This window comes from Nostocoides veronense (genome assembly GCF_039531185.1).
In the GTDB taxonomy this organism is placed as follows: Bacteria; Actinomycetota; Actinomycetes; order Actinomycetales; family Dermatophilaceae; genus Nostocoides_A; species Nostocoides_A veronense.
The window spans coordinates 56992-111380 of sequence record NZ_BAAAPO010000006.1; the positions used below are offsets into that span (position 1 = coordinate 56992).

The window sequence follows — 54389 nt, forward strand, 5'->3', positions numbered from 1 at the left end:
CGACCGAAGCGACCATCGATCCGGCGACGCAAGCCGTGGGCCAGATCGTCGCTCGGGAACGCGGGGTCGTTGCCGGTCTGCCGCTCGCGGCGATGGTGCTCGCGGAAACTGCGGCGATCACGAGTGGCGGGGAGGTGGAGTGCGATGTCGTTGCGGCAGAAGGAGATCTGGTCGAACGCGGCACGGTCCTCGCCGAATTGCGGGGCCCGGCCGCGACCATCCTCACGGCCGAGCGAACCATCCTCAACATCATCTCCAGGATCTCCGGGGTGGCCACGGCAACGCGCGCGTGGGCCGATGTCCTGGCCGGCACCGACACCACCGTGCTCGACACGCGCAAGACGACGCCAGGGCTGCGTGCGCTGGAGAAGTACGCCGTCCGTGCCGGTGGGGGCACCAACAAACGCATGGGTCTTTATGACGTCGCGATGATCAAGGACAACCACAAGCTCGCGGCCGGCTCCATCTCCGCGGCCTACGAGCGCATCCGCGAACGCTTCCCGGATGTGCCGATCCAAGTCGAGGTCACAACGGTCGCCGAAGCCCTCGAAGCGGTCGGTGTCGGAGCCCGATTCATCATGTGCGACAACATGTCTCCGGCGCTGCTGTCCGAAACCATCGAGGCCATCAGCGCCACTGGTGAGACCGTGGAAGTCGAGGCCACCGGCGGCCTGACCCTAGAGAAGGCGCCCGCCTATGCCGCCACCGGCGTCGACTACCTCTCCGTCGGCGCCCTCACCCACTCGGCCCCCATCCTCGACATCGCCCTCGACTTCGTCGACTAGGCGCACCCCTCCAGCCAACCGCAATGTTACCGGCGGGGACTTGACAGTTATGGGACGGTGAAGGTCCATCACGCTCTAGGGGGGCCTCAATGATTCACCGTGCATTTCGTCTCACCGTCAGCGCTCTATCCGGCCTTGCCATGGTCGGCGCTTCGGCCCTTGTCGCGACGGCGGCACCGCCGGCTGACAGGACGCCCGTGGCGGTCGCGACCGGCCTGAACAACCCTCGGCAGCTCTCGATTGGTCCCGACGGTGCCATCTATGTCGCTGAGTCGGGAGTGGGTGGTTCCGGGCCGTGCATCGCCGGTGCCGAGGGGACGGCCTGCTTTGGCCGCACCGGGTCGATCACGAAGATCTCGGGCGGCACGCAGTCGCGGGTTGTCACCGGCCTGCCATCGGTCGCGGGCGAGAGTGGCTTTGGAGCTTCAGGGCCCTCGGACGTCCAGGTCCGCGGCGGCCGCTACACGCTGTCTTTCGGACTCGGAGCCGATCCCGCGCAACGCGCCAGCCTCCCCGCAGCGGGGCCCCGCCTCGGCACGCTCGCAACCGGCAACCTCGGGTCGTCGGCGGCGCGCACGATCGCCGACCTCGCGGCCTTTGAAGGGGCCAAAGACTTTGACGGTCTTGGCAAGGACAGCAACCCGTCCTCGCTGACCCCTCTCGGGACATCACACCTGGCCGTGGATGCCGGAGCCAACGCCCTGTTGCGGGTGACGGCTCGGGGCAAGATGGCGATCGTCGCGACCTTCCCGAACCGGATGGTCCCCAAACCGCCCTTCCTCGGCACCGGGGAGATGCCGATGCAATCGGTGCCCACCTCGGTCGCACTCGGCCCGGATGGCGCCTACTACGTCAGCGAACTGACCGGCTTCCCCTTCCCCGCCGGCGAGGCTCGGATCTATCGCGTCAAGCCAGGGCAGGCGCCGACCGTGTGGGCGAGCGGGCTGACCAATGTCACCGATCTGACCTGGGCCGGTGGCCGACTGTATGCCGTGCAGCTCGCCGACGCTGGGCTGCTGGCGGTGCCGCCCGGCGAGCTGCCGATGGGCTCGCTCGTTGAGGTGCGCCGCTCCGGCCCGGTCACCGTGGCGAGTGGTCTGCTCGCGCCCTATGGCGTCGCGGTCTCGGGCACGAACGCCTATGTCACCACGTGCGGAATGTGCGCCGGGATGGGTGGGGTGGTCCGCATACCCCTTGGCGGGAGCTGACTCTCGCCGCTCCGGGGAGGCTGTCGGTCGGCGCCCGTAGATTGCGGGTATGCCGCGCGCACACCCCGACTGGACCGATCCGCTGATCGTCCGGCGCGTCCGGATCGCGGGGGACGCTGATCCCGATTTCGGGGCCTGGCCGGGCCGGATCCCGGCGGTTCGACAAGTGCTGACCGACGGCTTGGATCTCGCCAAGCTGACGATTCTCGTTGGCGAGAATGGCAGCGGGAAGTCCACCTTGATCGAAGCGATCGCCATGGCCTTCGGGCTGCCCGGTGAGGGCGGATCGACCGGCGCCATGCACAAGACGTATTCGAGTGAGTCCCCGCTCTCCGAGTGGCTCACCTTGGAGCGCGGCGCCGGGGCGAGCAAGTGGGGCTACTTCCTGCGCGCTGAGACAACGCACGGACTGTTCACGTACTTGCACAACAATCCCGGACCCTACGATCCGGACTTCCACGCCCTGAGCCATGGTGAGTCCTTCTTGACCATGATCGGGACGCGCCGCTTTCGAGGTCCGGGATTCTTTGTCATGGACGAGCCCGAGGCAGGGCTGAGCTTCTCGGCGCAACTGGCCCTGGTCGGAACCCTGCATGCGCTCGCCGCGGATCGCGGAAACCAGATGTTGCTGGCCACTCACTCGCCGGTCCTCGCAAGCATTCCCGGTGCCCACATCCTGCAGCTGGACGAGCACGGCCTGCGCGAGTCCCGCTGGGAGCAACTGGAATCGGTCATCAACTACACCAACTTCCTCGCCGAGCCCCGCCGCTACCTTCGGCATGTTGTCGACCTGTGAGCGGTCATTCAGCAGACGCGTTCGGCAGCTTGAGGCACCCGCCGTAGACTCGTGCGTCGTGACCGAAGCGCCCAGCACGCCTGTCGTGCCCGACCAAGACCTCAACGAACAGATGCGGTTCCGGCACGCCAAGCGGGAGCGGCTGCTGGAGCAGGGGCGGCGGGCGCCCTATGCCGTGCACGTGGCGCGCACACACTCCCTCGCCCAGGTGCGCGAGGGCTGGGCCCACCTGGCGACCGCCGAGGAAACCCAGGACGTCGTCGGCGTGGCCGGTCGTGTCATCTTCATCCGCAATACCGGCAAGTTGGCTTTCGCCACCCTGCAAGAAGGCATCGGCACGCGCCTGCAGGTCATGCTGAGCCAGGCCGAGGTCGGCGAGGACGCGCTCGCGGACTGGAAGAGCGATGTCGACCTCGGCGATTACGTCTTCGTCGAGGGCCGAGTGATCTCCTCCAAGCGCGGCGAGCTGTCGGTCATGGCCAGCCGCTGGGAGATGGCCAGCAAAGCGCTGCGCCCTCTGCCCGTGCTGCACAAGGACCTCTCGGAGGAGACCCGCGTTCGTCAGCGGTATGCCGATCTGATCGTGCGCCAGGAAGCCCGAAACATGGTGCGCACCAAGGCCACCGTGCTCAAGACCATCCGCTCGGTGCTCGATGAGCAAGGCTTCGTCGAGGTCGAAACCCCGATCATCCAGCTCATCCACGGCGGGGCCGCGGCACGTCCATTCACGACCCACATGAATGCCTTCGACCACGAGATGGTTCTGCGCATTGCGCTGGAGCTGAACCTCAAGAAGGCCGTCGTCGGCGGGGTTGACCGCGTCTATGAAATGGGGCGCATCTTCCGCAATGAGGGTGTCGATGCCACCCACTCGCCCGAGTTCACCATGCTCGAGGTCTACCAGGCGTGGGGCGACCAGACCACGATCGCCCAGGTCATGCAGGATATGTACCTCGCCGTCGCCGACGCCCTCGGCTCGCGCACCATCGAAACGCCGTCGGGCACAATCGATCTCGGCGGCGAATGGCGCTGGCTCCCGGTCTATGACGCTGTCTCGGAGGCCGTCGGCGAGACCGTCACCATCGACACGCCGGTTGAAAAGCTGCGCGAGTATGCCGTCACCCATCGCGTCGATCACGACCCCGCTTTGGAGAAGGACAAGCTCTTCCTCGAACTGCTCTCCGAACTCGTCGAGCCGCACCTGCTCCAGCCGACCTTCCTGTGCGACTACCCCGCGCTCGCCCAGCCGCTGGCGCGCCCCCACCGCAGCGAGCCCGGCCTGATCGAAGCCTGGGACCTGATCATTGGTGGCGTCGAGCGCGGCACCGGATTCTCCGAATTGATCGACCCCGTTATCCAGCGAGCGGTCCTGACCGACCAGTCCTTGCGCGCGGCGGGTGGCGACCCCGAAGCCATGCAATTGGACGAAGACTTCCTGCGGGCCCTGGAATATGCCGCCCCGCCGATGGGTGGTCTCGGGATGGGCTTGGACCGGATGATCATGCTTTTCACGGGATCGAACATTCGCGAGACAATCCTGTTCCCCCATCTGAAGCCGGAGGCCTGAGCCATGGACCGGATCTGGATGTATGCCGCGGCCCTGCTGCCCTCGATCGGCGTGCTGTATCTCTTCTACATCATCATCAAGAGCCTGCTCGAAGGCGATCGCAACGAGCGCATCGCCATGGCCAGGCTGGACAAGGCGGATCAAGAGCGCGCGGCCTCCTCGGGACATCAGGAAGCGCAGCCCCCCGGGCCGTCGGCCTAGAACGGGTACGTTCAGGCCGGCTGAATTGCCTGGGGATGTTGTCTGCAGAATGTGAAAAGTCCGCGTCGGCGGAGTAGGGTGCTTCTGCGACAGGTGCACAGAAACCTGTCCTGCCTTGCACATAATCCACTTTTAGACACTTCAGGAGTTTTCATGGCGCAGCGCGTGCACGTCATGCTCATCGACGATATCGACGATTCGGTCGCGGCCGAGACGGTCAGCTTCGCGTTGGACGGCGTCTCGTACGAAATCGATCTGAGTTCCGAGAATGCCGGAAACTTGCGTGGTGATCTGGCCCGCTGGATCGGTCACGCACGTCGCACCGGCGGCCGCAAGGCCACGGCGGTCAAGTCTGCGTCTCGGGCAGATCTGGCCAAGGTTCGCGAGTGGGCGCGAGCCAATGGCCATGTTGTCTCCGACCGGGGCCGCATCTCGGCCACGGTTCAGGAGGCCTACGACCGGGCCAACAGCTGAGCTCAGCCGCACCACAGCACAACGCGCCTCCCTCGCCGGGGGCGCGTTGTGCGTTGGCGGCGGGGCTATGCCGACACTCACCCGGCGCTGAGCAGCGGCGCTAGCAGGTCGCCATACTCCGCCACCCGGTCTAGGACCTCGTCAAAGAGCACTTGCTCGATGCGTGCGGCCCCGGAGGCCGCCTGCTCCACTTCATCCCACGTGCGCGGCGTGGCCGCGAAGGGCGCCTCGGTTCCCCGCAGCGAATACGGAGTAATCGTCGTTTTGGCGGCGACATTTTGGCTCCAGTCAAGGAACACCTTGCCCGGACGCAGTGACTTCGTCATCTTCCAGACCACCAGATCTGGATGTTTCCTGGTCAATTCCTGGGCAAGTTGTGAGACGAGGTCACGGACCTGATCCGAGGTCAGATCACCTCCGAGACGGGCATACAACTGCATACCCTTGCTCCCCGAGGACACGGGAAAAAGCTCCATTCCCAATTCGCCCAGTCTCTCCTGCACCAGGAGTGCTACTACGCAACACTCGGTCAGGCCAGCGGGCTTGCCGGGGTCGAGGTCGATCACCAAACGATCCGGATTGCGCCGTTCTCCCGCAACGACCCGCCATTGGGGTGTGTGGAACTCCAAAGAATTGAGATTCACAAGGTAGGTCAGATCGCCAATATTCTTGACGAGGGGATAGACCACGGAGTCGACGCGCACGCGATCGAGCCATTCCGGCACACCCGAGGGCAGGTTCTTTTCGAAGAAGCTTTGCTGGGCTACGCCATGTGGCCACCGTACCCTGGTGACTGGCCGGTCGGCCATATGCGGCAGCAAGATGGGGCTGATCTGGGCGTAATAGTTGAGGATCTCGCCCTTGGTCGTATCCGTCGCGGGGTACATGATCTTGTCCAGGCTGGACAATTTCATCGTCCGCCCGCCGACCTCGACGCGGGTGATCTGGGGATCAGGCGGGGTCACTGTCGGCCTCCTCGATCAGATCCTCGGGCTGCAGGTCCGAACGCACCCCGACAAAGGTCGGGTGGCGCAGCCGCCCCCCGCCAGTCGCCCCGAGCGCCTTGAGATCGACGACAACCACCGGCTCGACCCAGGTCACCTCTCGGGCGTCCAGGGCGGGCACCTCGTCGGCAAAGGGGGAGTCCGCGCGGACCAGCGGCGCGAGCAGGTCCTCCATCGCCCGGGCTGCACGGGCCCGCCAACCCGCTGCCCATCCGGCCCGCATACACCAAACCGCCAGGCCCCGGCCGGCCGATGAGGACCGCTCCCAGTCGGTTGGCGTTGCCAGTCTCCGGTCGCCAGCCGCCGACCACCGCCGAGAGCGTCGCCCGGTGGCTCGTCTTGAGCCAATCCGCCGAGCGCCGGCCGGGGAAGTATGCCGCCGCGCGCCGCTTGCTCACCACGCCCTCCAAGCCCTGCTCGGCCGTGGCGGCCAGCAACTGCTCCCCGTCGTCATAGGCGGGCGGCACCTGGACGTGCGACCCGCCGAGGTCGAGTTGATCGAGCAGCGGTCGCCGCGCGCTCCACGGCTGGCTTGTCAGGTCCTGTCCGAAGAGGCGAAGGACATCGAAGACGACATAGGTCACGGGCCGGGTCCCGGCCAGCCGTTCGGCCTTTCGCCGCTCCTTAACGTGCATGCGCTCGGCGAGTGCCGCGAAGCTCGGCCGGCCCTGGTCGAAGGCGACCACCTCACCGTCGAGGAGCAGATCGTCATACGTCCCGGCAAGGCCAGCCAGCTCGGGGAAGCTCGCGGTGACGTCATTGCCATTGCGTGAGGTCAGCGTGACCGCGGGGCCGCGCACCTCGGCGAGCACCCGCATACCGTCCCACTTGATCTCGTGCGCCCACTGCGCCCCGCGCGGGGGCGCCGTCGTCGCGGTGGCAAGCATGGGCAGCATGGGCAGCATTCAACCCTGTCCGGGCGGGAGCCGAGCGTGGGGTTGTCTGTCAGACTCTGACGATGCGAGCGATCTGGAAGGGCGCGGTCTCCTTCGGGCTGGTCAACGTCCCCGTGCGGTTGTATGCCGCCACCGAGAATCACGACGTCCAGTTCCGGCAGGTACACCGCACCGATGGCGGGCGGATCAAGTACCAACGGGTCTGCTCCATCGATGGCGAGCAGGTGTCCTATGACGACATCGCCAAGGGCTACGAAACCGAGGACGGCGACATGGTCATCCTCACCGACGAGGATTTCGCCGACTTGCCGACCAAGAGCAGCAAGGAGATCGCGGTCGAGAAGTTTGTGCCCGCCGACCAGATCGACCCGATGCTGCTCGACAAGTCCTACTACCTCGAGCCGGACAAGGCCGCGGCGAAACCCTATGTGCTGCTTCGCGATGCGCTGGAGACCGAGAAGCGGATGGCGCTGGTCACGGTCTCGATCCGCACCCGGATGACGATGGCCGTCCTGCGTGTGCGCGATGGCGTCATCGTCATGCAGACGATGCTGTGGCCCGACGAAGTTCGCAGCCCGGACTTCGCGGCGCTCGGAGACCAGATGGAGGCCACCGAGAAGGAACTCGCGATGGCGCACCTGCTTGTCGAGCAACTTGCCGGGGACTATGAACCAGACGACTACGAAGACGATTACGCGATCGCGCTTGACGCGCTCGTCAAGGCCAAGGTTGAGGGCGGGGAGATCAAGGACGTGCCCAAGCCGGCCGAGGAGTCCGGCGAGGTGGTCGACCTGCTTGCCGCGCTGGCGAAGTCCGTCGAGAAGGCCAAGGCGGCCCGCGGCGAGGCCCCGGCTGTCGAGGACAAGCCCGCGAAGAAGGCTGCCGCGAAGAAGAAGGCCGCGAGTTAGTGCCTGAGGGGCATACCCTGCACCGGCTGGCGGGGGCGTTGCACCACGCTTTCGTCGGTCGCCAGGCGCTGGTCACCAGCCCGCAGGGGCGGTTCGTCGAGGGGGCCGCTCTGCTCAACGGCCGCGTCGTCGAGGGTGCGGACGCCTTCGGCAAGCACCTGTTCGTGCACTTCGCTGGCGAGCAGGTGCTCAATGTCCATCTCGGCCTGATCGGCTCCTTCGATGTGCTCCCGCACATTGGTGCCCTACCCGCCCCCGTCGGCGCGGTGCGCGTTCGGATGGTCAATGAGCAGATGTATGCGGACCTGCGCGGCGCGACGCTGGTTCAGGTGATCTCGCCCGAGCAGGTCGAGGCGACGATCGCGCGCCTCGGTCCGGACCCGCTGCGCGTGGGCACGCCGGGCAACGATCCGGAGCGCTCGCTGGCTCGCCTGGCGCGCACATCTCGCACCGTCGCCGAATGCCTGATGGACCAGTCGATCATCGCCGGCGTCGGCAATGTCTATCGCGCCGAGGTGCTCTTCCGGCACCGCATCGACCCCTTCGTGCCCGGTAACAAAGTCAAGAAGAAGTCGTGGCTGGCCATGTGGGACGACCTGGTCGCCCTGCTGCCCTATGGCGTGGCGTTCGGCCAGATCCTCACCCTCGACTCCCAATTGGAAGTCGCCCGGGAGGCGCTCGACGGGCGCGACCCGGCGGCATACGACCCGAGCTGGGGCGGGATCATGCCTGGTGAGAGCGGCGGCTTCGTGCGCGGCGATGCGGCGCGCGGCGTGCGCTTCGAGCGCGACTATTACGTCTACAAGCGCGACGGGCAGCCGTGTCTGGTGTGCGGCAGCCGGATACGCACGCAGTTGCTCGCGGGCCGCAACCTGTTCTGGTGCGGGCGCTGCCAGCGCCGCCACTGACCGCCAGCACGCGCGATCAAGCGGGCTGTCGGAGCGCCCGGCTACGGTCGAGGCATGCGCTACGCCTTTGTCGTCCCGTATGCGGAGGAGACCGAGTTCGTCGACCTCGCCGTGCTCGGGGAGCAGTCCGGCTGGGACCTCGTCTTCACCTGGGAGGCGGTCTACCGCTGCGACGCCTGGGCGACGCTCGCCGCAGCGGCGATGCGCACCGAACGCATCCGGCTCGGCACCCTGATCACGCCGGCCTCGCGCTATAAGCCGTGGGATATCGCCCAGCGCGTCGCGAGCGTCGACCGGCTGTCCGGTGGCCGGGTCACGCTGGGCGTGGGCCTGGGCGCGCTCAACCAGAACTGGCTCGCCTTCGAGCCGGACGAGGGTCGCAAGGCGCGGGCGGAGAAGCTCGACGAATGCCTGGCCATCTATGCGGGTCTCCTGGCGGGACAGCCCTTTTCGTATGCCGGCAAGCACTGGTCGGTCGAGCCCGTCACCGAGCTCGTGCCGCCGCCCCCGATCCAGCGCCCGCATCCGCCCGTATGGTGCGTGGGCGCCCTCGTGCCCGGGCGTTCGACGCAACTCTCCCTCGCCCGCGCCTCTCGGTGGCAGGGCGTCTTTCCGGCCGTCGCCGGCGGCGAGGGCAATAGCGGCCTTACGCCGGCAGCGTTGGGGATGATCGTCGATCGCCTACGGGATATGCGCTATCTGACCAACCGTCCGTGGGAGGGCTATGACGTTGTCGTAGAAGGCGATTCGTATGGCGAGTTCGGCACCGTCCACGGCTCACCGCGGCTGTGGGAGTCCCTCGGCGCGACGTGGTGGGTTGAGTCTTGGTGGGATGTGCCCGAGGGGTCAGATGGTTTGACGGAGGTGCGCCGACGGGTTGCGCTTGGCCCGCCGCGCTAAGCAGCCGCTGGCGGGCGGCGCGGGGTGCGGGCGGCGCGGTCCCGGGTCGGCTCAGGCGCCGAGCAAGGTGGGCAGCAGGCCCAGGGCGCGGCTGCGCAGCCAGTCCAGGGTCTCCGGGTCGCCGGAGAGGTGGTGCAGCAGCGCCCGTTCGAAGACCCCGTCGACCATCGCGTAGGCCGTGGGGGAGTCGGTGAGCAGCGGGCGGTCGGCCAGTTCGGCATACCGGCTCAGGACCCGCCAGATCATGTCCTCCAAGGTGGCGTCGATCATCAGCACGTCCGGGCGCAGCACCGCCTCGAACATCGCTTGGGTGCGCAGGTCGTACCACAGCCGGTGCATCGGGGCGTCCTCGACGAGCGTTTCGCACAGCTTGTCGACGAAGCGGTGGAGCACTTCGTCCGCGCTCTGGGAGGAGTCGAGGATGTCGTCATACCGGGTGACGCAGCGGGCCTTGTAATGGCGCACGCAATAGGTGATCAGCTCGGTCTTGTCGGTGAAGTAGTAGTGCACGACGCCGTGGCTGAACTCGGAGTTCGCGGCGATATCGCGCAGGCTGGTGCGGGCATAGCCGTGCTCGCCGAGGGTTTGCAAAGCAGACTCGGCGAGTTGAATACGGCGCTGGGACGACTTGCGATCACGCGGCCGCTCGGCCGGGGTGGCGGCGGTCATGGCCGACAGCGTACGGCCTCACCTGCCTTTAGAACATCTCTTGACAGTCGTCAAAGGGGGCTGGGAGGGTGGCGGTGGGCACAACGGCGTGCCCGACCGGTGCGCCGGCAGTGGCCTCGACGTCCTCGTCAACAATGCCGGCATCGAGATCACCGATCTGATCGCCGGGTCAAGCCCGAGGACATCCGCCGCATGCTCGAGGTCAACATCCTCGGCACCACCCTCGGGGTCAAGCACGGCTTCCGGGCGATGCGCCCCGGCGGCGCCGCCGGCCAGGGCGGCGCGATCATCAATATCGCCTCCGTCTCTCGACTGCGCCGTCGTCTGACTCCCGGATGAGAAGTGGGGCGAGCGGGTGGTCGCCGTGATCCAGTTGGCTCCGGGCAAAGAGATCGACGCCGACGCGCTGATCGGCTTCGTCAAGGAGCGCATCGGCTCGGTCAAGGCGCCCAAGCAGATCGAGGTCTGGCCAGACCTGCCGCGCTCCAAGGTCGGCAAGATCCTCAAGACCGAGATCAAGGCCAGCCTCCGCAGCCCGGCCTGACGGCTGCGGCTCGACCACGGTCCAACCGCGAGGTCTAAACACGGACCTACCGCTTGGTATTGGTCGTGATCACGACCAGTACCAAGCGGTAGCCCAGGCGCTAGCGTGGCGGGGGGTATGCCCGACCGCTCGAGCGTGCGCTGAGAGCGAACGGGGCGGGCGGCATACGAGGGCGCGGAACATCCACCGGGCGTGAGCGGTTGAGTTGGGCAGTGCCGCACTCCGGAAGTCGCTGACGGCTGTCAGAGTGCGCAGATACCATCAATGCTGACTCGATCAGCGAGGAGCGCATACATGTTCGAACGGTTCACCGACCGGGCCCGACGCGTCGTGGTGCTCGCGCAAGAAGAAGCGCGGATGCTCAACCACAACTACATCGGGACCGAGCACATCCTGCTCGGCCTGATCCACGAGGGCGACGGCGTGGCCAGCAAGGCCCTAGAGAGCCTCGGGATCGAGCTCGAGAATGTTCGCGAGCAGGTGCAGGAGATCATCGGGCAGGGCCAGCAGGCCCCGACCGGGCATATCCCCTTCACCCCGCGGGCCAAGAAGGTCCTCGAGCTGTCCCTGCGGGAAGCCCTGCAGTTGGGCCACAACTACATCGGGACCGAGCACATCCTGCTCGGGCTCATCCGCGAGGGCGAGGGCGTCGCCGCGCAGGTGCTGGTCAAGCTCGGCGCCGACCTTAACAAGGTCCGCCAGCAGGTCATCCAGCTCATTTCCGGCTACTCCGGCAAGGAGGCGCAGGCCGCTGGTGTCGGTCCGGCCAGCGCGCAGCAGGAGGGCACGCCCGCCGGCTCGCTGGTGCTCGACCAGTTCGGCCGCAACCTCACGCAGGCCGCCCGCGAATCCAAGCTCGACCCCGTCATCGGTCGCACCAAGGAGATCGAGCGGGTCATGCAGGTGCTCTCGCGCCGCACCAAGAACAACCCGGTGCTGATCGGCGAGCCCGGCGTCGGCAAGACCGCCGTCGTCGAGGGCCTGGCCCAGGACATCGTGCGTGGCGACGTGCCCGAGACCTTGAAGGACAAGCAGCTTTACACCCTCGACCTCGGCTCGCTCGTGGCCGGTTCGCGCTACCGCGGTGACTTCGAGGAGCGGCTCAAGAAGGTCCTCAAGGAAATTCGCACCCGCGGCGACATCATCTTGTTCATCGACGAGATTCACACTCTCGTCGGGGCGGGTGCGGCCGAGGGCGCCATCGACGCTGCGTCGATCCTCAAGCCCATGCTGGCTCGTGGCGAGTTGCAGACCATCGGCGCGACCACGCTGGATGAATACCGCAAGTACATCGAGAAGGACTCCGCGCTGGAGCGCCGCTTCCAGCCGATTCAGGTCGCGGAGCCGACGCTGTCGCACACGATCGAGATCCTCAAGGGGCTGCGCGATCGCTATGAAGCGCACCACCGCGTGACGATCACCGACGCGGCCCTGGTCTCGGCGGCCAACCTCGCGGACCGCTACATCAATGACCGCTTCCTGCCGGACAAGGCCATCGACCTGATCGACGAGGCCGGCGCACGCCTTCGCATCCGCCGGATGACCGCACCGCCGGACCTGCGCGAATTCGACGACAAGATCGCTCAGGTGCGTCTGGAGAAGGAATCGGCGATCGACGGTCAGGACTTCGAGAAGGCCGCGCGCCTGCGCGACGACGAGAAGAAGCTGCTCGGCGAGAAGGCCCGCCGTGAGTCGGAGTGGAAGGCCGGCGACCTCGATGTCGTCGCCGAAGTCGACGAAGAGCTGATCGCCGAGGTGCTGGCGGCCAGCACCGGCATCCCCGTCTTCAAGCTGACCGAGGAAGAGTCCAGCCGCCTGCTCAACATGGAGGCCGAGCTGCACAAGCGCATCGTCGGCATGGACGACGCCATCAAGGCGCTTTCCCAGGCCATCCGCCGCACCCGCGCCGGACTGAAGGACCCGCGCCGCCCGGGCGGCTCGTTCATCTTCGCCGGGCCTACGGGCGTCGGCAAGACCGAGCTCGCCAAGGCGCTCGCCGAGTTCTTGTTCGGCGACGAAGACGCCCTGATCCAGCTGGACATGTCCGAATACAGCGAGAAGCACACCGTCTCGCGCCTCTTCGGCTCCCCACCCGGATATGTCGGCTACGAAGAGGGCGGCCAGCTCACCGAGAAGGTCCGCCGCCGCCCGTTCTCCGTGGTCCTCTTCGACGAGGTCGAAAAGGCCCACCCGGAGATCTTCAACTCGCTGCTGCAGGTGCTCGAGGACGGCCGCCTGACCGACAGCCAGGGCCGGATGGTCGACTTCAAGAACACCGTCATCATCATGACGACCAACCTCGGCACCCGCGATATCGCCAAGGGCGTCAGTCTCGGCTTCTCGGCCGGTCCGGATTCCCGCAGCGACTACGAGCGGATGAAGAACAAGGTCCAGGACGAGCTGAAGCAGCACTTCCGGCCCGAGTTCCTCAACCGCGTCGACGACACGATCGTCTTCCCGCAGCTGACGCAGGACGAGATTGTCCAGATCGTCGACCTCGAGATCGCCAAGCTCGACAAGCGCCTCAAGGACAAGGACATGGGCATCGAGTTGACGCCCGCGGCCAAGAACCTGCTGGCCAAGAAGGGCTACGATCCCGTGCTCGGTGCCCGCCCGCTGCGGCGCACCATCCAGCGTGAGATCGAGGACGTGCTGTCCGAGAAGATCCTGTATGGCGAGTTGAAGGCCGGCGAGATCGTCGCGGTCGGCACCGAGGGCGAGGGCAAGACCGAGATCTTCACCTTCCGCGGCACCCCGCACGCCCACGCCATCGACCTGCCGCTGGTAGTCGCCGACGCCGAGTAGACGCGGGCCGACCCACCGGCATACCTCTGAAGCGCCCGACCCCACGCGGGGCCGGGCGCTTCGGCCTTCACGAGGCGATCGGGCGGGCCCGGCGGCGCCGGCGCAGGAGCAGCCATGCCGATCCGGCAAGGCCGGCGAGTAGCAGGGCGGCGGCGCCGAGGACGGCATACAGGCCGGTCCGCTCCTGATCCTGGTGGGTCGTCTGCGCCGTGGCGATTGCGGCCCGGGCATCGCTGAGTTGACCCTTGTCCAGGGCTGCGGCTGCCGCCGAGAGCGAGGTGTCCCCCGGACGCAGACGCGCACCCACCTGGCCCAGGACGTCGAGGTGATCGACGACGCGCGCGGCGGCGGCATACTCCCCGACGGCCGCCTGGGTGTCGGCGAGGGTCGTCGGCAGCGGATTGAGAGCAGCCTGGGAGGTGGCGTGTTCGTAGGCCGAACGAGCCCCGGAAACCGACACGCCAGCCTGCTTGGCCGCCGCCTGCAGGGCAGTGGCTGGCGCGGCGAGTGGCTTGATCTTGCGAACCGCGCGAGTGGCGTCGGCGAACTCCCAGGCCGCCATCGGCTGGCGCAGCCGCAGGGGCTGCACCCAGTCGCCATCGGCTGCGTCGACGCCGCGATATGCCGTGCGCGCCTTCTTCCGATAGCCCACCTCATCGAGTTGACCAGCGCGGGATGACCCACAATCGCATCAGTTGCTCGGTCTTGGCATTGGGGCCCGTGATCTCGAAGAGGTCATAGGCCTGGCGCCAGCCGAAGTGCAACGAATAGGCGCGGGCCGGGTGCTCGCCGGTTCCGTCGTATGCGGACCTCCCCGTCGTCAGCCACCCTGTCAAGTCAGCCAGGGACGCCCCCTTGGCGCCGGCAAAGAGGTCACCGAGCGCCGCCGCCGATCCGGCATAACCGTAGGCGTCACGGCCACCCTGGGTTGGTGACCTGGCGAATGGTCACTTTGACCGGCTTGCCGTCTGCGCGCACGACATAGCGTGCGACGGAGGTCAGTGTTGAGCCGGTGTCCTGATCAGCGGCATGCGCGCTGGTCGGGGCACCCGTCCCGAGCAGCGCGAGGGCGCAGATCAGCGCGGCGGGACGACTCGGCATACGGCGGCTCACCACGGGGGCAGTATGCCGCCCGCCCCGTTGGCGCCCGCGCGGACGCGCCGGGTCAGCAGGAGGCGGCGATCTCGGACAGCCCGTCCTGCGGCTCACCGGGAGTGGTCGTCGTGGAGGAGGACGGGGTGGTCGAGCTGCTAGTCGGCGTGTCGGTCGAGGAGGTCGTCGACGAAGTGGTCGAGGTCGTCGGGTTATCGGAGATGGCGTTCTGAACCAGGGCGCGAATCGCCGTGAAGTCCGGGTGCACCACGTCGATGACCTTGTTGGTCAGCGGCAGGCTGCGCAAGGTGCCCTTTTGGATCGTCTCGACCAGCGGCACCCACGCCTTCAGGTGCTGCTGCGGTATGTCGATGCTCACGTGATCCTTGAGCACTTCAGCCAGTGCCGGGTAGTGCACCAGCATGGAGCCGGGGTTGACCTGGTGGATCAGGGCGCCCATCACGCAGCGCTGGCGACGCATCCGGGAGAAGTCGTCGGTGGTCGCGCGGGATCGGGCATACCAGAGGGCGTGATAGCCGTCGAGATGCTGCACCCCGGGCTCGATCCACCCGGTCGTGCCGACGATCGAGCCGTCCGAGAGCGCCTTGCAGCCGATACAGACGCGTTCCTTGACATTGATCTCGACCCCGCCCATTGCATTGACGAGATCGGCGAAGCCCGACAGGTCGATGACGACGGTGTTGTCGATGCGCAGCCCGAGCACCTCGCCGATGACATCGCGGATGGAACGCAAGCCGGGGTTGGGGTCGCCGGGGAAGAGGTCGGGATTGTCGGTGGCGAGCGTCCAAATGCCATTGATCAGGCACTCGTCGCCGCAGTCGTAACCATTGGGGTAGAGCGTCGAGAGCGGATTCGACGCCGGGATCGGCGCGCGCTCGAGATTGCGCGGGATGCCAAAGAGCACGGTGTCACCAGTCTTGGTGTTGATGCTCGCAACCATCATCGAATCGGTCCGCACGCCCACCCGGTCGGTGCCCGCATCCGAGCCGAGGAGCAGCACATTGACGCGAGGGACCGCTGCCCACGGGTTGTCGTTCCTGACATTCGGAACGCCCTCGGTCGAGGTGGCCCCGGGCACGCTGTCACCATCGGCGAAGACCTCCCCGACAACGGAGCGCTGGATGCCGAGGGTGTGCACGGCATACGCACTGGGCGCGGCGACGGCGAGGCAGCACAAGAAGGCCACCATCGTGCTCGCGAGCCGCTCGTCGCGGGTCATCCCGGGGGTCCGGGTCAGGGTCGCCGAGAGCACGATCGAGAGCATCCACAAGGCCGCGCCGATGAGCACCAGCCAGATGAGCACGAGCAAGGTGGTGCGCGAAACGCCTACGGACAGAGCCGATTCGATCACGCCATGGCGGGCGATCTGATAGCCCGCCACGATCAGCGCCAGGCCCGTCAGCATCAACAGCAGGCGCCCGAAACGACGAGCCCTGGTGCGCAGCAGGCCCGCTCCGGGAAGCAGAGTGCTCAGCAGCGTCATGGCATAGCTGTGCCGCAGCGGATGGGCGCGGGGCGAGGTCGGGCGGCTCGTCATACCCGGTCAGTGTCCCCTCATCGATTCGGTGTCGGCCCGGCGCTCGCCGAAGCCTCATAGGTCAAGACGCCGCAGCGCTGTCCTTGGTTGCCTTCTGACCTGACGTTTAGGCAGGTCACCGCGGCAGATCGTAACCGGCACGGCTGTGCACCAGCAGCCCCTCGGCGCACAACTGCTCGGCGAGTCGCGCCACGCGTTCCGGCTCCCCGAGGCCTTCGAGCACCTCCGGCGCCAGGGGCGCGGTTGCGGCCCGGGCCAGCGCGAGGATCCGGCCGCGCAGCTGCCGATCGGTGCCCTCATACCCCTGCCCCTTGCGCACGGGCCCGTCGTATGCCGGTCGGCCCGCCGCCACCCATCGGCACCGGTCTCGGACCGGGCAGTCCTCGCAGCGCGGGGCGCGGGCCGTGCAGATCAGCGCGCCGAGTTCCATGGCGGCGACATTCCAGGCGTTGGCGCGGTCTGGTTCCGCGGGCAGCCACTCCTGCGCGAGGGCTCGCTCGGCCGCCGTCAGGCTCGGGGCGGCTTGCTCTCGTCCGAGCGCGATACGCGTCAGGACGCGGCGGACATTGGTGTCGATGACGACGAGCGGGTTGCCGAAGGCGAAGGACGAGACGGCTGCCGTCGTGTATTCGCCGACGCCGGGGAGGGCGCGCAAGTCAGCCGGATCGCTGGGGACCTGGCCGTCGTGGCCCTCGACCATGGCCTTCGCGGCTCGGTGCAGTCCGAGCGCGCGGCGTGGGTAGCCCAGCCGATCCCACGCGAGGATGACATCGGCGGGCGAGGCGCTGGCGAGGGCGGCCGGGGTCGGCCAGCGCGCCAGCCACGCCTGCCACGGGCCGATGATCCGCGCGATCGGGGTCTGCTGGGCCATCACCTCGCTGACCAAGACGCCCCACGGGGTGGCGTCGCGGTGGCGCCACGGCAGGTCGCGCCCGGCCACGGCATACCACCGGAGCACGGCATCGTGCACGGCCTCGCGGAAGGCAGCCTCGCTCACACGTAGCGTTCGAGGATGCTCGACTCGGCCAGGCGGGTCAGGCTCTCGCGGATCGTTCGGGCCCGGCCCTCGCCGACGCCGTCGACGAGCATCAGGTCATCCTGGGTGGCGGTGAGCAGCCGCTGCAGGGTGCCGAAATGCTCGACAAGACGCTCGAAGACCGAGCCGGGCAGGCGCGGGACGCGGTTGAGGAGGCGGTAGCCACGCGGGGAGATGCTGGTGTCGAGGCCGTCCGGCCCGCCGAGGCCGAGTATGCGGGCGCACGAGGCGGCGTCGAGCAGCTCGGTGCGGCTCAAGGCGGCCAGGCCCCCGACCACCTGACTGCGCAGATCCTCACCGCCGGGGTCGGCGACATAGTCGCGGATCAGCCACTCCAGATCGTCGGCGAGGCCGCTGGTCAGCTCCTCCAATTGCAGGGTGAGGAGACGGCCGTCGACACCCAGCTCCACGACATACCCGTTGATCTCCCCGCTGATCCGGCGCACCATCTCCAGCCGCTGCAGGACGGCTGAGACATCGCGAACCGTCACGAGGTCCTCGATTTCGAGGGCGGACAAGGTGGCCGTGACCTCATCGAGGCGGGCGCGGTAGCGCTCCAGCGTCGCGAGGGCTTGGTTGGCCTTGCTCAGCAGTTCGGAGGAGCCTTCGAGGACGTGGCGGGCGCCCGCGACATACATCTGCACGATCCGCATCGACTGGCTGACCGAGACGACCGGCATCCCCGTCTGCTTGGCGACCCGCTCGGCCGTGCGATGCCGGGTGCCGGACTCGCTGGTCTCGATGTCCGGGTCGGGGACGAGTTGGGTGGCGGCGCGCACGATCCGGCTCAGGTCGGAGGCGACGACGATGGCGCCGTCCATCTTCGCGAGCTCGCGCAGGCGGGTGGCGGAGAACTCGACATCGAGCGGGAAGCCGCCGCTGCACAGTGATTCGACGGTGCGGTCGTGCCCGAGGACGATCAGGGCGCCGGTGCGGCCGCGCAGGATGCGCTCCAGGCCATCGCGCAGTTCGGTGCCGGGCGCGAGAGCGGCCAGGGTGGAGCGATAAAGGTCATCGTCCGACTGCGGGGCCACGCGGATCCTTCGGGTGTTGGTGTATGCCGGCGGTGGGCCACCGGGCTGTGGTGAAGTCTAGGCCGGGGTGGCGCGTGGGGCCTGTCAGTGGCCATCTCTACGGTTGCGGTCATGGCGAGGACAACACGATCGACGACCTTCCGGTGTGCGGAATGTGGCTGGAGCACGGTCAAGTGGGTTGGCCGCTGCGGCGAGTGCCAGGCGTGGGGGTCGGTCAGCGAGGTGGGGGCGCCGACCACGAGGACGGCCGCGGTGGTCAACGCTGGGCGCAAGCCCGTGCCCATCGGTGAGGTCGATGTGACGAGGGCGGCGGCTCGCCCAACGGGCGTGGCCGAGTTCGACCGGGTGTTGGGTGGCGGGTTGGTGGCGGGCGGTGTTGTTCTGGTCGCGGGGGAGCCGGGGATCGGCAAGTCGACCCTGTTGCTCGACGTGGCCGCCCGGGCGGCGCGAGGTGGCGCCTCGGTGCTGTATGTCAGCGGCGAGGAGTCCGCGGCCCAAGTCCGGGCGCGCGCTGAGCGCATCGAGGCGATGGCGGCGGAGTTGTATCTCGCGTCCGAAACCGATCTGGGGACGGTTTTGGGGCAAATTGAGGGCCTGCGTCCTGGGCTGGTGGTTATCGACTCGGTGCAGACGCTGGCGAGTGCCGATGTCGATGGGGCGGCGGGGAATGTCTCGCAGGTGCGCGAGGTCGCGTCGGCGGTGATATCGGTGGCCAAACGGCTGGGGATCGCCACGGTTCTGGTCGGGCATGTGACCAAGGATGGGTCGATCGCCGGACCGCGGATCTTGGAGCATCTGGTCGATGTGGTGGTGGCCTTTGAGGGGGATCGGCATTCGCGGCTGCGACTGGTGCGCGCGGTCAAGAACCGCTTCGGCCCGACCGACGAGGTCGGCTGCTTCGATCTCAGCGACGCAGGGATCGTCGGGCTGGCGGATCCGAGCGGGCTGTTCCTCAGTTCCCGCGCGGGGGCCGTGCCGGGCACCTGCATCACGGCGACCCTCGAGGGGCGGCGCCCGCTCATCGCGGAGGTGCAGGCGCTGGTCTCACCCTCCGCTTTGCCGACGCCTCGACGGGCGACGCATGGGGTGGATGCGAGCCGGGTCGCGATGATCACGGCGGTGCTCGACAAACGGGCGGGTGCGCCGCTTCTGCACAATGACGTCTATATCTCGACGGTTGGTGGCGTCACATTGCGCGAGCCGGCCGCCGATCTCGCCGTTGCCATGGCGATGGCGAGCGCCATCCTTGATGTGCCCCTCGACCCGCGCACGGTGGCGATCGGCGAGGTGGGCCTGGCGGGGGAGATCCGCCCGGTGCAGGGGATCGAGCGCCGGTTGGCCGAAGCGGGGCGGCTCTCATTCACGACGGCGCTGGTGCCGGTGGGGGTCCTGGGGACCGTGCATGTGCCGGCCGGTTTACGCGTGGTCGAGGTGGCGGATATCCGGGCTGCGGTCGGGCAGTTGCCGGCCCGACCCGAGCCGGTGCGCCAGCGCACCGAGCGCGTTTCCGTGCCGGCGAGCTACCGCGGTCCTGGGCGGGGGTATGCCGCCCCGCCCGCCCCACCCCCGCGCCTGCGGGCCGTGCCCGACCCGACGTAAGGGTCTGGTCGCTGACCCTCGTGGGCTCAGTGGCTAAAGGCGTGGCGTCCCGTGATGGCGTTGCGATAGAACGCGGGGATGCTCTCGTGGCGCGCGATCCGCAGGCTGTGGTTGCGGCGCACAACCGGAATTGCCGCGGCGATGGCGGTGCCGGCGAAGACCAGCGCGCCGATTCCGAGCATGGCGGCGAGGTAGGTGACGAGGGGCATCAGGTCGAGCGTGAATGACATGGTCGTGGTCCTTTCGGAATGAGTTCTACATCTGTAGTGCATAAAGAACGCTACACCTGTAGTGTCCGTTATGCAACATTTGTAGTTGCTTCGGGGTGTTACCCGCGCCACGCCTAAGTGATCGGATGCCCAGGTCAGGGGTGCGGGTCGGCGCAGAGGGCGTCGATGAGTTGCCGAGTTGCCGTGGTGACCCACTCGGCACGGTGCTGCGGATGTTGCAGTCCCGCGGCCAGGAGCACGCCTTGGAAGGCGGCGGCCGTGGCCTCGGCGCGTTCGGCGGCCCGTGGTGCGCCGACACTGTGCGCGATATCGACGACGAGGCGCACGAACTCGCGTCGAGAGACATCGAAAACAGCGGCCAAGGCGGGCGTGCGCATGGCTTCAATGCCCAGTTCGGCCTGCACCCGGACCAGGCTCGAATCGGCGGTCAGCGCCACCAGATGCCGCGCCACCTCGGCGCCGACGAGATCGTCCCGCTCGGCGCCGGAGTGCTCCCGCGAGATCGCCTCGACCCGGTCCCGCAGGGCGCTGATCATGTCGGCCAGTTGTCGCGCCACCTGCTCGGTGAGGCCGGTCAGCAGGGCCAGCCGCGTGCGGAAGTAGCCGCTGGTCGAGCCCTCGGGCACGCCCGCCTGGGCATCGACTGCTCGGTGCGTCAGAGCGCGTAGGCCGCCGTCGGCGACGACCGCCGTTGCTGCCTCGAGCAGCTCGAGCCGGCGGCCGGTAGCCAAGGGGGGCAGGGACATGAGCCTCATTGTGCCGCGCGCCGAAGCGGCTCAGAACCGGCGCCACCACAGGTTCACGGCATAGTCGACCTCGTTGCCGGCATGGCCCGCGAGGATCCGTTCGGCTGCGGCCGGCTCGAACTCGATCCGCACAATGGCCTCGAAGCGCCCCCGGTCTGGACACTGCCACCGCGCATCGATCGCGATGGCCTCGAATCCCCTTCTGCGCCAAAAGCGTTCGACGGCAAGAGCGTCGTATGCCGGGAGGCCGTCCCGAAACCACCTGCCGAAGGTCGAGCGTGTCGCGTCATTGTCCAAAAAGGCCGCTACCCCGCCTGGTGCGACAACCCGCTCGACCTGCGCCAGTCCTGGCTCGCAGCCAGGCCCGAAGAAGTAGGCCCAGCGCGCCACCACCAGATCGAAGCTCGCCGCGGCGAAGGGCAGCTCCGCGGCGGCGCCGATGACCACCTCAGCGCGCCGTGTCGCCATGGTCGCAATCGTCCGCGCGCCTGCCGGGGCACCCACGCCCGCCGGATCCGGTCGAGTTCGGGAAACACGCCCATGATCGGGCCCTCGCGTCGGCGTGTTTCCCAAACTCGACGGATGAGGGCCCGGCGCAATGCGCGCCAAGGCCCGGGCCGCGAGCGGCGGGTGCGGCTCCAGCCCCACGACGCTAGCGGCGCCTCGGGCCGCGAAGCGGGGCAGGTGGAAGCCAGCACCACAGCCGATGTCCAAAACCCGAGCCCCGGCGATGGGGCGCAACCGGTCAATGGCTGCCTCGACATACTGCTCCTGGTCGAAGGCCTCGTTCTCCCACTCGTAAATGTCCGGGTGATCCCAGATGTTCGGGCTCGGCGCGACACCACCGGCCGCGGCCGCCGCCCGGCTCATCGCGCGTTCATCGCGCGTTCATCGTTTGCGGGTGCGCCGCTCGCGGGCCTCGATGGTCGCCGGGTGGATCAGCAGCGGCAGCAGGGTGCGAGCGCCACGGGATCGCACCAGGCGCACATTGAGTAGGTGAGCCTCGCAGCGGACGACCAGTTCGTCATACCCTTCCGGGCCCATCAACTCCACGAGTTCGGCGCGCAGCGAGCGATAGACCGGCTCGCGTCCCACGTGAGCGGCGGGGTTGCCGGAGCAGTACCAGTCCAGGTCGTGCCCGCCCGGGCCCCAGCCGCGCCGGTCGTACTCACTGATCGACACCTCCAGATAGGACGTCTCGTCCGGCAACTCGACCGTGCGATAGGTGCGCCGGATCGGCAACTGCCAGCACACATCCGGTTTCGCCGTATGCGGAGCGCGCCCGGTCCGGACTGCCTGCTGGTGCAACGCGCAGCCCGCCCCGCCGGCGAAGCCCGCCCGATTGAGAAAGATGCACGCGCCCTCGACGACCCGCGTCTTCGTCGCGGAACCCTCCCGCTCGGTCCACGCCTTGGTCTTGGTGGAGGACGGTTTGAACTGCCATGTCGACTCGTCCAGCTCCGCAGCGATCAGCGCCACCCGGTCGCGATCGTCGTCATCGGTGAAATGCGCGCCCAAGGTGCAGCAGCCGTCATCGGGGCGGTCGGCATAAATGCCCTGGCAGCCGTTGCCAAAGATGCAGGTCCAGCTCGATGTCAGCCACGTCAGGTCACACCGGAAGCGTTGCTCGGTATCCGCTGGGTCGTCGAACTCCACCCACACGCGGGGGATCTCCAGCGGCGTCTCGCTCACGAGGGGAAACTGTATGCACCGTAGGCTGTCCCCGTGCGACTGGGCGTGATCGATATCGGATCGAACACCGTCCACATGCTGGTTGTTGATGCGCACTATGGCGCTCGGCCGCTGCCCGCCGCGACGCACAAGATCGCCCTGAAGCTCTCCGAGCACCTCCACGGCGACCAGATCGGCGAGAGCGCCATCACGACCCTGAACGACTACCTCGACCGCGCGCGCGACCTCATCGAGGACCAGGGGGTTGAAGATGTCGTCGCCTTCGCCACGAGCGCGATTCGCGAGGCCGCAAATGGCGATAGCGTCCTCGACCAGCTCTCGGAACGCGCCGGCACCCGAATCCAGGTGCTCAGCGGCACCGACGAAGCCCGCATGACGTTCCTCGCGGCCCGAAGGTGGACCGGGTGGTCGGCCGGCAACCTACTCGTCCTCGACATCGGCGGCGGCTCCCTCGAATTGGCCATCGGCCTCGATGAGGAGCCCGACTCGGCGGTGTCGGTGCCCTTGGGCGCCGGGCGCGTCACCAACAATCTGCTGCCGGGCGACCCGCCGTCCCCCGATGTCGTTCGCGAAGCCCGCCGCGCGATCCGCACCCAACTCGCCGCCGCCGTGCGCCCGATCCTGCGTATGCCGAACCCCGACACCGTGGTCGCCACCTCCAAGACGTTCCGCTCGCTGGCTCGGCTGGCCGGGGCCGCGCCGAGCGCCGAGGGCCCGCTCGTGCGCCGCACCCTGCGTCGCCAGGACCTCAAAGAGGTTGTCGACCTGCTCACCCCGCTGACGGCGACCCAGCGAACCCGGCTGTCCGGGGTCTCCGCAACCCGATCCCGCCAAGTCCTCGGCGGTGCCCTTGTCGCCGAAGCCGCCATGGACCTGTTGCATGTCGACGACCTGACGATCTGCCCATGGGCGCTGCGCGAAGGCATCATCCTGCGCCGCCTAGACACCCTTTCCGATGTCGTCACGGACACGACGGGCTGGATCGGCGATGTCTGAGACGCCGGTGGCGATCCCTGCGGCGCCGGTGGCCTTGAGCACCGCGTCGGTCTATCCGGAGTCGGTCGCCACCGCCTTCGGTCTCGCCGCCCGCCTCGGCTATGACGGCCTCGAAGTCATGGTGATGCCAGAGCCGGTCAGCCGCGAGGCCGGGGCGCTGGCAGCACTCTCGGACCTGCACGGCATACCTATCGTCTCGATCCATGCCCCGACTCTGCTTCTGACGCAACGGATTTGGGGACCGGATCCGTGGACGAAGGTCGATCGGTCGATCGAATTGGCGCAGGAGGTCGGCGCCTCCACGGTCGTCGTGCACCCGCCGTTCCGGTGGCAGCGCGAGTATGCCGAGGGTTTTGTCGAGGGGGTCAAGGAGCGCGAGGCCGAGACCGGAACGATCATCGCGGTCGAGAATATGTTTCCGTGGCGGGCTCGGCAGCGGGAGATGCTGGCCTACCTGCCGCACTGGGATCCGGTCGGCGTCGACTTCGACCACGTCACCTTGGACCTCTCGCACACCGCGACGGCCGGCTCGGACGCCATGGCCATGGTTCGGGACCTCGGCCCCCGCCTCACCCATCTCCATCTGGCGGACGGGACCGGCCTGATCCGCGACGAACATCTCGTCCCCGGCCGCGGCAACCAACCGTGCGCCGAGGTCCTGGAGGCGCTCGCCGCCGGGGGATTCGGGGGCAGCGTGGTGGTGGAGGTGTCGACGCGGCGGCTGGATCCGCATACCCGCAGCGGCGACCTCGCCGAGGCCCTCGCCTTCGCCCGGCTCCACCTCGCCGGACCCGCCCCGTCATGAGCCCGCGCGGTCGGCGGCCGGCGGGCTCGGACACCCGAGGCGAGATCGTCGAGGCGGCCCGCGCGGAGTTCGCCGAGCGGGGGTATGACGCCGCCTCCCTGCGCGGGATTGCTCGCCGCGCCGGCGTGGATTCCGCTCTCGTGCATCACTATTTCGCCGGCAAGCCCGCGCTTTTCACCGAAGTGATGACGGTGCCCGTGGACCCGGCATACCTCGTGGAAACTGTCATCGGCCAGCCGCGAGAGCGGGTGGGGGAGGCCCTGGTGGCGACCTTCCTGGGTATCTGGGATTCGCCGGAAGGGCAGGAGCGCTTCGCCGCACTCGCCCGGTCGGTGCTGACGCACGAGGAGGCGGCGCGGATGCTGCGCGAGTTCCTTGTGCGTGAGGTTTTTGCCAAGGTTGCGGTGGCGCACAATCCGGGCCTCGACCCCGCGACGGCCGAGCTGCGCGCCACGCTTGCGGCTGGTCAATTGCTTGGCATGGCGATGCTGCGCTACCTCCTGCGCTTCCCCGCCCTGCGCCGCGCCACTGTGCCCGAGTTGATCGCCGAGGTCGGCCCGGTGATCCAGCGCTATCTCGCGCCGGACGCGTGAACAGTGCTGCGCCGCAGCCGGATTGACTAACTTCTGCTAGCAGAGGTTAGTCAACTGTGCACATGTTGCACCCTGTCCACAGTTGACTAACCTGTGCTAGCAGAAGTTGCGCGACACCCCGGACGCACCACATCCTCAGTCGGTGCGGCGGCGCAGGGTGAGCGAGCCGAGAACAAGGGCGGCGAGGATCCAGGCGGCGATGACCAGCATGTCGGTCGCGGCGTCGCCGAGGGCGTCGGCCGAGGTGGCGACGGCCGACATGGCGTCCACGGCGTATGACAGCGGCAGGACATCGGAGATCGCCGACAGCACGTCGGGCAGCCTGTCCCGCGCAACCAAGAGCCCGCACAGCAAGAACTGCGGCAGGATGAAGGCCGGCATGAACTGCACCGCCTGAAACTCGGTGTGCGCGAACGCACTTGCCAGCAGACCGAGCGCCGTGCCGAGCACGGCGTCGAGCACGGCGACGACGACTAGCACCCACACCGGGCCGGCCACATCGAGCCCGCACACGAAGACGGCAAAAGTCGTCGCCACCAGCGCCTGAACCACGGCCATCAGCCCGAACGCCAAGGCATAGCCGAACATCAGGTCCGCCTTGCCCAGCGGCCCGGCCAAGAGCCGCTCCAAGGTTCCGCTCGTCCGCTCGCGAAGGGTCGCCACGCTCGTCACGACGAACATCACCACGAACGGGAAGACGCCCAGGAGGGCTGGCCCGATCCGGTCGAAAACCGGCGTGCCATCAAAGATCCACGCGAGCAACCCGAGCAGCACGCATGGCACCACGAGCAGCAATCCCACGGTCCGGTGATCACCGCGAATTTGGCGCAGCACCCGGCCTGCAGTCAAAAACGTCAGACGAGGATTCATCGCGAGCCTCCGGCGGCATCGATCAGGGCGAGAAAGGCGGCATCGGCATCTGTCGTGCCGGTGCTGCGCAGCAGGTCCTCCGGGGTGGTGTCAGCCAGCAACGTCCCGTCACGCATCAGCAACAGCCGGTGACATCGGGTGGCCTCGTCCATGACGTGACTCGACACGAGCAGAGAGGTCCCGCGCTCGGCGAGCCGGTGGAAGAGTTCCCACAGATCGCGCCGCAGCACGGGGTCCAGGCCGACCGTCGGTTCATCGAGGATCAACACCTCCGGATCGCCGACCAAAGCCGCCGCGAGCGAGACCCGGGAGCGCTGGCCGCCAGAGAGCTTCTCGACGCGGCGATCGGCATAACTCCCCAGGTCCACCGCCGCGATCGCGGACTCAACGGCCTGAGCACCAGCCCCCACGAGACCACCGAAGTACGCGGCATTTTCGTGGACGCTCAGGTCCGCATACACACTCGGCGCCTGGGTGACGTAGCCGACCCGGCGGCGCAGCCCCGCCGAGCCAGCCGGCTCCCCAAGCACCTCGACGCTCCCGCCAGCGACCTTTTGCACTCCGACGATGGCGCGAAGCAGGGTCGACTTGCCGCTCCCGCTCGGACCGAGCAATCCGACCACCCGCCCACGGGGGATCGTGACGCTCAGGCCCGGGAGCACCACCGTCCCGCCCCGCACGACTTTCAGATCCTGGATGACGACCGCCGCAGCGTTATTCATCATGTGGTGAAAATAGCACCGCCATCACGACAGGACAAGCGGACGCGCCCGAGCCATAGTGTGACCCTTATGGGCCCGGCCGATCTGTTGCGCAAGTCCCTGCTCACCCTCGCCGCGGACAACCGCGTCCGCGACCTCATCGAGCGCGCCCCCGTCAGCCGCTCGGTCGTCAAACGCTATGTGCCCGGGGCGTATGACAGCGATGCCGTCGCCGCGGTCGCCACCCTCCGGGCCACGGGCCGCTGGGCCACCATCGACTTCCTCGGCGAGGACACGACCGACCCGCAGCAGGCGGAGGCGGTCACCACGGCATACCTGCGGCTCTTGGATCTCCTTGCCGCCGACCAGCTCACGGCCCGCGGGGAAGCCGAGGTCAGCGTCAAACTCAGTGCCATCGGCCAGCAACTCGAGGGCGGCGACGCGATTGCCCTGGCCAACGCCCGGCGCATTTGCGAGGCCGCCCAGCGCCTGGGCACGACGGTCACCCTCGACATGGAAGACCACACGACCACCGACCGCACGCTGACCACCCTGGCAACCCTGCGCGCGGACTACCCCTGGGTTGGGGTGGCGATCCAGGCCTACCTGCACCGCAGCGAGGCCGACTGCGCCGCGCTCGCGGGCGAGGGCAGCCGGGTGCGGCTGTGCAAGGGCGCCTATTCGGAGCCGGAGGAGGTCGCCTTCCAGTCGATGGACGAGGTGGACAAATCGTATGTCCGCTGCCTGCGAATCCTGCTCTCCGGCAAGGGTTATCCCATGATCGCCACCCACGATCCGCGCCTCGTCGAGATCGGGACGGCGCTCGCGCGGGAGGCCGGTCGCGCCCCGGATTCCTTCGAATTCCAGATGCTGTATGGCGTGCGGCCCGAGGAGCAGCGCCGCCTCGCCGACCGCGGGCATCGGATGCGCGTCTACATCCCCTATGGGGAAGAGTGGTACGGCTATCTGATGCGCCGGATGGCCGAGCGGCCCGCCAATGCGATGCTGTTCGTCCGCTCGTTGATCTCTCGTGGATAGGACCTTTCGGTGACCATTGCCATCTTCGGCGCAGGCGTGATGGGCGAGACGCTGCTCTCCGGCCTGCTGCGCTCCGGGATTTCTGCCGATGACGTGGTCATCACCGAGCGGCGTCCCGAGCGGGTTGCCGAGTTGGAGGCGAGGTATGCCGTGCGCACACTCGACAACCTTCAGGCCGCCTCCGCCGGTGACGTTCTCGTCCTCGTGGTCAAGCCCCAGGACATGGTCGCCCTGCTCGAAGAAATCGCGCCCGCCGTTGCCCCCGGCAATCTCGTCGTCTCCCTCGCCGCGGGCGTGCCGACCGACGCGATCGCGGCCGCCCTGCCCGAGGGCACCCCGGTGGTGCGGGTCATGCCGAACACGCCTGCCCTCGTCGACCAGGGCATGGCCGCCCTCAGCCGCGGCGCCCACGTCAGCGACGAGCAGATGGAGCAGGCTATGGCGCTGCTGCGCTCGTGTGGCAAGGCCGTGGAGGTGCCGGAGGGCTACCAAAATGCCGTGACGGCCATCTCCGGCAGCGGGCCCGCATATGTCTTCTATGTCGTCGAAGCCATGATCGAGGCGGGCGTCGTGCTCGGCCTGCCCCGCGCCACGGCGACCGAACTGACGGTCCAGACGCTCTATGGCGCGGCGACGATGATCCGCGAAACCGGCACCCATCCGACGGTGCTGCGCGAACAGGTCACCTCGCCCGGCGGTACCACCGCGGCCGCCCTGCGCACCCTCGACGATCACAAGGTGCGGGCGGCCTTCGTCAGCGCGATCGAGGCCGCAGCGCACCGTTCGCGCGAGCTCGCGGGCGGCTGAGACCGGGCGTCACGCTGTGCGTGAACGCTGCGTTAACGGATACCGTCCAGGCAGCCGCACCCGCTCTGGCATGCCAGGATGGTCCCTATGACTGAGATCCGAGTGCGTTCCTTGTCCGAGGAGGATTGGGCGACCTACCGCACCAACCGGCTGGCCGCGCTCGCCGAGTCACCGGAAGCTTTCGTCGCCCAATTGGCCGACGAGCAGGCGTATGACGAGCAGCTATGGCGGCTGCGGATGCGCCGGGCCCAGCGGATGCTGGCCGAGGTCGAGGACGAGGCCGTGGGCATCGTCAGCGTGGGCGAGCTCGCGGACGCGGACAACACCGCAGAGATCTTCGGCCTGTGGGTGCGCCCCGACTGGCGCGGCAAGAGCGTCGCGGCCAAACTCGTGCGCGCGGCGTCCGAGCAGGCCAGGGAGGACGGTTTCGACCGGATCGCCTATTGGGCGGGCACCGACAACGGCCGCGCCGTGGCCTTCGCGTCCAGCTTCGGCTTCCGGCCCACGGGTCGGCGCCGTCCGATGCGCGTGACTAACGGCGCCGATGACGAGGAAGAGATCGCGATGGTGCTCTCCCTGGCCGAGGACCGCTCGCGGTAGGAACGGCTGCCCTCGATCATCACGGGCGCGCGGCGAAGCGTTCGATCAGGCTGGACGGACCGGACACAATCAAGGTGTCGTGGGAGGTGACCTTGGTTTCCGGGGTGGCGTGCACGAAGTCCAAACCGGGGGACTTCACGCCGACGATCGTCACGCCATACTTCGAGCGAATCTGGCTCTGGCCCAAGGTGAAACCGATCGCCTCCGACGGCGGCGACATCTTGACGATCGCGAAACCGTCATCGAACTCGATGTAGTCCAGCAGGCTGCCGCCGACCAAGTGCGCCACCCGGCGGCCGGTCTCCGCCTCGGGGAGCACGACATGGTGGACCCCGATCCGATCCAGGATCCGGGCGTGCTCGGGGGAGAGCGCCTTGGCCCAAATGTCGGGGACGCCGGCGTCGACCAGATTCGCGGCCGCGAGCACGGAGGCCTCCACGGATGAGGCGATGGCGACGATGGCGACCGGGAAGTTCTGGCACTTCTGGTCGGCCATGACTCGCGGCAGGCTGGCGTCCCCCTGCACGACCTTGAAGACCTTGCCGAGGAAGGACTCCGCCTTCACCGGGTCCTTCTCCAAGGCGGTCACGCGGTGTCCGAGGCGGTTCAATTCGATGGCCGCGGCGGCGCCAAAACGCCCCAGGCCGACGATCAGGACATCGTGCTGCTTCTTGCCCACCGTGGGTTTCTTCCCTTCGAGGTCGGATGCCCCATACCTGGCACAGGAGGGACGCGGTAGCGTGCTTGGCATGGTCGCACAGGCGCGCGTGATCTGGGATCCGAGCTTCACGGCATACAACTTCGGCCCCACCCACCCCATGGCCCCCCTGCGCCTGGACCTGACCGAACGCCTCTGTGAAGACCTCGGCATCTGCACCGCCGGCGACCTGATCAACCCGCCCATCGCCAGCGACGAATTGCTCGCCACCGTCCATGACCCGGCCTATATCGCCAAGGTCAAGGAGGCGTCCGCTGACCCGTCCGCCGCCGACCCGGCATACGGCCTGGGCACCGACGACGACCCGGCCTTCCCCGGGATGCACGAGGCCAGCGCCCGCATCGTCGCCGGGACCGTCGAGATCTGCCGGCAGGTCTGGGCCGGCGAGATCGAGCACGGTGTGAACTTCTGCGGCGGCATGCACCACGCGATGCACGATCGGGCGGCGGGTTTCTGCATCTACAACGACATCGCCGCCGGCATCCGCTACCTGCTCGATCAGGGAGTGGAGCGGATCGCGTATGTCGATATCGACGTCCACCACGGCGACGGCGTCGAGGCCCTGTTCGTCGACGATCCGCGGGTCCTGACCGCCTCCATTCACGAAAGCGGCCGCACGCTCTTCCCCGGCACCGGCTGGGCCCGCGATATCGGCACCGGCAAGGGGGAGGGGTATGCCGTCAATGTCGCCCTCCCGCCCGGCACCACCGACTCCGCCTGGCTGCGTGCCATTCGCTCCAGCCTGCTGCCCATCGTGCGCGCCTTCCGCCCGCAAGTCCTCGTCACCCAGCACGGCTGTGACACGCACGCCGACGACCCGCTGGCCAACCTCGTGATGACGGTCGACGCTCAACGCCAGGCCGCGCTCGACCTGCACGAACTGGCCCATGACGTCTGCGACGGCAGATGGGTCGCCCTCGGCGGGGGTGGGTATGCCGTGGTCGACGTCGTCCCCCGCGCCTGGACCCACCTGACGGCGATTGCGAAGCACACGCCTATCCCGGTGGACACGCCCACGCCAGAGGGATGGCGGGAGTATGTCGAGAAGCTCACCGGCCGCCCCGCTCCCACCCGCATGGGTGACCTGCCCGTCGGCGAGTCGCCCATCTGGGTGCAGCCCTGGGCCATGGGCTACAACCCCCACAGCCCCGTCGACCGCGCGGTCATGGCCACCCGCGAAGCCACCTTCAGCCACCACGGCCTAGACGTCTGGTACGACTGAGCCCTCTGCTACGTCTCCTCCTCCCGCTCGTGGTGCCCGCTGGCGCGGTCCCCACTCGCGGTCATCGTCGACTCCGCGAGTCCACGACCGCCCTCGCGGCCCCGTCTCGCCGCATCGTCGCCTCCGCGAGTCCACGACCGCCCTCGCGGCCCCGTCTCGCCGCATCGTCGCCTCCGCGAGTTCACGACCTCCCTCGCGGCCCAGCCGGCTACAGGAATGCCCCAGGCGCACGGCATACACCGGCTCTGAACTGCGTCTTTGCCAGTCCCGCGGGCCACGGGCGCGGCATCCTGTAGCCCGCCGGGCCGGACTGGGCAGGCCACGGCGGCGGATTGTTCGACTCGGCTGCGGCGTGGCGGCTGGACAGGCGGACAAATTTCTCACTCTCGCGGCCATCTTCGGCTTCCCACGAGTCACAACTGCCCCTATGGTTGCTCTCGACGATTTCCGCGCTGGGAGAGAGTCGGGCGCTGCCCGACGCTGCGCGGTCAGAAATGGCGAGGTAACTATGTCTGCCGACCGGCAGCTCTCCGAGGTCCGCTTCCTGACGGTGGCCGAGGTGGCGTCGATCATGCGCGTGTCCAAGATGACGGTCTACCGCATGGTGCATGGCGGTGAGCTCCCCGCCATCCGCGTCGGTCGCTCCTTCCGCGTCCCCGAAGATGCCGTGGACGCCTACCTCAAGTCCTCCTATATCGAAACCGCCTGACGGTTCGATCCGCAGACCGCCGCGCCGCCCGAGCTGGGCGGCGCGGCGGCGTGCTACCTACGGGACACCGCGTCCGCACGACGACCCGTTTTGGGGCCGTCATGCCCGGGCGGTTAAGCTGACCCGTCGGTACCCGAGCGCGCCCACCAGGTGAGCGCCGGGCAGCCGGGCACCACCGAAATTTCGCCTCGAGCACCAAAGGTTCGACATATGGGTTCTGTGATCAAGAAGCGCCGCAAGCGGATGGCGAAGAAGAAGCACCGCAAGCTGCTGCGCAAGACGCGTCACCAGCGTCGCAACAAGAAGTAAGCCGCGACCGGCGCGGAGCCCGCGATGCCTGAAGTCGTCCTGATCACCGGTGTGTCCCGCAACCTCGGCGGGGCCTTCGCCCGTGCGCTCTCCCTGATCGAGGATGGCCCGGCCCGGATCATCGGCGTCGATGTCATCCCGCCCGCGCATTCGATCGGCCGCGCCGAGTTCCTGCGCGCGGACATCCGCAGCCCGATGATCGGCAAGATCATCGACTCTGCGGCGGTTGACACGGTCGTGCACATGGGCGTCATCGCGACGCCGATCGCCTCTGGTGGCCGCGCCACCCAGAAGGAGATCAACGTCATTGGCACCATGCAGTTGCTCGCGGCCTGCCAAAAGGCGCCCTCCGTGCAGCGGCTCGTGGTCAAGTCGACGGCTGGTGTCTATGGCTCCAGCCACCGCGATCCGGCGATGTTCACCGAGGACATGGCGGCCAAGAAGCTGCCGAATGTCGGCTTCGGCAAGGACTCCGTCGAGGTCGAGGCGTATGTCCGTGGCTTCGCCCGCCGTCGCCCCGATGTCGGCATCACCATGCTGCGCCTGGCGAATGTCATCGGGCCGCGAATGAAGACGGCTATGACCGACTACTTCCGGCTGCCGGTCATCCCCATCCCCCTCGGCTGGGATGCGCGCCTGCAATTCCTGCACGAGGACGATGTGTCGGCGGCCATGGTCGTCGCGACGATGGGTGAGCCGGCCGGCACCGTCAATGTCGCCGGCGATGGCATCATCACCGTCTCGCAGGCGGTCGCGCTCGCGGGTCGTCCGTTCGTGACGATCCCCGCCCCGGCCAGCCGCGCCCTGTCTGGGCTGTTCAAGCGCACCGGCCTGATCGATTTCTCGCCCGAGCAACTCGACCTGCTCGTGCACGGCCGAGGCCTCGACACCACGCGGATGCGCGAGGTGCTCGGCTTCGAGCCGCGCTTCACCACCCGCGCGGCCTTCCAAGATTTTGTGTATGCCGCCCCGCGCCCCATCGACTCCGCCCTCCACGCGCTGTCCGGCGCCGCGGAGGATGCCGGGCTGCGCATTAACGCCATAGCCGGTGCCGTGCCCTTCGGAAGGGGGCTGTGATGGCCGATCCCACACCCCGAACCTCGACCTCGGGCAAGACGTCGAAGAAGACCCCAGCGAAGCCGCCCCGCGCGCAGAGTCAGCCCACCGGCAACGCGACAAAGAGCGCTTCAGGCAGCCCTCGCCGGTCTTCGGTCGCCGCCGGCGCGGCGCGCGCTTCCGGTGAGCGCGCCCGTCGCCGCTCGACTCCGCTCCTGCAGGGCGACGGGGCACCCTCCGACCTGCCCGCGACCACTGCAATGCGTCCGGCGAGCAGCCGCCCGTCAGCGGAGCGACCTGCCGTCAGCCGTCCGCCGGCCGGCCGGCCCGCGACCAGTCGTCCGGCGACCAGTCGTCCGGCTACCCGCGCCACGTCGGCCCGCCGTCCGGCCGAGGCGGCCGCGACGACGCCAGCCGCCGCCGCAGCCGAAAAGCCTGCGGCCCAAGCGAATCCGGCCGACAGGCAGCGCCCGATGCTGCGCGTCGTGCGCGAGCACGAGCGCAATGTGCGACCCACCGCACCGGACCTGAGCCTGCTCATGGACATCGCGCAACGGCTGGCCAGCACGCTGGCGGTGACCCTCGGCATACCCAGGGCAGAAGCCGAACTCAAGGTGGCGCAAGCGCTGGCTTTCATCCGCCGCCGGATGACCGGCGACTATGTCGTCGACGCCTATGGCTACGACGCCGACTTCGCCGAGTCGGTGCTGCTGCCGGTGCTGCGGCCGCTGTTTTACACCTGGTTCCGCACCGAGGTGCGCGGCATCGAGCACATCCCGGCCGAGGGCGCGGCCCTGGTCGTCGCCAACCACTCCGGCACCGTCGCCATCGACTCCCTCATGACGACCGTCGCGATCCACGACAAGCACCCCAACCACCGCGCGCTGCGCGAACTCGGCGCCGACCTGGTCTTCGGCACCCCCGGCCTGGGGATGGTCGCCCGCAAGGGCGGTGCGACGCTAGCCACCAATGCCGACGCCGACCGGCTCCTCGCCGATGGCGAACTCGTCGGCGTCTGGCCCGAAGGGTTCAAGGGGGTCGGCAAGCCCTTCGGCGAACGCTACAAATTGCAGCGCTTCGGGCGGGGCGGTTTTGTCTCCGCGGCCATCCGCGCCGGCGCCCCGATCGTGCCGTGTTCGATCGTCGGGGCCGAAGAGATCTATCCGATGCTCGCCAATATCAAACCGTTGGCGCGGATGCTCGGCCTCCCGTACTTCCCGGTCACCCCGCTCTTTCCGCATTTCGGACCGTTGGGCTTGGTGCCGCTGCCGAGCAAGTGGATCATCGAGTTTGGTCCGCCCATCGAGACGGCGCACCTCGGCCCACACGCGGCCGATGACCCGATGCTCGTCTTCGATCTCACGGACCGCGTGCGGGAGACGATTCAGCAGACGATCTACACCATGCTCGCGCGTCGACGCTCGGCCTTCGCCTGACCCGGGCCAGGTGGCGACCGTGAGCGACGCAGGCCCGAAAGACCCAAGCTGGACGCCCAGCGCACCCCTGACCCTGATCGGCAAGCCCGGCTGTCACCTCTGCGATCTCGTCCGCCCGGTGCTCGCCGCGGCCGCCGAGCGCCACGGACTGGCGCTCGAAGAGGTCGACATTCGCGAGCACCCGAACCTGCTGGCGGCCTATGCCGAGATGATCCCCGTCACATTGATCGATGGCTCCGTGCACGACTACTGGCGGATCGACCAGGCCCGCCTGGACGCCGCGTTGAACGCTCGCCGCTAGGCCCATTCCACGCTGCGCTCACGACTTTGTGCGCTCCTTCACAAGCGCGTAATGTGCTGGGCAGAAGCGGTGATCCGGGATTTTCCCGATCCCACGCAGCAGGGCACGGTCGACGAGGAGGCGAGCTGTGGCGGCAACGGAGTTGCGACGCCGCGGCGTCCCCGACGCCACGGTCGCCCGCCTCCCCGCATACCTCCGGGTCCTCGCCGCGATGGCCGACCGCGGGGTGCGCAGCACCTCCTCCGAGGAACTCGCCGCCGCCGTCGGCGTGCACTCGGCCAAGGTTCGCAAAGACCTCTCGCAGCTCGGGACGTATGGCGTGCGGGGGGTGGGGTATGACGTGCAGCACCTCTCGCTGGAGATCTCCCGCGAGCTGGGGATGACCCGGGAGTGGGCCGTCGTCATCGTCGGCATGGGTCACCTGGGGCGTGCCCTGGCGGGCCACCGCGGGTTCTTCGCCCGGGGTTTTCGCGTGGCCGGCTTGTTCGATGTGGACCCGGCCGTGATTGGTGAGCGGGTTGGAGAGCTGACCATTCAAGACCTCGCCGACCTGCCGGGGACGGTGCGCGGTCGGGATGCGATCGGGGTCATCGCCACTCCTGAAAGCGCCGCGCAACAGGTCGCGGATGCGCTTGTCGCGGCGGGGGTCAGCTCGATCCTCAACCTGGCCGGCGGCAATCTCGCGGTCCCCGACGCGGTGGATGTGCGCCCAGTCGAGGTCGCCGCGGAGCTGCAAATTCTCGCCTTCCTGCGCCAACGCCGAGACTTCGATGTCGACCTGGAGCGGGTGGCGCCATGAGCCTGCTCGTCCTCGGCCTCTCCCACCACAATGCCCCGCTCGACCTGCTCGAGCGCATCTCGCTGGACAGTGAGGGGCGCCGCCGCCTCGCCACCGAGTTGGCGGGCAGCGAGCACATCGCCGAGAGCGTCGTTGTTTCGACGTGCAATCGCACCGAGGTCTATGTCGAGGCCGTGACCTTCCATGGCGCGGTCGCTGCGGTCACCGAGGCGTTGGAGTCGGTGGCGGACCTGCCGCGCGCCGATCTGACCGACCGCCTGGCCGTGCACTTTGAGGACCGCGCGATCGCCCACGCCTTCCGCGTCGCGGGTGGCTTGGACTCGATGGCCGTGGGAGAGAGTCAGATTCGCGCGCAGTTGCGAATGGCGCTGCATGAGGCCCAAGAGGAGCGCGTCGTCGGGCCCGCGCTCAACACCCTCTTCCAGCGCGCCTTGCGCGTCGGCAAGCGCGTCCACACCGACACCTCGATCGACACCGTCTCCGGCTCCCTCGTCGACGCCGGCCTGGCCGCCGCCCGGCCGATCCTCGGCGATCTGTCCGAAGCCAGCGTGGTGGTGGTCGGCGCCGGCGCCATGGCCGCGCTGTCGGCGACGACGGCCCGCCGAGCGGGCGTCGGTCGCCTGGTCATCGCCAATCGCACGCTGTCGCGCGGTGCCGCCCTCGCCGCGCGCGTTGACGGCGAGGCGGTGCGCTTCTCCGAACTCGACGAAGCCCTCGTCGGCGCCGATATCGTCATCGCCTGCATCGGCGCGCCGGGCGTCATCCTCACGGCCGACGATGCCGCGCGCGCCCAGGCGCTGCGCGGCGGGCGCCCGCAGGTCTATCTCGACCTCGCGATGCCCCACGACATCGACCACGCCATCGCCGATCTGCCCGGCACCACCCGACTGGGCCTAGAGCATCTCGGTCTCCTCATCGCGGACTCCGCCAGCGGGCCCCAGGTGCAGGCGGCGACGGATATCGTCACCGCCGAGGTGGCGGCATACCTCACGGAACGCTCCGTGCAAGCGGCGGCGCCGACCATCGCCGCCCTGCGCGCTCGCGCCGTCGAGGTCCTCGACAGCGAACTCGCCCGCCTCCAGGGACGCACCCCGGAGCTGAGCGATGCCGAGCGCCGCGAAGTCGAAATCGCCATGGGTCGGCTGGTCGACAAGCTGCTGCACGGACCCACCCTGCGGGTCAAGGAGCTGGCCGCCAGCGGCCGCATCGGGGCGTATGCCGATGCCCTCGCCGAACTCTTCGCTCTCGATCCCGAGACGGTCGCCACCGTTTCGGCGCCGCCACCCTTCGACCGGGCCAGCGACGAGGGGGCGGCGCGATGAGCCCGCAGCCCATGACGGCCGGCCCACGCACGCTGCGCCTCGGCACCCGCCGCAGCCGCCTGGCGACGACGCAATCCGGCCACGTGGCCGACGCCCTGCAGGCCCTCGGCCACGAGATTGAGCTCGTCGAAATCGTCACCGAAGGCGATATCTCGACGGCGCCGCTGGAACAGATCGGCGGCACCGGTGTCTTCGCGTCGGCGCTGCGAATGGCCTTGCACAACAGCGATATCGACTTCGCTGTCCACTCACTGAAGGACCTGCCGACGACTCCGGAACCTGGTCTCATTGTGGCGGCGACTCCTCGTCGTGAGGATGTTCGCGATGTCGTCATCGCCCGGGACGGCCTCACGCTGGGGGAGTTGCCGCCCGGTTCCGTGGTCGGCACGGGCTCGCCCCGCCGGGAGGCGCAGCTGCGGGCGCTTGGCCTCGGTCTGGAGTTCACGGGCATCCGCGGCAATGTGGAGACGCGCATCGCTCGCGTGACGGCCGGCGATGTGGACGCCATCATCCTGGCCCGCGCCGGCCTGGCCCGACTGGGCCTGACTCACCTCGCCACCGAAGTCCTTGACCCGATTCAGATGCTGCCCGCCGCCGGTCAAGGCGCCCTCGCCGTCGAATGCCGCGCGGACGATGCGGAACTGATCGCGCTGCTGGCTGCCGTCGACGATGCGGATACCCGTGCCTGCATCACCGCCGAACGCACCGTCCTGCGCGAACTTGAGGCGGGCTGCACGGCGCCCATTGGCGTCCTCGGCGAGATCGTCGAGGGGTTCGATGGTCCCGAGCTGTCGTTGCGCGCCTTCGTCGGGACGCGCGCCGGCGCCCTGGAGTTGCGCCGCTCCATGGTCGGTGCGGCCGACGATCCGGAGGGGGTCGGCATACGCCTGGCCCGGCTGCTCCTGGAGGACGGCGCGGCCCAGGCCCGAGAGCCTCGACCACCGACCGACGGCCCGCCGTCAACCCCACCCCCCACCAGCGTGACCGCATCGATGGAGAGCGACCAGTGAGCCCCACGACCACCCCGACCGGGCGCAAGCGCCCGGCTGCCCGCGTGGCCTTTGTCGGCACCGGCCCTGGGGATCCCCGCCTGCTCACCCTCGCCGCGGTGGAGGCCCTCGCGGCGGCCGATGCGATCGTCACCGATCAGTTGACGGCGCTCGATGTCGTGCGCAGCCACGCCTGCCCGGACGCCGAGATCGTCGATGCCTCGCATGGCACGCCGGGCCAGGCCCTCACCCACGCCTCGCGCGCCAAGCTCGTCGTGGCGACAGCCAAGGCGCACCCGGGCGGCCTCGTCGTGCGGCTCATGGACGGCGACCCGGCGACCTTCAACGGGCTGGCCGAGGAGGCCATCGCCTGCCAGAAGGCCGGCATCGCCTTCGAGATCGTCCCGGGAGTCACGGCGGCGACGGCGGTCCCGGCATACGCCGGAATCCCGCTCACTGGGGCCGCGGTCACCGGCGTCCACGTGCTCGCCCCGGGGCAGAGCGGGATCGAGTGGGCGGCATATGCGGACCCCGCCACCACCGTGGTCCTGCTCGGCACCGCGCCCGATCTGGAGACGGGCGCGCAGGCGTTGCTAGCCGCCGGCCGCGACCCCAAAACGCTGGTCGCGCTGACCGAGCACGGCACGACCACTCGGCAGCGCACGCAGGTGTGCGAGTTGCGCGTCGCCGCGCGCACCGTCGCCGGTCTGGGGTTCCCGACGCTGGCGATCCTCGGCCCGACGGTGCCGATGCGCGAGCACCTGTCGTGGTTCGAGTCCAAGCCGCTCTTCGGGTGGCGCGTGCTCATCCCGCGCACGATGGACCAGGCGCAACCGGTGCTCGGCCTGCTCGCCGGACATGGAGCGCACGGCGAGATCGTGCCGACAATCAGCGTCGAGCCGCCGCGCACGCGCCATCAGATGGACAAGGCGATCCGGGGGCTGGTGACCGGTTCGTATGAGTGGATCGGGTTCACCTCGGTCAATGCCGTCAAGGCGGTGCGTGAACTCTTCGAGGAGATCGGTCTGGACGCCCGGGCGCTCGCCGGCTTGAAGGTCGCTGCCGTCGGTGGCGTGACGGCAGAAGCCTTGCGCGCCTGGGGTATTCGCCCCGACCTGGTGCCATCGGGGGAGGCTTCGGCGCGCGGGCTGGTCGCAGAATGGCCCGAATACGATGCCGACCTCGACCCCATCAACAAGGTCTTCCTGCCGCGGGCCGATATCGCGACCGACACCCTCGTCGCCGGCCTGGAGGATCTCGGCTGGAGCGTCGAAGCTGTGACCGCCTACCGCACCGTGCGCGCCGCGCCGCCGAAGCCGGAGGTTCGCGAATCGATCAAGGGCGGCGACTTCGATGCGGTCGTCTTCACCTCCTCCTCGACCGTGCGCAATCTCGTCGGCATCGCCGGCAAGCCCCACGCATCAACGATCGTCGCGTGCATCGGCCCGGCGACCGCGAAGACCGCTGAGGATCATGGCCTGCGCGTCGACGTCCTCGCGCCCGAGGCGAGCGTGCCGGTGCTCATCGAGGCGCTCGCGGACTTCGGTCGCGGCCGGGCGGCCGCGGCTCTCGAGGCGGGGGAAGTCTTGCGCCGGCCGAGCGAGAAGCGCCGCAGCACTGCGCGCCGCCGGGCCCGCTCGTGATGCCGGCTGCCGGGGGTATGCCGTCGGGCACCTTCCCGAGCGTTCGGCCCCGCCGGTTGCGCACTTCAGCCGCGATGCGGCGGCTGGTCGCGCAGACCCGGCTGCACCCGGCTGATCTGATCCTGCCGGTCTTTGTGCGGGAAGGGATCGATGAGCCGCAGCCGATCGGCGCGATGCCGGGGGTCGTGCAGCATACGATCGAATCCCTTGTCGCAGAAGCACATCGGTGCGTCGACGCGGGGCTCGGGGGCATCATGCTCTTCGGAGTGCCGCTGGCGAAGGACGCGGAGGGCTCGGGCGCGGACGACCCTGAAGGCATCCTCAATGTCGCCACACGGGCGGTGGTCGACGCGGTCGGGGATCGGCTCGTCGTGATGACCGATCTGTGCCTGGATGAGTTCACGTCGCACGGGCACTGCGGGGTCCTCGACGCGGCCGGGCGGGTCGACAATGACGCGACGCTGCAGCGGTATGCCGCGATGGGACTCGCTCAGGCGCACGCAGGTGCGCACGTGCTCGGTCTCTCGGGGATGATGGACGGCCAGGTTGGGCACGTCCGCGCGGCCCTGGACGCCGAAGGTTTCCAGGACGTCGTGATCCTTGCCTATACGGCGAAATACACCTCCGGTCTCTATGGGCCCTTCCGCGAGGCGGTCGCGAGCTCGCTCGTCGGAGACCGGGCGGCATACCAACAAGACCCGCCGAACGCGACCGAGGCCTTGCGCGAACTCGCGCAAGACCTCGCCGAAGGGGCCGATATCATCATGGTGAAACCGGCCGGCCCACACCTCGATATCGTCGCCGCCGTGGCGGCCGCGAGCCCGGTTCCCGTTGCGGCATACCAGATTTCGGGGGAGTACTCCCAGATCATCGCCGCCGCCGATCGCGGCTGGATCGACCGCGACCGGGTGATGCTCGAGTCCCTGATCGGCATCCGCCGCGCCGGTGCCCAGCTGATCCTGACCTACTTCGCCCTCGACGCCGCCGCCCTCCTGTAAGAGCCAACAGCTCCCGCCGCGGGCGTCAGGCCTGCTTGAGCAGCTGGACGTCGAGGACGATCTTGATCTTGTCGGAGACGAGCACGCCGCCGCCCTCGATGGCGGCATTCCAGGTCAGGCCCCAGTCGGCGCGCTTGATCTCGGCCTCGGCCTCGAAGCCGGCCTTGGTGTTGCCCCACGGGTCGGCCTGGACGCCATTGAAGTCGACCTCGAAGGTGACGGGCTTGGTGGTGTCCTTGATCGTCAGATCGCCGGTCAGTTTCTCGCCGTCGAAGGAGGTGGAGACGAAGCGCATCGTCGGGTAGTTCTCGACGTCGAAGAAGTCCGCGCTCTTCAGGTGCGCGTCGCGGTCGGCGCTGCGGGTGTCGACAGAGGCCATCTGGACCGTGACATCGACGGTGGAGGCGGTGACGTCCTCGGCGACCACGACGGTGCCGGCGACATCGGCGAAGTTGCCGCGCACCTTGCTGACCATCAGGTGGCGGGCGACGAAGCCGACCTCGGTGTGGCTGGGGTCGATCGCCCAGGTGCCGGCGGGGAGGTTCTTGATATTGCTCATAGTGCTCATCCTTGGGGGAGTTCGTCGTTCGCGGTGGGTACGATCATTAATATTTCAACGAAATCGACGATCGTCAAGTCGGCAATGGTTGCGCGTTCTACGACAGGCCCCTTTACCTGGCAGAATGGGCCCCGATGACCTCCTCATCTGCCGCGTCTGACGACACGCGCTGGCTCACCGAATCCGAGCAGCAAGCGTGGCGCTCGTACCTGCGCGCCACCCGGCTCCTGGAGGTCGCCCTCGATCGCGACCTGTCCCACCACGGCACCCAGCTGTCCGAATACGAAGTTATCTCCATGCTCTCCGAGGCACCCGACGGTCGCATGCGAATGTCTGCCCTCGCCGACCTCGTCGTGCAGTCCCGCAGTCGCATCACGCACACGGCCGCTCGCCTCGAGAAGCGCGGCTGGGTCCGCCGCGAGGCCTGCCTCGACGACCGCCGCGGCGTCGAACTCGTCCTCACCGACGCGGGCAAGGCGAATATCGACCAGATGGCCAGGTGCCATGTCACCTCGGTCCGTGAGCACCTCATCGAAGTGCTGGAGCCCCAAGAGTTCCTCGCCCTCGGCACCGCCTTGCAAAAGGTCCGCGACCACCTGGCCCAGCCCGGCCAGGCCGGCGACTCCCTGCGCTGACGCCCGACGAGTTCGGGAAACACGCCGAGCATCCCGGGCTGCCATCGGCGTGTTTCCCGAACTCGACCGAGGCCGGGCCCCGTTCGCCCGTCTGAGAGACTTGGACGTATGCCGTCCGCTCACCCCTCCCCGGCCCCCGCAGCGCCTCTTCACCCCAGTGACGCTCCCGCCTCGGAGGCGCTCTTCGCCCGCGCCCGCCGCGTCGTCCCCGGCGGCGTCAACAGCCCGGTCCGCGCCTTCAGGTCCGTCGGCGGCACGCCGCGATTCGTCACCAGCGCCCGCGGTGCCTACCTGACCGACGCCGACGGCCGCGAGTATGTCGATCTGATCGGCTCGTGGGGCCCGATGATCCTCGGTCACACCCACCCGGACGTGCTGCGCGCCGTGACCGAAGCAGCCGGCCGCGGCTTCTCCTATGGCACACCGAGTGAGAACGAGATCGCCCTCGCCGAGGAGATCGTCGCGCGCATCGAGCCGGTCGAGCAGGTGCGCCTGGTCTCCAGCGGAACGGAGGCCACCATGAGTGCACTTCGCCTGGCCCGCGGCATCACCGGCCGCTCGCGCGTCGTGAAGTTTGCCGGCTGCTATCACGGGCATGTCGATGCCCTGCTCGCCGCCGCCGGCTCGGGCGTCGCGACCTTCGGCCTGCCCGACTCGGCCGGCGTCCCGCAAAGCGCCGCAGCCGAGACGATCGTCTTGCCCTACAACGACATTGAGGCGCTCGAGGCGGCCTTTGCCGCCGATGGCGAGCACATCGCCGCGGTCATCACCGAGGCTGCCCCGGGCAATATGGGCGTCGTTCCGCCGCTGCCCGGCTTCACCGAAGCGCTGCGCCGGATCACCCGCGCGCACGGCGCCCTGCTCATCTCCGATGAGGTGATGACCGGCTTCCGCTGCAGCCGGGCCGGGTGGTACGGCCTGGAGGGTCCGTATGACAGTGGTGCCCCCGATCTGTTCACCTTCGGCAAGGTCATGGGCGGGGGCTTCCCCGCGGCGGCTTTCGGCGGCAGTGCGGCCCACATGGCATACCTCGCCCCCGACGGCCCCGTCTACCAAGCCGGCACCCTCTCCGGAAACCCCGTCGCCACCGCCGCCGGGCTCGCGACCCTGCGCGGCTGCACCGACGACGTCTACTCCCACCTGACCACGACCGCCCACACCATCGCCGACGCCGCGGCCGCAGAACTCACGAAAGCCGGTGTGCCACATACGATCCAGTGGGCCGGCTCGATGTTTAGCATCTTCCTCACCGAGGGCCCGGTGACCAACTACGACCAGGCCAAGACCACCAGCAGCCCGGCCTACGCCGCCTTCTTCCACAGCATGCTCGACCAGGGCGTCCACCTGCCGCCGAGCGCCTATGAAGCATGGTTCGTCTCCGCCGCCCACGACGACGCGGCCCTGGACCGGGTCGTCGAAGCCCTCCCGGAGGCCGCGCGAGCCGCCTCAGAATCCTTTGCGACAATCGCGCCATGAGCGAGCGCACCCTGGTCCACCTCCTGCGCCATGGCGAGGTGCACAATCCGGACAAGGTCCTCTATGGGCGCCTCGACGGCTTCCACCTCTCCGAGCGCGGCCGGGCGATGGCGCAGGTTGTCGCCGATCACCTCCACGGCCGCGATATCACCCACCTGGTCTCCTCCCCGCTGATCCGCGCGCAAGAAACGATGGCCCCGCTCGCGGAGCGCCTCGGCCTCCCGGTCACCTTGGACGAGCGCGTCCTGGAGGCGACGAATCGCTTCGAGGGCCAGCAGGTCAGCCTTGCAAATCTGTTGCGCCCCAAGAACCTTGCCAAGATGCACAACATCACCAAGCCGTCCTGGGGCGAGCCCTATGTCGAGATCGTCGAGCGCATGAGTGCCGCCGTCGACGCCGCCCGAGCGGCCGGCACCGGCCACGAAGCGGTCATCGTTTCCCACCAACTGCCGATCTGGATGATGCGCAGCGCCGCCGAAGGTCGCCGCCTCTGGCACGACCCGCGCAGCCGTGAATGCTCGCTCGCCTCGGTCACGACGATCGCCTTCGACGGCCGCGAGATTGCGTCGGTGTCGTATGCGGAACCGGCCCGGCACCTGATCTCCGATGCCACCGCGAGCGTCGGCGCGTGAGCCCCTCTCGCCGCGCGGCCATTCTCGCTGCCCTCACCGCGGCCGCGGCCCTGAGCCTGGCCGGATGCACAGGCAATGACATCGCCAACCAGGCCAAGGCCGGCGACGGCAAGGGCTATATCGCCGGCGATGGCACCAGCGAACTCATCCCCGAAGCCAAGCGCGGCGAGCCCGTTGTCCTGACGGGCACCACCGTCGACGGGGCGGCATACGACAGCAGCACCGGCCGCGACAAGCTCCTCGTCGTCAACATCTGGGCCTCCTGGTGCGGCCCGTGTGACAAGGAAGCCCCCGACCTGGTCGCGGTCGCTACCGACCCGACGGTGACGGCTCAGGCGGACTTCCTCGGCATCAACTTCCGCGAGGAGGCGACGACCGGCAAGGCGCAGGTCGAGGAGTGGAAGCTGCCATACCCCAGCCTCAGCGACCCCGGCGGCAAGGCGGTGCTGATGCTGCAGGGCAAGGCCAATGCGATGCCATCGACCCTGGTCCTCGACCGGCAGGGCCGGATCGCCGCCCGCATTTCCGGGCCCATCACGGCTTCGACCCTGACCGGCCTGATCGAGGATGTCGCCGGGGGCCCCGCCTCGTGAGTCAGCTCGTGGCGGGCGCCTCGCAGACGGTGGCCTCGGGCGCGTTGCCCGTCGCCATCGCCATCGCGGCCCTCGCCGGCCTGGTCTCCTTCGCCTCCCCGTGCGTGCTCCCGCTAGTCCCCGGATTCCTGGGGTATGTCGCGGGTGCCGGCCCCTCGCCCATCGCACCGACACCCGCACCCACCGCGCCGCGCGGGGTTGTCGCGGCGCCCGCCCGCAGCCGGGTCGTGCTGGGCACGCTGCTCTTCATCGCCGGCTTCAGCGCCGTCTTCATCCTGATGGCCCTATTCGTCACCGGCATCGGACGGGCCTTTTGGGAGCATCAAGAAGCCTTGACCCGGATCGGCGGGGCAATCGTCATCGTCATGGCGCTGGTCTTCCTCGGCGCCGGCACCCAGCGCACCCTCGCCCCGCGCTGGCGGCCGCGCATGGGCCTGCTCGGGGCGCCCGCACTCGGCGCCGTCTTCGGGATCGGCTGGACCCCCTGCTCCGGCCCGACCCTCGGCGCGGTACTCGCGATGGCCACCGCGACCGAGCCGAGCGTGGGGCGCGCGGTAACGCTCGCGACGGCATACTGCCTCGGCCTCGGCCTGCCCTTCCTCGTGATGGCGGCGGCCTGGGAGCGGGCGGGCCGCTTCAACGCCTTCCTGCGCCGGCACAGCCGCCGCATCCACCTAGCCGGCGGCTTGCTCTTGCTCGCCGTCGGGATTCTGCTGGTCAGCGGCCTATGGGCGCGGATCATGAGTTGGCTTCAGGTGCACGCCATCGGCGGTTTCGAGGTTTTCCTGTGACCGCCCAGAGCGCCCGCATCCAGCAACCCAGCCTCGGCCCGCTCGGTTGGGCCCGCTGGGCCTGGCGCAACCTCACGAGTATGCGGACCGCGCTGCTCCTGCTGCTGCTGCTCGCGGTCGCCGCCTTGCCCGGGTCCATCTGGCCGCAGCGCTCGATCAACCCGACCCGCACCTCGGACTACATCGCCCGCCATCCGACGATGGGCCCGATCCTGGATCGGCTCGGGTTCTTCGAGGTCTATGCGACCCCGTGGTTCTCGGCGATCTATCTGCTGCTGCTTATCAGCCTGATCGGCTGCGTCCTGCCCCGCACGCGAATCCACCTTCGCCACCTGCGCGGCCGCCCGCCGCGCGTGCCGGCTCGCCTCGACCGGCTCCCGGCGTATGCCGAGCGCGACCTCGACGCCGACCCCGACGTCGCGCTCGCCAGCGTGAAGGCCGCGCTTGGCCGGCGCTATCGGGTGGACGTGCGCGACGGGCATACCCTCGCAGCGGAGAGCGGCTATGCGAAGGAGACCGGCAACCTGCTCTTCCATACCGCCCTGATCGGTGTCATCGTCGGCGTCGCGGTCGGGCACGTGTGGGGGTGGAAGGGCGATGTCATCGTCCCGGTTGGCGGGAGCTTTTCTGACACGGCGATCAACTACGACACCCTCGATCCCGGGCCGCGCGTCGACACCGCGAAACTGCCGCCCTTCACCTTGACCCTGGATCGCTTCGACGCGAGCTTCGAGGACCGCGTGGGCGGTGGCCAGTTCGGGCAGCCGCGGGACTTCTCGGCATACCTGCGCACCACCGACTCTCCCGGTGCGCCGGAGCAGTCGCACGTGCTGAAGGTCAACCACCCGGTCGAAATGAGCGGGGCCGCGATCTTCCTGCTCGGCAATGGCTATGCCGCCGATGTGACCGTGAAAGATTCGCGCGGCAAAGTGGTTTACACGGGACCGACGGTCTTCCTCGCGCGGGACAACAACTACACCTCCTCCGGCGCGATCAAGGTCCCCGGCGCCCAGCCGAAAGAACTCGGCTTCTTCGGCAATCTGCTGCCCACCGGTGTCATCACCCAGGACCAGGGCCCGATCTCGATCTTCCCTGACGCGCGCGACCCCAAGATGGCGCTAGGGCTGTATGAAGGCGAGCTCAACCCTGGGGGGCTGTCGGGGTCGGTCTATACCTTGAACACCAAGGAGATGACCCAGGTCAAGGACACCAATGGCGAGCCGCTGCGCATCTGGATCGCGCCGGGGGAGACGGTGCAATTGCCCGGCGACCGCGGGTCGATCACCTTCAACAAGGTGGTCCGCTGGGCCGGCCTGTCGATCCGCCACGACCCGGCCAAGGACCTGACGCTGTGGTCTTCGCTCCTGGCACTGGCCGGGCTGATCGCCTCGCTGCTGATCCGCCGCCGCCGAGTCTTCGCCCGCGTCGAGGCCTTGCCGGCGGGTGGCTCCCGCGTGCGCCTGGGCGCGCTCGCCAAGGGCGACGACTCCGGCCTGCAGGACTACCTCGATCGGCTGGCCGCCGGACTGCCGAGTCGGTGACCTGCAAGACTGCGGGCATGCGTCATACCTCTGCCCTGCGCGGTGGACACCTATCAAAGTGGCTGGCGCAAGGTGTATGTCGCGGAGGAAGGCCGGCCGATCATCGGCCGGGTCGGGACCTATGTCGAGAAGCTGGTTGCCGCGTGGCGCGTGGGGGACAAGGCGGCGGCTGGTCGCTATGCCACGCCCGAGGTCGTCGCCTCGCTATGGCGCACTTCCGGTGGGCCGGCCGGGTCGAGTTGGACGCGCTTGTCCTCGCGGGCGTGGACGTACAACGGCGTCACCGTTACCTACACCTCCCCGAAGGGGACGGTCGTCTTCAGCGTCGCCCCCAATCTCGCGGCGGCCGACAAACCCCAGGCCGTCACTGCCGTCCGCTGAGGCCTAAGGGGCCTGTCAGGACCCCGTGAGAGGATGCCCGCGTTATGACACGTGAAGTTCTGGAGCAGTACTCACTGGTGAGCCTCTACTCCGCCATCGTGGTCCTCACGCTGGCGATGCTCGGGTTCATCGTCTATCTGGCGCGCTCGGCGGCGGCCGCGCCGCGTGATGCCGTGGAGCCGGCGCGCGCCGACGTGCTCGTCGGGGCCGGCGGTCCGGCGGTTCACCGGTCGCCGGATGGACCGGGCGATGATGCGGCGAGCGCGAGTGGGCTGGTCAAGGCGCGCAAGGCCGCCGGGCCGGCGCGCATGCTCACCGGGCTCGCCACGCTGCTCGTCGGGGTCTCGATCCTCTTCCGCGGCCTGTCCGTGCACCGTCCGCCGCTGGGCAACCTCCACGAGTTTGTCGCCGCCGCGTCCTTTGTGCTGCTGCTGTCCTTCTGCCTCTGGGGCTTGAAGCGCAATGTCGACTGGCTCGGCGCCTTCGTCACGGCGCCCGTGCTGCTCATGCTCGGCTCGGCCACCACCTTCTGGTACACCGAGGCCGCCCAGCTCATGCCCTCCTTGAAGTCCGGCTGGCTGGTCATCCACGTGACGGTCGCGACGATTTCGGTGGGTGTTTTCACGCTCGCCGCAATGGTCGGTCTGGCCTATCTGCTGGTCGACCGCGCGGAGGCTCGGGGCGGCGGGGCACCCGGCCGCCTCGCCGGTCTGCGGCGCGTGCTGCCGCCCGCCCCCGAACTGGAGCGGCTGTCATACGGCCTGCACGTCATCGCCTTCCCGCTGTGGACTTTCACCCTGATCGCCGGCGCCATCTGGGCGCGGCAGGCCTGGGCGTCCTACTGGAACTGGGACCCCAAGGAGGTGTGGACCTTCGTGATTTGGGTGGTGTATGCCGCCTACCTGCACGCCCGCGCCACCACCGGGATCAGCCGCCAGAAGGCGACCTATATCGCGCTCGCCGGCTTCGCGTGCATCATCATCAACTACTCCATCGTGAATATGTACTTCGTCGGCCAGCACAGCTATTCAGGGGTATGACGTGGTCCGCTACACCCTGCTGCGTTTCCTGATCTTCTTCGGCTGCCTTGGCCTGCTCTGGCTGCTCGGGCTGCGCGACCGCTCGCAGCAGCCGTGGCTGCTGGTTGGTGCGGCGACCCTCTCGGTGCTGATCTCGTACTTCGCCTTGCGCCCGCTGCGCCAGGACACCGTCGACAAACTCAGCAACCGGGTCGAGGGCCGGCTCGCCGCCAAGCGCGCCGACTCCGATGAGGCCATCGAAGACGCTGCCACGCAAGACGCGGCCACCGACGCCGACTTCCGCTGACCCTGACTTCCGCCGGTCACGGGACGTTTTTCGGGGTTTTCTAACTGGTGCTAGCACCACGCAGTCGACCGGCGCGGACGACCTAGGAACCGACTCACGGCCCGACCCGCGTCAGGCCAGGAACAGGCCGAGGGTGAGCAGGACGGCATACACCAGCTGGGTGCGGCCGGTGCCTTCGAGCACGGGGATCAGGTCACGCCCTCGAGCGCCGCGGGCGACGCGCGCCACCTGCTGCAGGCCCAGCGGTGCAGCGAGGAAGGCAAGCAGCGCCCAGGGGGCGGAGACGGCATACATCAGCACCGTGAAAAGGGCGCTGATCACCAAAAAGGCATAGAACGAGCGGGTTTTCGCATCGCCCCAGCGCACGGCGAGGGTGAGCTTTTCGGCCTCGCGATCGCTCGGCAGGTCGCGCAGATTGTTCGTCACCATCAGCGCGGTGGCGAGAGCGCCGACGCCATACGCCCCCAGCACCCCCACAACGCTCAGCGCGTGCGCCTGCGTCCACATCGTGCCGAGCGTTGCGACGAGCCCGAAGAAGACGAAGACGAACGGCTCGCCCAGCCCGCGATAGCCATAGGGCCGCTTGCCACCGGTGTAATACCAGGCCGCGAGGATGGCCGCCGCGCCGACCCAGAGCAGGTTCATCGTGCCGGCCAGCGCGCACAACGCCAGGCCCGCGAGCCCGGCCAGGCCGAAGAAGCCGAAGGCCATCACCTTCACATGCCGCGGATCCGCCAGGCGCTGCCCGACCAGCCGCACCGGCCCGACCCGTGCCTCGTCAGTGCCGCGGACGCCATCGGAATAGTCATTGGCATAGTTCACGCCGACCTGCAGCGCCAGGGAGACCAGCAGCGCCAGCAGCGCCAGACCGAAGTCCTCGCGGTCGAGTTGCGCGGCGGCACCGGTGCCGACGAGGACGGGTGCAACGGCGGCGGGCAGGGTCCGGGGGCGGGCACCGGCGACCCACTGGGCAGGCGTAGCCATGAGAAGGATTCAGTCCTCGGTCAAACGAAAGGGTCAGAGATTGCGCAGGAAGTCGGGGTCGTCGTCTGGTCCCTTGGGGCGCGGCGGACGGGGCCGACCGGTCTCACGGCCGGGCAGGGCGAGCGCCCGCGGCCGGCCGGCGAACCACCAGCCAGCGGGGCCGGCATACGGGAACAGCAAGATGACGAAAACCCACACGACCTTGGGCAGGCCGCGCACCTGCTCCTCCGGCGTCTGCACGCAGTCGACCAGCGTGTAGATCGCGAGGACCAGGGCGATCAGCCCCGGCAGGAAGCGCAGCATGCCCCTATTGTCCCACCATCGCGGCGATCGCCCGCCGGTCGGGCTTGCCGGGGCCGCGCTCGGGCAGGTGCGGCAGGACGCGCACCACCTTGGGCAGGGCGTATGCCGCCAGCTCACCCCGCAGCCGATCCCGCACCTCATCGCGGGTCGGCGGGTGCTCGCCGGTCACCGCGAGCGCGACGATCTGGCCCCACTCAGGGTCCGGAACCCCCACGGCGACAACGCTTTTGAGCCCGGGGTATGCCGTGAGCACCGCCTCCTCCACCACCCGCGGGTGCACTTTGAGCCCGCCGGTGGTGATCACATCATCGCGTCGCCCGTGGACGGTGAGCCGGCCGTCGGGGTCGAGGGCGCCGAGGTCGTCGGTGGCGAACCAGCGCTTCCCATCCCGGGTGGTGAAGTTCGCCGCAGTCAGGTCGGGGCGCCCGAGATAGCCGTGGGCGATCATCGGGCCGCCGAGGTGGATCCGCTCGTCCTCATCGATGGCAATCTCGACCCCCGGCAGCGGCCGACCGTCATAGACACAGCCGCCAGCGCTCTCGCTCATGCCATAGGTCGCGACCAGCCGCACGCCCGCCGCCAACGCGCGCTCCCGCAGTGTGAGCGGAACCGCGCTACCCCCGACGAGCACGACGGCGAACCGCCGCAGGGCCGCCGCACCGGCCGGGTCGTCGAGCAGCCGGCCCACCTGGGTCGGGACGAGGGAGGTGTATGCCGTCTCGCCCGTCAGCGCCGCCGTCGCCGCGGCGAAAGCCTGCGGCGTGAACCCAGCGTCGCGATCCATGATGACGGGCGTCGTCCCGGAAAGGATTGAGCGGACCAGCACCTGCAGGCCGGCGATGTGCTGGGGCGGGATAGCCAGCAGCCACTGGCCGGGGCCGTGCAGGACGGCATACGTCCCGGCGGCGCTGGCGCGCAAGCTGTCGGCGTCGTGCAGCGCGAGCTTGGGCTCGCCCGTGGAGCCGGAGGTGCCGACCGCGAGGACCAGGCCAGGTGGGAGGTCGTTGGGATCGTGCGGGGGCAGGGGAGGGGGTGCGCCGACATACGGCCGCAGCGCCGGGCCGCCGTTCAGGGCATCGCGCAGCCGGGCCAGCAGGGCGCTCGGGTCGACGAGCTCGAGCGTGCTCAGACGTCCTGCCCCGCGAGGAAGGCCTTGGCGCGATCCTTCGGGCGCCCGATGATCGCGACGCCATCGCGCACGAGGATCGGGCGCTGCAGCAGTCGCGGGTGGGCGAGCAGGGTGGCGACCACCGAATCGGCGTCATCGATGTCGTCGTGCTCGAGGCCCTGCTCGACGAAATAGGCGTCCCGGCGCACCAGATCGCCGACGGGATCGCGAAGAATCGCGATGAGATCGCGCAGCTCGGCCTCGGTGAGCTGCTGCTTGAGGTAGTTGCGGACCGCCACCGCCGCGCCGACGTCCTCGGCGTTCTCCAGCGCCGCGCGGGAGGTCGAGCAGGCCGGATTGTGCAGGATCGTCGTCTCACTCACGCTCGCCACTTTAAGCGCTCGCCGAGGCTGGGCGCGGACTGGCAGGCTGGGCGGGTGGACGTGCGCTGGCTGTGGATCTTCCTCGATGTGCCGACCCCGGCGGATGAGCTATGGCAGTTCTGGGCCGACGCCACGGGCACGCAGGTGGTCGACGTGCGCGGGGCGGGCGGCGAGTTCGCGACGTTGGCGCCGCCGGCCGGAGATCCGTGGGTGAAGCTGCAAGCAGTCGGCGACGACGGGGGAGTGCATCTCGACCTCGATGTCGAGGATCCCTCGGCCGCAGCGCTTTTCGCGATCGGGCTCGGCGCGCGGGAGGTCTTCCGCTATCCCGGGGATGGGTATGTCGTGCTCCGCTCGCCCGGCGGCTTCGTCTTCTGCCTGACGACCTGGCATGGCGCTGCGCGTCAGGAGCGCGGCGGCGCGGTCCTGCTCGACCAGCTCTGTCTCGATATTCCGGCGGATCAGTGGGAAGCCGAGTGCGCTTTCTGGGGTGCGCTCATGGGGATCGAGCCGGTGACGGGGTCGATGAATCAGTTCCGCGTTCTGCCGCGACCACGCCACCTGCCGGTCCGAATCCTATTGCAGCGCAACGACACCGAAGGCGGCGTGGTGACGGGACACCCGGATCTCGCCTGCGCCGACCGGGCGCGAACCCGCGCGGAACACGAGGGGCTGGGCGCACGGCATACGGCTGAGTGGACGCACTGGAGCGTCATGACCGCCCCGGGCGGGCAGGTCTACTGCCTCACCGATCGGCGCCCCGCGACGGGGACCTTGTGAGCGCGTGAGCCTCAGTCGGCGTCTTCGATGAGGTCCACCAACTGCGGGGCGTCGTCGAAGAGCATGACGAGATAGCCCTCGTTCATCGCCAGATCGGGGGTGATCCGCCGCCGGTAGGTCACCTGCCACAGCCGCTCGTGGACGGGCGCTGCATGCCAATCGGTCAATTCGGCGATCGCGTAGTCGTTGCCGCTGCCGAAGACTCCGCCCTCGTGGAAGTCGTCCGTGCGCCGCCAGAAGGCCGCCCGCAACTCGCTGCGCGCCGAGGCGCCGCTCCTCCTCCGCCGCGTCGAGGTCCTGGTCGAGTCCGATCCGGTAGATCGGCTCCATCTGCCGCTGATAGGACTGCACGACGCCGATCGCCTGCTCGGCCGTGAAAGGCGGCACCGGCCGCGCCAACTGGTCGCTGTCGTGCTCGGTGGGTATGCCGTCGACCGCACCGCGCGGGCGTGCTCGCCCAGATCCTCCGGAACCGACGGGTGATCCCAGCCCCACATCCAGGCGGAGTCCGCCGTGTTCAGGGTGCCGACGATCTGCACCGGCGCCACCGCCTGTTGGCCCCTCGTGGGTGAAGGTGATCGTGCCCTCGGTGATATTGACCGCCCAGGCCGCCTCGCGCAGGTTCATGAAGCGGTCTTGCAGGATGGTCTGCAATTGCAGGTGGCGCGTCGCCTTGGCCACCAGGGCGTCCCAGGGCAGGTCGACGTCGCTGGCCGGCTGGGAGAGGTCGGTCAGGATCGGACTCCGTCAATCATGGTTCTCGTGAGGGCCCAGCCTGCCATGCCGGGCCGGGTGCGCGCGCCGCTGACCGGTGGTTGCTTGCCGGCCGGCTTTCGGAGTGCTCCTCGCCAGCGGTGGCGCTCGTGTCCGGCGGTGCTGGCAGGATTCATCGGGTGTCCGCCCTTGAGTTCGCCCAGGCCCTGATCGCCGCGGCGATCCGGGAGGGGGTGTCCGAGATCGTGCTGTGCCCCGGCTCGCGCTCCGCGCCGCTGGCGTATGCCGCGTATGCCGCCGAGCAGGCCGGCTTGGTGCGTCTGCATGTGCGGGTGGACGAGCGGTCGGCGGGCTTCCTGGCTGTTGGTTTGGCCAAGACCTCGCGCGTCCCCGCCGCGGTGATCACCACCTCCGGAACGGCCGTGGCCAATCTGCACCCGGCCGTCTTGGAGGCGCACCACGCGAAGGTTCCGCTGCTTGTCCTCTCCGCGGATCGGCCTGCGGCACTTCGTGGTTCGGGCGCCAACCAGACGACGACCCAGCCGGGCATCTTCCCGGGGGCGGTGCGTTTCGAGGCCGATGTGGCGGGCGAGGTAGCCGCTCCGATCGTTGGGACGGACGGTGCCTCCGCGCTCGATCTCGGTGCCGTCGAGTCGCTCATGTCGACGGCCATCGCCGCCGCGCTCGGGTCACCCGCGGGTGAAATCCCCAGGCACGACCCAGGCCCCGTTCACCTGAACGTCTGCCTCGCCGAGCCCCTGGTGCCGGATTCCTGGCCGCTACTCTCACCCGCCGCCTCGACCGCCCCGGCCAAGTTGACACGTGGAACGGTCGCCACGGTCGAGCGTCACGCTGGGGAAGTTTGCTGCGGCCAGGGCGACAGCAAAGTTCCCCACCGAACCACCCTGGTTGTCCTCGGCGATCTCGTGGACGCCCACGACCGCCCGCAGGTGGTGGCCTGGGCTGCACAGCACGGCTATCCCGTCATCGCCGAACCCTTCGGCGAGCGGGCCGACGACGAGCCCGGTGTCCTCCCGCATGGCCCGCTCCTGCTCACCGATGCCACCTTTGTCGACGCCCATGCGCCCGAGCGCGTCATCGTCGTCGGTCGCACCACTTTGTCCCGTCCGGTCACCGCCCTGCTTCGCCGCCCGGGCCTGCGCGTTGAGGCCCTCACCGACACGCAGCGGTATGCCGATCCTGCTGGGGTCGTCGCCCACGCCACCGACCTGCACGCGACACTCGCGCACGCGGCATCTGCGACCCACCGCACTGCCACCCAAGCCGCTGTCACCCACCCAGATCACGGCCCGTGGGCTCGCGCCTGGCACGAGGCCGGCACAGCCCTCGCGGCGGCCGTCGCCGACGACCCGCCAGCCTGGCCGAGCGGTCTCGCCATCGCGCGAACCGTCATCGACGCCCTCCCCGAGGACGCGATTCTGTTCACCGGCCCATCAAATCCGGTGCGAGACATCGACTTCGGCGTATGCCGCGTGCCCCCCGGCTGCGCCATCCTCGCCTCCCGTGGCCTCGCGGGCATCGACGGCTGCGTCTCCACCGCCATCGGGATCGCGCTCGCTGAGCCGGACCGGCCGACATACGCCCTGATGGGCGACCTG

General features: G+C 68.8%; 64 protein-coding genes and 2 pseudogenes (2 of these 66 only partly in view). 42 read left to right on the top strand and 24 right to left on the bottom strand.

Features of this window, described 5'->3' with window-relative positions; all coding sequences use genetic code 11:
* The 6 genes from nadC to ABD225_RS01335 all read left to right on the top strand — a co-directional run.
* Positions 1-785, top strand: the 3' portion of a protein-coding gene (gene nadC, locus ABD225_RS01310; protein WP_344080110.1) for a carboxylating nicotinate-nucleotide diphosphorylase. The gene continues 94 nt to the left of window position 1, outside the view; 785 of the gene's 879 nt are visible here — the last part of the coding sequence; its start codon lies off the left edge, out of view; the stop codon is at positions 783-785.
* A gap of 197 nt (positions 786-982) precedes the next feature.
* A complete protein-coding gene (locus ABD225_RS01315; protein ID WP_344080112.1) occupies positions 983-1993 on the top strand; it encodes a ScyD/ScyE family protein in 1011 nt (336 codons plus the stop codon).
* A gap of 49 nt (positions 1994-2042) precedes the next feature.
* A complete protein-coding gene (locus tag ABD225_RS01320; RefSeq protein ID WP_344080114.1) occupies positions 2043-2789 on the top strand; it encodes an AAA family ATPase in 747 nt (248 codons plus the stop codon).
* 112 nt (positions 2790-2901) lie between these two features.
* Positions 2902-4356 carry a lysine--tRNA ligase gene (gene lysS, locus ABD225_RS01325; protein WP_344080680.1) on the top strand — a complete coding sequence of 485 codons (1455 nt, stop codon included), beginning with the start codon at positions 2902-2904 and terminating at the stop codon, positions 4354-4356.
* Positions 4357-4359: 3 nt separating this feature from the next.
* On the top strand, positions 4360-4557 hold the full coding sequence (locus tag ABD225_RS01330) for a hypothetical protein (protein WP_344080117.1): 198 nt from the start codon (positions 4360-4362) through the stop codon (positions 4555-4557).
* 153 nt (positions 4558-4710) lie between these two features.
* A complete protein-coding gene (locus tag ABD225_RS01335; protein WP_344080120.1) occupies positions 4711-5031 on the top strand; it encodes a histone-like nucleoid-structuring protein Lsr2 in 321 nt (106 codons plus the stop codon).
* Positions 5032-5108: 77 nt separating this feature from the next.
* Here ABD225_RS01335 and ligD read toward each other — a convergent pair whose 3' ends face one another.
* From ligD to ABD225_RS01350, 3 genes and pseudogenes are all read right to left on the bottom strand, one after another.
* Positions 5109-5996 carry a non-homologous end-joining DNA ligase gene (ligD, locus tag ABD225_RS01340; RefSeq protein WP_425564297.1) on the bottom strand — a complete coding sequence of 296 codons (888 nt, stop codon included), beginning with the start codon at positions 5994-5996 and terminating at the stop codon, positions 5109-5111.
* Complete coding sequence (locus ABD225_RS01345; protein WP_344080685.1) at positions 5983-6258, bottom strand: ATP dependent DNA ligase; 276 nt, start codon at positions 6256-6258, stop codon at positions 5983-5985. The genes ligD and ABD225_RS01345 overlap by 14 nt, the downstream gene beginning before the upstream one ends.
* Positions 6259-6433: 175 nt before the next feature.
* A pseudogene (locus ABD225_RS01350) lies at positions 6434-6940 on the bottom strand (ATP-dependent DNA ligase); the annotation flags it as partial.
* Between the two features lie 53 nt (positions 6941-6993).
* Between ABD225_RS01350 and ku the strand changes: the two are divergent.
* From ku to ABD225_RS01365, 3 genes are read left to right on the top strand one after another with little or no spacing between them, the layout of a single operon-like run.
* Complete coding sequence (gene ku, locus ABD225_RS01355) at positions 6994-7839, top strand: non-homologous end joining protein Ku (RefSeq protein ID WP_344080123.1); 846 nt, start codon at positions 6994-6996, stop codon at positions 7837-7839.
* Positions 7839-8747: an Fpg/Nei family DNA glycosylase gene (locus ABD225_RS01360; RefSeq protein ID WP_344080126.1), complete on the top strand. Its 909-nt coding sequence runs from the start codon at positions 7839-7841 to the stop codon at positions 8745-8747. The genes ku and ABD225_RS01360 overlap by 1 nt, the downstream gene beginning before the upstream one ends.
* 54 nt (positions 8748-8801) lie before the next feature.
* A complete protein-coding gene (locus tag ABD225_RS01365) occupies positions 8802-9647 on the top strand; it encodes an LLM class flavin-dependent oxidoreductase (RefSeq protein ID WP_344080129.1) in 846 nt (281 codons plus the stop codon).
* Positions 9648-9698: 51 nt separating this feature from the next.
* Here ABD225_RS01365 and ABD225_RS01370 read toward each other — a convergent pair whose 3' ends face one another.
* Positions 9699-10316: a TetR/AcrR family transcriptional regulator gene (locus ABD225_RS01370; RefSeq protein ID WP_344080132.1), complete on the bottom strand. Its 618-nt coding sequence runs from the start codon at positions 10314-10316 to the stop codon at positions 9699-9701.
* Positions 10317-10508: 192 nt separating this feature from the next.
* Here ABD225_RS01370 and ABD225_RS01375 point away from each other — a divergent pair, with 192 nt between their 5' ends.
* From ABD225_RS01375 to ABD225_RS01385, 3 genes are all read left to right on the top strand, one after another.
* Positions 10509-10655: a hypothetical protein gene (locus ABD225_RS01375; RefSeq protein WP_344080134.1), complete on the top strand. Its 147-nt coding sequence runs from the start codon at positions 10509-10511 to the stop codon at positions 10653-10655.
* A gap of 16 nt (positions 10656-10671) precedes the next feature.
* Complete coding sequence (locus ABD225_RS01380; protein WP_344080137.1) at positions 10672-10860, top strand: AMP-binding enzyme; 189 nt, start codon at positions 10672-10674, stop codon at positions 10858-10860.
* 294 nt (positions 10861-11154) lie between these two features.
* On the top strand, positions 11155-13665 hold the full coding sequence (locus tag ABD225_RS01385; protein WP_344080140.1) for an ATP-dependent Clp protease ATP-binding subunit: 2511 nt from the start codon (positions 11155-11157) through the stop codon (positions 13663-13665).
* A 67-nt stretch (positions 13666-13732) separates the two neighbouring features.
* On the opposite strand, the gene ABD225_RS01390 is transcribed toward ABD225_RS01385, so the two are convergent.
* From ABD225_RS01390 to disA, 6 genes are all read right to left on the bottom strand, one after another.
* A complete protein-coding gene (locus ABD225_RS01390) occupies positions 13733-14317 on the bottom strand; it encodes a hypothetical protein (protein ID WP_344080143.1) in 585 nt (194 codons plus the stop codon).
* Position 14318: 1 nt separating this feature from the next.
* Complete coding sequence (locus ABD225_RS01395; protein WP_344080146.1) at positions 14319-14501, bottom strand: hypothetical protein; 183 nt, start codon at positions 14499-14501, stop codon at positions 14319-14321.
* A 76-nt stretch (positions 14502-14577) separates the two neighbouring features.
* Complete coding sequence (locus tag ABD225_RS01400; RefSeq protein WP_344080150.1) at positions 14578-14766, bottom strand: hypothetical protein; 189 nt, start codon at positions 14764-14766, stop codon at positions 14578-14580.
* Between the two features lie 64 nt (positions 14767-14830).
* Complete coding sequence (locus tag ABD225_RS01405) at positions 14831-16315, bottom strand: LCP family protein (RefSeq protein WP_344080153.1); 1485 nt, start codon at positions 16313-16315, stop codon at positions 14831-14833.
* A 115-nt stretch (positions 16316-16430) separates the two neighbouring features.
* Positions 16431-17312 (bottom strand): HhH-GPD family protein, encoded by an 882-nt coding sequence (locus ABD225_RS01410; RefSeq protein ID WP_344080155.1) that lies wholly within the window; start codon positions 17310-17312, stop codon positions 16431-16433.
* Positions 17309-18385: a DNA integrity scanning diadenylate cyclase DisA gene (disA, locus tag ABD225_RS01415; RefSeq protein WP_344080159.1), complete on the bottom strand. Its 1077-nt coding sequence runs from the start codon at positions 18383-18385 to the stop codon at positions 17309-17311. The genes ABD225_RS01410 and disA overlap by 4 nt, the downstream gene beginning before the upstream one ends.
* Before the next feature lie 111 nt (positions 18386-18496).
* Between disA and radA the strand changes: the two genes are divergently transcribed.
* Positions 18497-19984 (top strand): DNA repair protein RadA, encoded by a 1488-nt coding sequence (gene radA / locus ABD225_RS01420; RefSeq protein WP_344080162.1) that lies wholly within the window; start codon positions 18497-18499, stop codon positions 19982-19984.
* A 26-nt stretch (positions 19985-20010) separates the two neighbouring features.
* On the opposite strand, the gene ABD225_RS01425 is transcribed toward radA, so the two are convergent.
* From ABD225_RS01425 to ABD225_RS01440, 4 genes are all read right to left on the bottom strand, one after another.
* Positions 20011-20214 carry a hypothetical protein gene (locus tag ABD225_RS01425; protein ID WP_344080165.1) on the bottom strand — a complete coding sequence of 68 codons (204 nt, stop codon included), beginning with the start codon at positions 20212-20214 and terminating at the stop codon, positions 20011-20013.
* A gap of 134 nt (positions 20215-20348) precedes the next feature.
* Positions 20349-20960: a TetR/AcrR family transcriptional regulator gene (locus ABD225_RS01430; RefSeq protein WP_344080168.1), complete on the bottom strand. Its 612-nt coding sequence runs from the start codon at positions 20958-20960 to the stop codon at positions 20349-20351.
* 30 nt (positions 20961-20990) lie between these two features.
* Entirely contained in the window at positions 20991-21830 is an 840-nt protein-coding gene (locus ABD225_RS01435; RefSeq protein ID WP_344080171.1) for a class I SAM-dependent methyltransferase, read from the bottom strand.
* Between the two features lie 18 nt (positions 21831-21848).
* Positions 21849-22652, bottom strand: a complete 804-nt coding sequence (locus ABD225_RS01440) for a DUF3109 family protein (RefSeq protein ID WP_344080174.1) — start codon at positions 22650-22652, stop codon at positions 21849-21851.
* A 33-nt stretch (positions 22653-22685) separates the two neighbouring features.
* Between ABD225_RS01440 and ABD225_RS01445 the strand changes: the two genes are divergently transcribed.
* Genes ABD225_RS01445 through ABD225_RS01455 form a run of 3 tightly spaced genes read left to right on the top strand, consistent with a single transcriptional unit; the run spans position 22686 to position 25046 of the window.
* A complete protein-coding gene (locus ABD225_RS01445) occupies positions 22686-23648 on the top strand; it encodes a Ppx/GppA family phosphatase (protein WP_344080177.1) in 963 nt (320 codons plus the stop codon).
* Complete coding sequence (locus ABD225_RS01450) at positions 23641-24453, top strand: sugar phosphate isomerase/epimerase family protein (RefSeq protein WP_344080180.1); 813 nt, start codon at positions 23641-23643, stop codon at positions 24451-24453. The genes ABD225_RS01445 and ABD225_RS01450 overlap by 8 nt, the downstream gene beginning before the upstream one ends.
* Positions 24450-25046, top strand: coding sequence for a TetR/AcrR family transcriptional regulator (locus tag ABD225_RS01455; RefSeq protein ID WP_344080183.1), 597 nt, complete (start codon positions 24450-24452; stop codon positions 25044-25046). Before ABD225_RS01450 ends, ABD225_RS01455 begins: the two co-directional genes overlap by 4 nt.
* Positions 25047-25181: 135 nt before the next feature.
* Here the strand turns inward: ABD225_RS01455 and ABD225_RS01460 are convergent, their stop codons facing one another.
* Both ABD225_RS01460 and ABD225_RS01465 read right to left on the bottom strand, forming a co-directional pair.
* Complete coding sequence (locus ABD225_RS01460) at positions 25182-25916, bottom strand: ABC transporter permease (protein WP_344080186.1); 735 nt, start codon at positions 25914-25916, stop codon at positions 25182-25184.
* The gene (locus ABD225_RS01465; RefSeq protein WP_344080189.1) at positions 25913-26641 is read right to left on the bottom strand and encodes an ABC transporter ATP-binding protein; all 729 of its coding nucleotides are present in this window, start codon (positions 26639-26641) and stop codon (positions 25913-25915) included. The genes ABD225_RS01460 and ABD225_RS01465 overlap by 4 nt, the downstream gene beginning before the upstream one ends.
* Before the next feature lie 66 nt (positions 26642-26707).
* On the opposite strand from ABD225_RS01465, the gene ABD225_RS01470 reads away from it, so the two are divergent.
* The 3 genes from ABD225_RS01470 to ABD225_RS01480 all read left to right on the top strand — a co-directional run bounded on the left by ABD225_RS01470 (position 26708) and on the right by ABD225_RS01480 (position 29062).
* Complete coding sequence (locus ABD225_RS01470) at positions 26708-27655, top strand: proline dehydrogenase family protein (protein ID WP_344080192.1); 948 nt, start codon at positions 26708-26710, stop codon at positions 27653-27655.
* A gap of 9 nt (positions 27656-27664) precedes the next feature.
* Positions 27665-28462 (top strand): pyrroline-5-carboxylate reductase, encoded by a 798-nt coding sequence (proC, locus tag ABD225_RS01475; RefSeq protein WP_344080195.1) that lies wholly within the window; start codon positions 27665-27667, stop codon positions 28460-28462.
* Positions 28463-28549: 87 nt separating this feature from the next.
* A complete protein-coding gene (locus ABD225_RS01480) occupies positions 28550-29062 on the top strand; it encodes a GNAT family N-acetyltransferase (RefSeq protein ID WP_344080198.1) in 513 nt (170 codons plus the stop codon).
* 19 nt (positions 29063-29081) lie between these two features.
* On the opposite strand, the gene ABD225_RS01485 is transcribed toward ABD225_RS01480, so the two are convergent.
* Entirely contained in the window at positions 29082-29741 is a 660-nt protein-coding gene (locus ABD225_RS01485) for a potassium channel family protein (RefSeq protein ID WP_344080201.1), read from the bottom strand.
* 70 nt (positions 29742-29811) lie between these two features.
* On the opposite strand from ABD225_RS01485, the gene ABD225_RS01490 reads away from it, so the two are divergent.
* The 11 genes from ABD225_RS01490 (at position 29812) to hemB (ending at position 40564) form a co-directional block, all read left to right on the top strand.
* Positions 29812-31002, top strand: coding sequence for an acetoin utilization protein AcuC (locus ABD225_RS01490; protein ID WP_344080203.1), 1191 nt, complete (start codon positions 29812-29814; stop codon positions 31000-31002).
* 508 nt (positions 31003-31510) lie between these two features.
* Positions 31511-31711, top strand: coding sequence for a helix-turn-helix domain-containing protein (locus ABD225_RS01495; RefSeq protein ID WP_344080206.1), 201 nt, complete (start codon positions 31511-31513; stop codon positions 31709-31711).
* 210 nt (positions 31712-31921) lie between these two features.
* Complete coding sequence (locus ABD225_RS01500) at positions 31922-32020, top strand: 30S ribosomal protein bS22 (RefSeq protein ID WP_003792170.1); 99 nt, start codon at positions 31922-31924, stop codon at positions 32018-32020.
* 24 nt (positions 32021-32044) lie between these two features.
* Positions 32045-33097, top strand: a complete 1053-nt coding sequence (locus tag ABD225_RS01505; protein ID WP_344080209.1) for an NAD-dependent epimerase/dehydratase family protein — start codon at positions 32045-32047, stop codon at positions 33095-33097.
* A 452-nt stretch (positions 33098-33549) separates the two neighbouring features.
* On the top strand, positions 33550-34512 hold the full coding sequence (locus tag ABD225_RS01510) for a lysophospholipid acyltransferase family protein (protein ID WP_344080211.1): 963 nt from the start codon (positions 33550-33552) through the stop codon (positions 34510-34512).
* A gap of 19 nt (positions 34513-34531) precedes the next feature.
* Positions 34532-34813, top strand: coding sequence for a glutaredoxin family protein (locus tag ABD225_RS01515; protein WP_344080213.1), 282 nt, complete (start codon positions 34532-34534; stop codon positions 34811-34813).
* A 127-nt stretch (positions 34814-34940) separates the two neighbouring features.
* Complete coding sequence (locus ABD225_RS01520) at positions 34941-35612, top strand: redox-sensing transcriptional repressor Rex (RefSeq protein ID WP_344080216.1); 672 nt, start codon at positions 34941-34943, stop codon at positions 35610-35612.
* A complete protein-coding gene (locus ABD225_RS01525) occupies positions 35609-36934 on the top strand; it encodes a glutamyl-tRNA reductase (RefSeq protein WP_344080219.1) in 1326 nt (441 codons plus the stop codon). The genes ABD225_RS01520 and ABD225_RS01525 overlap by 4 nt, the downstream gene beginning before the upstream one ends.
* On the top strand, positions 36931-37944 hold the full coding sequence (gene hemC, locus ABD225_RS01530; RefSeq protein ID WP_344080221.1) for a hydroxymethylbilane synthase: 1014 nt from the start codon (positions 36931-36933) through the stop codon (positions 37942-37944). Before ABD225_RS01525 ends, hemC begins: the two co-directional genes overlap by 4 nt.
* The gene (locus ABD225_RS01535) at positions 37941-39566 is read left to right on the top strand and encodes a bifunctional uroporphyrinogen-III C-methyltransferase/uroporphyrinogen-III synthase (protein WP_344080224.1); all 1626 of its coding nucleotides are present in this window, start codon (positions 37941-37943) and stop codon (positions 39564-39566) included. The genes hemC and ABD225_RS01535 overlap by 4 nt, the downstream gene beginning before the upstream one ends.
* The gene (gene hemB, locus ABD225_RS01540; protein ID WP_344080227.1) at positions 39566-40564 is read left to right on the top strand and encodes a porphobilinogen synthase; all 999 of its coding nucleotides are present in this window, start codon (positions 39566-39568) and stop codon (positions 40562-40564) included. Before ABD225_RS01535 ends, hemB begins: the two co-directional genes overlap by 1 nt.
* Before the next feature lie 25 nt (positions 40565-40589).
* Here hemB and ABD225_RS01545 read toward each other — a convergent pair whose 3' ends face one another.
* Positions 40590-41123, bottom strand: coding sequence for a YceI family protein (locus ABD225_RS01545; RefSeq protein WP_344080230.1), 534 nt, complete (start codon positions 41121-41123; stop codon positions 40590-40592).
* 134 nt (positions 41124-41257) lie between these two features.
* On the opposite strand from ABD225_RS01545, the gene ABD225_RS01550 reads away from it, so the two are divergent.
* The 9 genes from ABD225_RS01550 to ABD225_RS01590 all read left to right on the top strand — a co-directional run bounded on the left by ABD225_RS01550 (position 41258) and on the right by ABD225_RS01590 (position 48498).
* Positions 41258-41758, top strand: a complete 501-nt coding sequence (locus tag ABD225_RS01550) for a MarR family winged helix-turn-helix transcriptional regulator (protein WP_344080233.1) — start codon at positions 41258-41260, stop codon at positions 41756-41758.
* Positions 41759-41866: 108 nt separating this feature from the next.
* A complete protein-coding gene (gene hemL / locus ABD225_RS01555) occupies positions 41867-43234 on the top strand; it encodes a glutamate-1-semialdehyde 2,1-aminomutase (RefSeq protein ID WP_344080236.1) in 1368 nt (455 codons plus the stop codon).
* Complete coding sequence (locus ABD225_RS01560; protein WP_344080238.1) at positions 43231-43866, top strand: histidine phosphatase family protein; 636 nt, start codon at positions 43231-43233, stop codon at positions 43864-43866. Before hemL ends, ABD225_RS01560 begins: the two co-directional genes overlap by 4 nt.
* Positions 43863-44459, top strand: a complete 597-nt coding sequence (locus ABD225_RS01565; RefSeq protein WP_344080241.1) for a TlpA family protein disulfide reductase — start codon at positions 43863-43865, stop codon at positions 44457-44459. Before ABD225_RS01560 ends, ABD225_RS01565 begins: the two co-directional genes overlap by 4 nt.
* Entirely contained in the window at positions 44456-45250 is a 795-nt protein-coding gene (locus ABD225_RS01570) for a cytochrome c biogenesis CcdA family protein (RefSeq protein ID WP_344080244.1), read from the top strand. Before ABD225_RS01565 ends, ABD225_RS01570 begins: the two co-directional genes overlap by 4 nt.
* The gene (gene resB, locus ABD225_RS01575) at positions 45247-46791 is read left to right on the top strand and encodes a cytochrome c biogenesis protein ResB (RefSeq protein ID WP_344080247.1); all 1545 of its coding nucleotides are present in this window, start codon (positions 45247-45249) and stop codon (positions 46789-46791) included. The genes ABD225_RS01570 and resB overlap by 4 nt, the downstream gene beginning before the upstream one ends.
* Positions 46792-46833: 42 nt before the next feature.
* The gene (locus ABD225_RS01580) at positions 46834-47172 is read left to right on the top strand and encodes a hypothetical protein (protein ID WP_344080249.1); all 339 of its coding nucleotides are present in this window, start codon (positions 46834-46836) and stop codon (positions 47170-47172) included.
* A gap of 44 nt (positions 47173-47216) precedes the next feature.
* Entirely contained in the window at positions 47217-48212 is a 996-nt protein-coding gene (ccsB, locus tag ABD225_RS01585; RefSeq protein ID WP_344080252.1) for a c-type cytochrome biogenesis protein CcsB, read from the top strand.
* Between the two features lies 1 nt (position 48213).
* Complete coding sequence (locus ABD225_RS01590) at positions 48214-48498, top strand: DUF4229 domain-containing protein (RefSeq protein ID WP_344080255.1); 285 nt, start codon at positions 48214-48216, stop codon at positions 48496-48498.
* Between the two features lie 111 nt (positions 48499-48609).
* Here ABD225_RS01590 and ABD225_RS01595 read toward each other — a convergent pair whose 3' ends face one another.
* The 4 genes from ABD225_RS01595 to ABD225_RS01610 are packed head-to-tail and all read right to left on the bottom strand — an operon-like array spanning position 48610 to position 51276.
* Positions 48610-49482 carry a 1,4-dihydroxy-2-naphthoate polyprenyltransferase gene (locus ABD225_RS01595; protein WP_344080258.1) on the bottom strand — a complete coding sequence of 291 codons (873 nt, stop codon included), beginning with the start codon at positions 49480-49482 and terminating at the stop codon, positions 48610-48612.
* Positions 49483-49515: 33 nt separating this feature from the next.
* Entirely contained in the window at positions 49516-49785 is a 270-nt protein-coding gene (locus tag ABD225_RS01600) for a PLD nuclease N-terminal domain-containing protein (RefSeq protein WP_344080261.1), read from the bottom strand.
* A 4-nt stretch (positions 49786-49789) separates the two neighbouring features.
* Positions 49790-50914 carry an o-succinylbenzoate--CoA ligase gene (gene menE / locus ABD225_RS01605; RefSeq protein WP_344080688.1) on the bottom strand — a complete coding sequence of 375 codons (1125 nt, stop codon included), beginning with the start codon at positions 50912-50914 and terminating at the stop codon, positions 49790-49792.
* On the bottom strand, positions 50911-51276 hold the full coding sequence (locus ABD225_RS01610) for an ArsC/Spx/MgsR family protein (protein WP_344080264.1): 366 nt from the start codon (positions 51274-51276) through the stop codon (positions 50911-50913). Before ABD225_RS01610 ends, menE begins: the two co-directional genes overlap by 4 nt.
* A 54-nt stretch (positions 51277-51330) precedes the next feature.
* Here ABD225_RS01610 and ABD225_RS01615 point away from each other — a divergent pair, with 54 nt between their 5' ends.
* Positions 51331-52056, top strand: a complete 726-nt coding sequence (locus tag ABD225_RS01615; protein WP_344080267.1) for a VOC family protein — start codon at positions 51331-51333, stop codon at positions 52054-52056.
* Between the two features lie 11 nt (positions 52057-52067).
* On the opposite strand, the gene ABD225_RS01620 is transcribed toward ABD225_RS01615, so the two are convergent.
* Positions 52068-52307 carry a hypothetical protein gene (locus ABD225_RS01620; protein WP_344080270.1) on the bottom strand — a complete coding sequence of 80 codons (240 nt, stop codon included), beginning with the start codon at positions 52305-52307 and terminating at the stop codon, positions 52068-52070.
* Here ABD225_RS01620 and ABD225_RS01625 point away from each other — a divergent pair.
* Complete coding sequence (locus ABD225_RS01625) at positions 52282-52539, top strand: hypothetical protein (RefSeq protein ID WP_344080273.1); 258 nt, start codon at positions 52282-52284, stop codon at positions 52537-52539. The genes ABD225_RS01620 and ABD225_RS01625 overlap by 26 nt on opposite strands.
* A gap of 8 nt (positions 52540-52547) precedes the next feature.
* Here ABD225_RS01625 and ABD225_RS18640 read toward each other — a convergent pair.
* A pseudogene (locus ABD225_RS18640) lies at positions 52548-52604 on the bottom strand (hypothetical protein); the annotation flags it as partial.
* Between the two features lie 345 nt (positions 52605-52949).
* Here ABD225_RS18640 and menD point away from each other — a divergent pair.
* On the top strand, positions 52950-54389 hold the 5' portion of the coding sequence (gene menD, locus ABD225_RS01630) for a 2-succinyl-5-enolpyruvyl-6-hydroxy-3-cyclohexene-1-carboxylic-acid synthase (protein WP_344080276.1). Its footprint extends 357 nt past the window's final position; the window shows 1440 of its 1797 coding nt (coding positions 1-1440); its start codon is at positions 52950-52952; the stop codon falls past the right edge of the window.

What these genes read in the sequence shown, in the direction of transcription:
- ABD225_RS01320 (WP_344080114.1), top strand. Translation starts at nt 2,043, where the DNA reads ATGCCGCGCGCACACCCCGACTGGACCGATCCGCTGATCGTCCGGCGC.
- lysS (WP_344080680.1), top strand. Translation starts at nt 2,902, where the DNA reads ATGCGGTTCCGGCACGCCAAGCGGGAGCGGCTGCTGGAGCAGGGGCGG.
- ABD225_RS01330 (WP_344080117.1), top strand. Translation starts at nt 4,360, where the DNA reads ATGGACCGGATCTGGATGTATGCCGCGGCCCTGCTGCCCTCGATCGGC.
- ABD225_RS01335 (WP_344080120.1), top strand. Translation starts at nt 4,711, where the DNA reads ATGGCGCAGCGCGTGCACGTCATGCTCATCGACGATATCGACGATTCG.
- ABD225_RS01345 (WP_344080685.1), bottom strand. Translation starts at nt 6,258, where the DNA reads ATGCGGGCCGGATGGGCAGCGGGTTGGCGGGCCCGTGCAGCCCGGGCG.
- ku (WP_344080123.1), top strand. Translation starts at nt 6,994, where the DNA reads ATGCGAGCGATCTGGAAGGGCGCGGTCTCCTTCGGGCTGGTCAACGTC.
- ABD225_RS01365 (WP_344080129.1), top strand. Translation starts at nt 8,802, where the DNA reads ATGCGCTACGCCTTTGTCGTCCCGTATGCGGAGGAGACCGAGTTCGTC.
- ABD225_RS01370 (WP_344080132.1), bottom strand. Translation starts at nt 10,316, where the DNA reads ATGACCGCCGCCACCCCGGCCGAGCGGCCGCGTGATCGCAAGTCGTCC.
- ABD225_RS01375 (WP_344080134.1), top strand. Translation starts at nt 10,509, where the DNA reads ATGCTCGAGGTCAACATCCTCGGCACCACCCTCGGGGTCAAGCACGGC.
- ABD225_RS01385 (WP_344080140.1), top strand. Translation starts at nt 11,155, where the DNA reads ATGTTCGAACGGTTCACCGACCGGGCCCGACGCGTCGTGGTGCTCGCG.
- ABD225_RS01400 (WP_344080150.1), bottom strand. Translation starts at nt 14,766, where the DNA reads ATGCCGAGTCGTCCCGCCGCGCTGATCTGCGCCCTCGCGCTGCTCGGG.
- ABD225_RS01405 (WP_344080153.1), bottom strand. Translation starts at nt 16,315, where the DNA reads ATGACGAGCCGCCCGACCTCGCCCCGCGCCCATCCGCTGCGGCACAGC.
- radA (WP_344080162.1), top strand. Translation starts at nt 18,497, where the DNA reads ATGGCGAGGACAACACGATCGACGACCTTCCGGTGTGCGGAATGTGGC.
- ABD225_RS01425 (WP_344080165.1), bottom strand. Translation starts at nt 20,214, where the DNA reads ATGTCATTCACGCTCGACCTGATGCCCCTCGTCACCTACCTCGCCGCC.
- ABD225_RS01430 (WP_344080168.1), bottom strand. Translation starts at nt 20,960, where the DNA reads ATGTCCCTGCCCCCCTTGGCTACCGGCCGCCGGCTCGAGCTGCTCGAG.
- ABD225_RS01435 (WP_344080171.1), bottom strand. Translation starts at nt 21,830, where the DNA reads ATGAGCCGGGCGGCGGCCGCGGCCGGTGGTGTCGCGCCGAGCCCGAAC.
- ABD225_RS01450 (WP_344080180.1), top strand. Translation starts at nt 23,641, where the DNA reads ATGTCTGAGACGCCGGTGGCGATCCCTGCGGCGCCGGTGGCCTTGAGC.
- ABD225_RS01455 (WP_344080183.1), top strand. Translation starts at nt 24,450, where the DNA reads ATGAGCCCGCGCGGTCGGCGGCCGGCGGGCTCGGACACCCGAGGCGAG.
- ABD225_RS01460 (WP_344080186.1), bottom strand. Translation starts at nt 25,916, where the DNA reads ATGAATCCTCGTCTGACGTTTTTGACTGCAGGCCGGGTGCTGCGCCAA.
- ABD225_RS01465 (WP_344080189.1), bottom strand. Translation starts at nt 26,641, where the DNA reads ATGATGAATAACGCTGCGGCGGTCGTCATCCAGGATCTGAAAGTCGTG.
- ABD225_RS01470 (WP_344080192.1), top strand. Translation starts at nt 26,708, where the DNA reads ATGGGCCCGGCCGATCTGTTGCGCAAGTCCCTGCTCACCCTCGCCGCG.
- ABD225_RS01480 (WP_344080198.1), top strand. Translation starts at nt 28,550, where the DNA reads ATGACTGAGATCCGAGTGCGTTCCTTGTCCGAGGAGGATTGGGCGACC.
- ABD225_RS01490 (WP_344080203.1), top strand. Translation starts at nt 29,812, where the DNA reads ATGGTCGCACAGGCGCGCGTGATCTGGGATCCGAGCTTCACGGCATAC.
- ABD225_RS01495 (WP_344080206.1), top strand. Translation starts at nt 31,511, where the DNA reads ATGTCTGCCGACCGGCAGCTCTCCGAGGTCCGCTTCCTGACGGTGGCC.
- ABD225_RS01500 (WP_003792170.1), top strand. Translation starts at nt 31,922, where the DNA reads ATGGGTTCTGTGATCAAGAAGCGCCGCAAGCGGATGGCGAAGAAGAAG.
- ABD225_RS01505 (WP_344080209.1), top strand. Translation starts at nt 32,045, where the DNA reads ATGCCTGAAGTCGTCCTGATCACCGGTGTGTCCCGCAACCTCGGCGGG.
- ABD225_RS01510 (WP_344080211.1), top strand. Translation starts at nt 33,550, where the DNA reads ATGCTGCGCGTCGTGCGCGAGCACGAGCGCAATGTGCGACCCACCGCA.
- ABD225_RS01525 (WP_344080219.1), top strand. Translation starts at nt 35,609, where the DNA reads ATGAGCCTGCTCGTCCTCGGCCTCTCCCACCACAATGCCCCGCTCGAC.
- hemC (WP_344080221.1), top strand. Translation starts at nt 36,931, where the DNA reads ATGAGCCCGCAGCCCATGACGGCCGGCCCACGCACGCTGCGCCTCGGC.
- hemB (WP_344080227.1), top strand. Translation starts at nt 39,566, where the DNA reads ATGCCGGCTGCCGGGGGTATGCCGTCGGGCACCTTCCCGAGCGTTCGG.
- ABD225_RS01545 (WP_344080230.1), bottom strand. Translation starts at nt 41,123, where the DNA reads ATGAGCAATATCAAGAACCTCCCCGCCGGCACCTGGGCGATCGACCCC.
- ABD225_RS01550 (WP_344080233.1), top strand. Translation starts at nt 41,258, where the DNA reads ATGACCTCCTCATCTGCCGCGTCTGACGACACGCGCTGGCTCACCGAA.
- hemL (WP_344080236.1), top strand. Translation starts at nt 41,867, where the DNA reads ATGCCGTCCGCTCACCCCTCCCCGGCCCCCGCAGCGCCTCTTCACCCC.
- ABD225_RS01560 (WP_344080238.1), top strand. Translation starts at nt 43,231, where the DNA reads ATGAGCGAGCGCACCCTGGTCCACCTCCTGCGCCATGGCGAGGTGCAC.
- ccsB (WP_344080252.1), top strand. Translation starts at nt 47,217, where the DNA reads ATGACACGTGAAGTTCTGGAGCAGTACTCACTGGTGAGCCTCTACTCC.
- ABD225_RS01595 (WP_344080258.1), bottom strand. Translation starts at nt 49,482, where the DNA reads ATGGCTACGCCTGCCCAGTGGGTCGCCGGTGCCCGCCCCCGGACCCTG.
- ABD225_RS01600 (WP_344080261.1), bottom strand. Translation starts at nt 49,785, where the DNA reads ATGCTGCGCTTCCTGCCGGGGCTGATCGCCCTGGTCCTCGCGATCTAC.